This is a genomic window from Pseudomonas sp. WS 5412 (assembly GCF_012985615.1).
GTDB classification, from domain to species: Bacteria; Pseudomonadota; Gammaproteobacteria; order Pseudomonadales; family Pseudomonadaceae; genus Aquipseudomonas; species Aquipseudomonas shahriarae.
The window spans coordinates 1-57,107 of the sequence record NZ_JAARMB010000021.1 but is presented as its reverse complement, the minus strand read 5'-3'; the positions used below and the strand labels follow the sequence as shown (position 1 = coordinate 57,107).

The window sequence follows — 57,107 nt, the reverse complement described above, 5'->3', positions numbered from 1 at the left end:
GTTGTGGCTCTTGGCGATGACGTTCTGTACTTCTTTGTACAGTTCCTCGTAGCCCAGGTTGCCACGGTCTTCGACCTGCAGGCGGAACCCGCCGATAGTGCCCAGGCCCTGTACCGGCGGCGGTGGGAAGATCGCCATGTAGGCTTCCTGGATATCGGCGTACTTGCCGTTCAGCGCCCCGGCAATCGCCCCGGCGGACATGCTTGGGTCTTTACGCTCGCCGAACGGTTTCAACGTCACGAACACGATGCCGCTGTTCGGGCTGTTGGTGAACCCATTGATCGACAGGCCTGGGAAGGCGATGGCGCTTTCCACGCCGGGCTGTTTCAAGGCGATGTCGGACATGCGCTTGATCACGTTTTCGGTGCGGTCCAGGCTGGCGGCGTCCGGCAACTGGGCGAAGGCCACCAGGTATTGCTTGTCCTGGGCCGGTACGAAACCGGTCGGTGTGTGGGCAAACCCGAAGAAGGTCAGCACCATCAGGCCGCCATACACGAACAGCGCGATACCGGTGCCGCGAATCACTCGGCGCACGGTGCCTACATAACCATGGCTGGCCTTTTCGAAGAAACGGTTGAACGGGCGGAACAGCCAACCACCGAAGAGCTTGTCGAGGAACCTGGAGAACCGGTCTTTCGGCGCGTCATGGCTGCGCAGCAAGACCGCTGCCAGGGCCGGCGACAGTGTCAGGGAGTTGAATGCCGAGATCACGGTGGAGATGGCGATAGTCAGGGCAAACTGCTTGTAGAACTGCCCGGTCAAGCCACTGATAAAGGCGGCCGGAATAAACACCGCACACAGCACCAGCGCCGTGGCAATGATCGGCCCGGTCACTTCGCTCATGGCTTTTTCGGTGGCCGGGAAGGGCTCCAGGCCCAGCTCGATGTTACGTTCGACGTTCTCCACCACCACGATGGCGTCGTCCACCACGATGCCGATGGCCAGCACCAGGCCGAACAGCGACAGCGCATTGAGGGAGAAGCCGAACAGGTGCATCACCGCAAAGGTGCCGATCAACGACACCGGCACCGCGACCAGGGGGATGATCGACGCACGCCAGGTCTGCAGGAACAGGATCACCACCAGCACTACCAGGATCAACGCCTCGAACAAGGTGTGCACCACCGCCTCGATCGAGCCGCGCACAAACACGGTCGGGTCGTAGGCGATGCGGTAGTCCATGCCTTCGGGGAAGCTCTTTTTCAGCTCGGCCATTTTGCTGCGCACATCATTGGAGATGTCGATGGCATTGGAGCCCGGGCGCTGGAAGATCGGAATCGCCACCGCCGGCTGATTGTCGATCAGCGAGCGCAGGGCATATTGGCTGGAGCCCAGCTCAACACGGGCGATGTCCTTGAGGCGCGTGATCTCACCGTTGTCGCCGGCGCGAATCACAATGTTTTCAAACTCTTCCTCGGTGACCAGGCGGCCTTGGGTATTGACCGACAATTGGAAGCTGGTGTCGTTGGGCGCAGGCTGCGCGCCCAGGGCACCGGCGGCCACCTGGCGGTTCTGTTCGCGGATCGCGGTCACCACATCCGTGGCAGTCAGGTTGCGCGAGGCGGTCTTGTTCGGGTCCAGCCACACCCGCAGGGAGTAATCGCCCATGCCGAACAACTGCACATCACCCACGCCGCCCAGGCGCGCCAATTCATCCTTGATATTGAGGATCGCGTAGTTGGACAGGTAGAGCATGTCGTAGCGCTGGTCCGGGGAGGTCAAGTGCACGACCATGGTCAGGTCGGGGGAGGCCTTGTCCACGGTGATACCGATGCGCGTCACTTCCTCAGGCAGTTTGGGCTGAGTGCGCGTCACACGGTTTTGCACTTGTACCTGCGCGTTATCCAGGTCGGTGCCCAGGGCGAAGGTGATGGTCAGGGTGAGCTTGCCGTCGGCGGTCGACTGCGAGGACATGTAGAGCATGTTCTCGACGCCGGTGATCGCCTGTTCCAGCGGTGAGGCCACGGTTTCGCCGATGACCTTGGGGTTGGCGCCAGGAAAGTTGGCGCGCACCACCACGGTTGGCGGTACCACTTCCGGGTATTCGCTGATCGGCAGTTGGAACAGCGAGATCGCGCCGGCGATCAGGATTAGCAGCGATAGCACCGCTGCGAAGATCGGCCGCGATATGAAGAACTTGGAAAAATTCATCTGGTGTGTAGTCCCTTAACCGCGTGGAATCGCGACACTGGCGAGCTTGGGCGCGGCTTTATCCGGCGCCACTTGCTCCAGGTTGCTGGCTTCAAGCGCTTGTCGTTGTTGGGCCAGGGCGGCGAGGGTTGCCTGGCTGGCCATCGGGATGGTTTCTGGGGCAACCGGCGAACCCGGACGTACCCGCTGCAGACCTTTGACGATAATGGTGTCGTCCTTGCTCAGGCCGCTGCGCACGATGCGCAAGCCTTCGATCTTCGGCCCCAGTTCCACGGCGCGGTAGGCGGACTTGTTGTCGGCGTCCATCACTAGCACAAACTTCTTGCCCAGGTCGGTGCCCACGGCTTCGTCGGTGATCAGCACGGCAGAGTAGGTGCCGCTGCCGACCAACTTGAGGCGCGCATACAGACCGGGGGTGAAACGCCCGTCGCTGTTATCGAACACCGCGCGGCCGCGGATGGTACCGGTGGCCGGGTTGACCTGGTTGTCGACAAAGTTCATCTGGCCCAGGTGCGGGTTGCCGTCTTCATTGGACAGGCCCAGGTACACCGGGGTGGTGGCGCCGCGACGGCCCTGGCGCGCCAGTTCGGTGTACTTGAGGTACACGCGCTCGTCGGCGTCGAAGTAGGCGTAGACCTTGTCGGTGGAGACCACGCTGGTCAGCTCGGTGACATCGGCGGTGACCAGGTTGCCGGCGGTGATTGCGGCGCGGCTGACACGGCCACTGATGGGCGAGGTGACGCGGGTGAAACTGAGGTTCAGGCGGGCCAGGTCAAGTTGCGCCTGGATCCCGGCCACCGCGGCGCGGGCTTCCTGGGCGGCGGTGGTGCGCGAGTCGGCCAGTTCGGCGGAAATCGCATTGCTCTGGCGCAGGCGCTCGCCACGCTGGGCCTCGTTGTCACTGCGCGATGCGGCGGCTTTGGTTTGTTGAAGCTGGGCTTCCAGACGGCGGACTTCAGCCTGGAACGGACGCGGGTCGATCTGGAACAGCAGGTCGCCTTTTTTCACCAGTGCGCCTTCAGTAAAGGCGACCTGGTCGATCTGGCCCGACACGCGTGGGCGGATCTGTACGGTTTCCGGGGCTTCCAGGCGGCCGGTGAACTCGTCCCATTCATTGACCGGTTGTTCCAGGACCTTGGCAACGCTGACTTTGCTGGCGGGCATGGCGGCCGCTTGCTCGGGGGCCTTGCCGCATGCGCTCATCACCAGCACGGCCAAAAGGGCCAGGGGATAGCGCAAATGTTTGAGTGACTGTTCCATGAGGTGCATCCGCCAAATGTATTTGAGATGGGCGGATCATGCTCGGCAGCGTGCTCGCTCACGAATCGAATGAAACAAAGGTAACTATCATTCGGAATGATATAAGGGCCGGCCAAGCCCTCTAGGATGGGGGTTTCGTTAGGGGGCTATCAATCCCATTGATGACAAGACACCGTTGCGCGAACTGCAACCAACCAAGAAATCCTGCCCTAAAGAGATCACCCTGTAGGCGGGCTTGCCCGCGATAGCGGAGGGTCAAGTAGGGATGTGTCGACTGACCCACCGCCATCGCAGGCAAGCCAGCTCCCACATTTGACTAGTGGTGTGGCCACAATCTTCTGTTCGCTGAGTTCCCCTTGTGGGAGCGGGCTTGCCCGCGATGACGGTAGGTTAAGTAAGGATGTGCCGACTGACCCACCGCCATCGCAGGCAAGCCGGCTCCCACATTTGAGGTGTGGCGTGGCCAAAATTTCTGCTCTCAATGAGATTCCTTTGTTGTGGTTCCCACAAGGAGACAAGCAATAGCCCAAGCGTGTACCGTTGCGGCCTTTGTGCCGCAGGCGCTGCGGTTGGGGACATTCACAGAGAGGCATCCATGCAGATCAGGGTTGAACGGGCCGCGACGGTGTGTGGTTTGGTCGCGATCATTTTATGGAGCACCGCCGCCGGGTTGATCCGCAGTGTCAGTGAGCTGTTCGGGCCACTGGGCGGTGCGGCGTTGATCTACACCTTGGGCGCCATCCTGCTGCTGGCCTGGTTGGGGCGGCCGCGCCTGCGTGCCACGTCCTGGCCTTATCTGATCATGGGCAGTGGCTTGTTCGTGGCCTACGAGGTCTGCCTGTCCCTGGCTCTGGGGTTTGCCAGCAACCGCAATCAGGCGATTGAGCTGGGGGTGGTGAACTACCTCTGGCCGTGTCTGACGGTGCTGCTGGCAATCGTCATGAATGGCCAAAGGGCGCGCTGGATCATCGTGCCAGGCTCGGCGCTGGCGCTGTTTGGCATTCTGTGGGTGGTCAGTGGCGATGGCCTGGCGCTCGCAACCATCGTCGCCAATGTGCAATCCAACCCCCTGAGTTACAGCCTGGCCCTGGGCTGCGCGATCACTTTCGCCTTGTATTGCAACGTCACGCGGCGCTATGCCGGCGGGCAAAACCTGGTGGTGCTGTTTTTCATCCTCACCGCCGCCGTACTGTGGGTGAAATACGCCTTCAGTGCCGAAGTGCTGCCGGCCTTCAGCCTGGGCAACAGCCTGGAGTTGCTGGCCACCGGTGTGGCCATGGCGGGCGGCTATGCACTGTGGAATATCGGCATCCTGCGTGGCAACCTGACGTTGCTGGCGACCGCGTCCTATGGCGCGCCGGTACTGTCGTCGGCCTTCGCCGCGCTGTGGCTGGGCGCCCACCTCACCCCGCAGTTCTGGCAGGGGGCGGTGCTGGTGACCGCCGGTTCACTGGTGTGCTGGCACGCGACACGCGCGCAATCCTAGCGGCTGCGCCAGACCAGGGCCGGGATCACGCGGATATAGATCAGCTCACACACCAGCTCGATCAAGGTCTGGGTGATAACGGCAGCGGCGGCCAGGGCGCGGATATCTGCCGGCAGTGCCAGCGCCAGCGGCAGGACCACTAGTGAGTTGCGGGTTGCACTGCTGAACGTCACCGAACGCGCGGTGCTTGCCGGCAGACGAAAGCCCCAGGCCGTGAGCGCCCCGACCATTGGCGCCAGTAGCATAAAGCCTAAGTAGACCGGCACCACCGGCAGCAACTGTTCGAGCTCCTGCGCGACAAACGCGATCTGCGAACCTATCACCACGATCAGCACCGCCGCCATGGCCGGCACCGGCATCCACGCCCAGGCGTCGTTCCAGCGTTCGACCAGGCGCGAGCGCCGGGCCCCGGCGCTGGTTAGTACCGCCAGCAGCAATGGCACCACGATCAGCAGCAAAAACGCCTCGACAAATGGGCCGATGGGGATTGCCACCGCCGCCTCTACGCCCGGCAGCAACGCCAGGTACAGCGGCAGCAGCGCCAACTGCAGCAACAGCAATACGGGGGTGGCGGCCAGCGTCAGCCGCGCATCGCCTTTGCCGATATGGGTAAACACCACTACGTAGTCGATGCACGGCGTGAGCAGCACCAGCAACGCGCCGATCAGCAGCGCCGGACGCTCGCTCAAGCCACGGGTCAGGCCCCAGACCAGCAGGGGGATCAAGACAAAGTTGGCAATCAGCAGTGCCGCCATAAAGCGTTTATTGGCGAGCCCCTGGCGCAACTGCAGAAACGGGATCTGCAGGAACATGGCGTACATCAGCACGGCAATCGTCGGGGTTACCAGGGCGCCAAGAGCCGGTGCGGCCTGTGGGGCGAGCAGACCGCCGAGCACCGCGCCGATCACGGCGACGAGGTAGACGGGGATCTGGTTGTGCTCAAGTTGTTCTCGGGTCACGGGGTGTCCTTGTCACGGGGGGCTGTTTGCGCCGTGCAGGGTAATCGAAACCACAGCCCGGCGCGCGGCCGCCATGTCCGCCCGCCGGATCGCCCCCGTGTAAGCCCAGCGCGCGCTGCAATGTCTGGCGCACAGGCAGGCCATCCAGTCTTTGGTCCGGTCTATTTTTGACTGAGTGCCGCTACCGAAAGCCCGGACGCGACGAAGGTCAGTCCGGCGCCCACATTCAGGCCATTGACCACTTTTGGCTTGCGCTGCAGCCATGTCGACAGGCGCGTCGCAAAGATCCCCATGAGCGCAAAGCCCAGGGCGGTCAATGCGGCGAACCAGGCGCCATAGACCATCATTTGCACGGTGACCGAACCCAATGACGGGTTGACGAACTGCGGAATGAACGCGAGCACAAACAGCCCAGGCTTAGGGTTCAGCGCCGCCGACAGGAAGCCGGTGAGGAAGATGTTTTTGAGCGGTTGCCGCGCCGCCGGTTTGAAGTTGATCAGGCTGCGCGAACGCAAGACCTTGATGCCCAGCCACAACAGGTAGCTGGCGCCGATGACTTTGACCACCCAGAAGGCCACGGCGGATGTCTGCATCAGCAGGGTCAAGCCCAGCGATGCGGTGGCCACGTGAAACAGAATCCCGGTGCCCGACGCGATCCCCGAAATGGCGGCTGCCATACGCCCCTGGCTCAGGCCCCTGGCGATGGCCAGCAGATTGTCCGGCCCGGGGGAGAGCACCAGCAACAGGCAGGCGGCGGTATAGGTCAGCCAGATTTCCAGGGGGAACATAACGACAGTCCTTTCGTCGAGGGGGTAGGGAGGCCATCGTGCTCCCGCGGGGCCTCCAAGATCAAGCCTGCTGCCACAGGCTTGTTGGAACTAGCGCCTTCTCAGGGCATGGCGTAGTCGCCACGAATATGGTTCAACCCTCTCGACGCCGCGACATCACTGTGGTCCCAGATCTACGATTTTGTTTCGCTGCAGTTCTGCGTCAATCTGCTGATCAAACCGGTTCACTTTCTCCAATTGCACAGGGCTGAACTTTTCGTCGGGCAGGTCTGGCCTGAAATGAATGCTGACGGGCCACACATTTTTCGGTGGGGTTACATAGTCAGCGAAGTGAGGTGCGCCGATTGACACGCTGACGTTTTCAATACCCAGTGAATCGGCCAGTTTATGAAAGCTTTCGGCCGTCGGGAATACGTGTTCATTGGCTACGCTGACGCGAACAGTTTGTCGATTCGGCATGCCTGGCTCGGGGGGCATGCGCAGCTCTTCAATCTGTGGTTGAGCATTGGCTGAGAGGGCCGCTGATGGCTGATATGGAGTGCTGTTGATCATGCTGGATTCCTAAGTCTTGTTGAGGGGATCAGGGGGTTGCCTGATCGCTCAACTCAGTGAGTGATTCAGCCATTTGGGTTCCGGACAGAGAGGCATCAAGCAATACGGGGTGTTTAACGGGGAGGGGGCCTCAAGGGCGACTTCCCCCACACTCTTAGCCTGTACGAAATCATCTGATTGACGTCCCGGCCAGGCTTTCGGCGTGAGGGGCTGAAGGAGTGGATGGCGACGACACGAAAAGCCTCCGCGCAATAATTGGGTGCATTTGAACATTCACCGCATCTTGGTGGGGGGGGATGTTCGGCCGTTTCCCCCAAAGCCGGTATTACCCACTGGAAGCCCAACCCAGTAAACTGCGGTTCGACGTCGCATCAGGGAGAAGACGGTATATGTACATTGGTGAACTGGCCAAGCTGACGGGATGCACGCCCAAAGCCATCCGTTTGTATGAACAACTGGGCCTGCTGACGCCGCAGCGCCGTGGCAGTTATCGGTTGTACACCGCCCATCACCTGAGGTTGGTGCAGATGATTCGCCGCGCCCAGGTACTGGCCAATCAGGGCATCGAGGTCAAACGCTTGGAGTTGCAGGCGCAGATCCTGGCCTTGCAGGATCGGCAGCAGCAACACCTGGCAGTCGAGCACTGCCAGGGCGGTGCTTCGCTGCGGGTCACGGACCCCGGCGCGCACCTGTTGCCCGCGGGCGAGCAGCGTCCGCACCAGGGTGTTGCCCAGATGCCCATTCGCACCGGTGACCAACGACAGCGTACTCATGGGTTGCCTTATCCGCTGACGGCGGAAACTGAAATAGATAAGGCAGGGTAGGGCTTGTCCTAAGGGACAGAGTCAAGCGCTGCCGTCAGCAAAAACCGCAATTTTGAGTGAACGGGTTCGCCCCTGGATTCCTTGTAGAATCCAACGCCGACTTATATTCATGGAGAGAACAGTGCGCATCTACATCACAGGCGCTTCGTGCGCAGGCGTCACGACGTTGGGGCAAGCCCTGGCTGCGTCGCTGGGCTTGATCCATGTGGATGTGGATGACTTTTACTGGCTGCCCACCCACCCACCGTTCACCACCAAGCGGCCACCCAATGAGCGCGCGTGTTTGATCAAGCAAGCGCTCGGTGACCAAGGCTGGGTGCTGACCGGCTCTTCTGATGGCTGGGGCGAAGCGCTTATGGTGCATGTGGACCTGATCGTGTTCGTGATAACGCCAACACCTGTGCGCCTTCAGCGGTTGGACCTGCGTGAAAAGCGCCTCTTTGGCGAGCGCATTGCCCCCGGGGGCGATATGCACGAGATACATGTCGCCTTTCGCGAATGGGCCTCCCAGTATGACGATCCGCGCTGTTCCGGGCGCAACCGAGCGCGGCATGAGGCGTGGATTTCCAGGCAGACGGTGCCGGTCTTGCGCATTGACGGGGAACACACCGCTGAGCAAATGGTTGCGCACGCCATGCAGGCGGTATCGCACATAAGGTGAGGGGCGCTGTAGAACAAAACGAGCGCCAATGCCGCCCCTGTCAGACCTGACTGGCCTGTGAAACCATCCAGGTCAAAAAGTGATGGAGCTGAGCCGTAAACGCTTTTGGCTTGGCGTTCGGTTTGTGTGCCTGTGACAAGAAAAAACAGATCTGCTCGTTCATGTGCGGGTAATGCTGGACAAACAGCTCTACATGCTCTTCGAGGGTTTGCGGCCACATCAAGTCCCGTTCCGCACGAAGCACCTGGGTTGAACGGATGAGTTTGCGCGAGGCCTCGCGTTGCAAACGTGCCGTTTGCGCTGCTGGGGGAGCCTGATTGATAAGGTCTGCATACCGCGCCAGTACGGGCTCAAAGTCAGCGTTCACGGCAATGGCAATATCGCGCGACGGTTTGAGCCGATCAAACCGCTGACTCAAATCGTTCCCCCATACGCAACGACAGTGATGCTTGAGCCAGTACCCCCAACTCAAACGACTTTCAGCGGCCAATACCTGCAAACGGCTGCCGATGTCGAAGTCGATTTTGATGACTTCGTTGTGCCGACTTTCCAGTGCCTGCCTTTTCGTTTCAAGCCTTTGCAGATCCTGCGATGTAGGAGGGCTGCGCAGAACCAGGGTCAGGTCCAGGTCGGAACCGCCCGGCACAGCGTCGCCTCTCGCGACGCTGCCATACAGATAGATCCCGTCCAGCACAGGCTCCGCCCCAGGGAGGGTCATGCAAACGTCAACCAGCAAATCTTGAAATGGCGGCTGCACCTCGACGTTGGACACGGTGAGGATATAGCCGTCCGTATCAATGCCAACAGGCTGGCGTCGTTCCATAAAACTGTCCGTTAGTGGCTTCTGGTGCATCTCATCGTAATCGTTTAGGCATGCCCTATGAGCGAAAACCTCCAAGTAGGCTTAAATCAGTGGTAACGAACGCGTCGATGGGTTTTAAACGACAGCTATCAATACCTTGTTTTAGGCCATAACCGCAGAGGGCTTAGGGATGTCGATAAAACTTCGTCTGTTTTTGCTGATCGGCACCAGTGTGCTTACCGTGCTGGTCATCAGCCTGGTGAACTACCTGGGGAATGCGCGGATGGAGGCGGCGATGATTGACAGTGAGGTCAGCATGACCGCCCTGAGCAATCATCTGGAGGCCGACATGATGCACGACGCGCTGCGCGCCGATGTGCTGTCGGCAATGCTGGTGGGGCTGGGCAAAAGTGTCAGCAGTCGGGATGAAGTACTTGAAGCCGTCACCGACCATACCGCGCACTTTCGCGAGGCGCTGGGCAATAACGTTGCGCTGCCGCTCAACCCGACCCTCGAAGCCGCGCTGAGTGACATCAAGCCCAGCCTCGACAATTACATCGCCCTGGGGGAGCGGATTGTCGGCGTGGCGCTGAACGATCCGGTTGCGGCCCAACAAGAACTGGGCACCTTCAGCGACGCCTTCACACAGTTGGAAGGCCGGATGGCCAGCCTCAGTGAACTGATCGAAAACAACTCCAAGGCCACTGGCGAGCAGACCCGTCAAACCGTGCGCAGCGCCAATTTTACCCTCGCGGTGGTGCTGGTGCTGTGCCTGCTGTTGCTGGTTGCCCAGGGCTACTGGGTCACCCGCAGCATCATGCGGCCGCTGCAACTGGCGCGGCAGATTGCCGAGAGCATTGCCCATGGCAACCTTAGCGAAGCGATTCCCGAACCCGCCAGCCGCGATGAGGCAAGCATGCTGATTCGCAGCCTGGCTGTTATGCAGCATGACCTGCGCGGCATGATCGACGTGGTGCGCAGCAATGCCCAGGGCGTTACGCGCATGAGCCAACAACTGAGCAACGGATGCCATGAAGTGGCTGCCAGCAGTCAGCAGCAGAGTTCTGCAGCGGGGACCATGTCCGCCGCCACCAGCCAAATGACCGCCAGCATCGAAGAAATCACCCGGCATGCCGAGCACGCCCTGGAAATGGCCAACCAGGCGCAAACCCTGGCCAAAAACGGTGGGCAAGTTATTCACCAAGTCGTCAGCGACATGGACGCCATCGCTCGCTCGGCGCAACACTCGGCCCAGGTGATCCGCACCCTGGACAAGGAGTCCGAAGGCATCTACAGCATTATCCAGGTAATCAAGGGCATTGCCGACCAGACCAACCTGCTGGCCCTCAATGCCGCCATTGAAGCCGCCCGCGCCGGCGAGCAGGGGCGCGGCTTTGCCGTGGTGGCTGACGAAGTGCGCAGCCTGGCAGGGCGCACCAGCGCCTCCACCCAGGAAATCGCCAGCATGGTCACGCGCATCCAGCAAAGCACCCGCGAGGCTGTCACCAGCATGGAAGAGGGGGTGGCCCAGGTGGATAAAGGCATGGCCGTCACGGCCGATGTGGAGCGGGCGATCCGTGAGATTCTTGACGCGACGTTGAATACTACGCAGCTGGTTAACGACATTACCCGCACGATTGGTGAGCAGAGCCTGGCAAGTAATGAGATCGCGCATCAGGTCGAGATGATTGCCGGGATGTCGGAAGGCAACACACGGGTGATTGGCCAGACGGCCGGGACTACGGATGAGTTGTCGGCGCTGGCGGGGCAGTTGGCGCAGTCGGTGGGGCGGTTTCGGCTTTGATGGGCTGAGACGCTCTGGGTCGGGGATTGGTGTCATACGCCAGGAGAGGGCTGCAGAGCGGCTGTTTTCGAGGTAAAACAATCACTCTTTAGCCCATTTGCATGCAGGTCTCGCACAGAGCAAACTTGCGAGACCTTCCACTTTTCCGTAATACGAAATGTCTGACATGTTGCTAAGCCCTGTCTTACCCGGCGTTATGCTCAGGCGATGGCGCCTGTTACACCGGGTCAAACAATCCCATGCCGCGGAGCTGTTTAACGTCACTCAATCGACTATCTCTCGCTGGGAGAGTGGCGTACTCGAGTTGGATCCTCTCGCGCACAAAAAACTTGAGCAATTGCTGGCCGCTCGTCTCACCACCGCGGCGGATCAAGCGCTGGGACGAATGGTGCGGGAAAGCTCGCGTCCTGTTCATCTCATGTGTGATTTGACGCACCGTCTGCTTGCTTGTTCTCCTTCGCGCGCCGCCCAGTTCACGAGTCCGGTCAGTGAACTGCTGGGTCGCTCGCTATGGCGCTTCGCTACGCCCAATATCATCAGCACCGAGCTCGCCCTGGATAAATTGGGCTGGCGGGAAGCCTTTGCACCCCCCGCGCTGGAGTTTCTGACGGGTGACAATAATTCGTCCATCGTTCCGATCAGCCAAAGCCTGTGTCGTTGGACGCGTATGCCCCTATGCGACGGAACAACAGCGCGCTTGGTCGAGTCGCTCTGACGGCATCGCCCTGCATATTTTATGCGTGGACGCTGAACATCTTGAGATTTAGTCTGGCGTGAACAAGGTGAGCGGTATTCGGCTCGCCGACTGAGTCAGAGGTTTTCATGGACATCGAAAAAATCAAAGGGCGTCTTGAATTTCTACGCGAGGCGGAAAAGCTCAAGGACGTGCTTAGAAGTGCGCACACCTCTTGCGGGCGCACCGAAAGCACGGCGGAGCATAGCTGGCGCCTTTGCCTGATGGCCATTGTCTTTGGGGACTACCTGACTGATCTTGATCGGCTGAAAATGCTCAAGATGTGTGTTATCCACGACTTGGGGGAGGCCATTAACGGAGATGTTCCCGCCGTCAATCAAGATTCGTTTCCCAACAAGAGCGAGCAAGAGAGAAACGATCTCCTGCTCTTGACCAGTGCCCTGGATGAACCGTTGAAGGCCGAGATACTGGCGCTTTGGGATGACTATGAAAATGCTTCGTCGCCAGAGGCCGTAGCCGTCAAGGCGCTGGATAAGTTGGAAACGATGCTGCAGCACAACCAAGGCAAGAACCCAACGGGCTTCGATTACGAATTCAATCTTGCCTATGGCAAAAAATACACAGATGCCGCGCCGCTGTTTGAGGCGCTGCGCACTATCATCGACCAAGACACCAAAGAACACATACTGGCGAATTCTAAAAATCACTAAGTGGGTGCCGATTCGGGATGTGACTGAGGAGTCCCCTGAGTAGATCTCAAGTACCGATAAAGTGTCTGGCGACTGATTTCAAAGTCGCGCGCTAGTTTAGATTTACTTTCTCCAGCGCCGGCGCGGTCAATTCAGCTTACCACCAGATTGTTGGACGGTTTTTTCTTGCGGCCTCTGTAAACCCCACGCATCTTTGCGCCAGCAATTCCTAAATCCCGAAAGCCGACAGGTGACGGTCATCGCCATTGGGAGCACACCGCTAACAACGCCAAATATCAAGCATCCCGCCAAGTTCAGTGATGCGTTGCAGGTGGCCATGTCACAAAGTGGTTGAAGCGGTGTAGAGAACAACAAAGCCTCGATCTTCGAAGTGGTCTCGGACGGTGCCGAGGCGAGGTATTTGATGAAAGGATTGGTAGAAATGTTTGCATTCGATTTTTTGGGGGGCTACGACGCCTATCGCTACTTACAACCTGAAGGCTATGATCTGTTGCTCAAAAGTAGGGCCAAGGGTCGAGGCGACAATATCCCGATGACCATCGGCATACTCTACAAGGCCATGATGGCCCAACGCAGGAACACTTAGGAGTCTGAAGGACTCTCGATGTGCAAAGCGAGCATCTATAAGGACAAAACGTGGATGTACTGATGGGGTTGCTGGCTGCCTTACTCTGGGGCGGTACAGATTTTTTAGTGGGCCTAAACGCTCGCGCAGTCGGCGTCAAACGCGCCGTGTTTTTCGGTCAGACGATGGGTTTTGCCATCATGAGCATGCTGCTGATCGTTTTCCCGACCTTCATTCTTAAATCCATGGCAGCACCATTCGATATTTGGCTCATCGGCATCGCCGCTGCCGTTTTGACTGTGTTCGGCGCCTTGGCCCTGTCCAAAGCGTTCGCACTTGGCAAAGCTTCTATCGTTGCGCCGCTGGTGACGTCCTACGGTGTGGTTACGACATTGCTGTCATGGGCTGGCGGTGAGCAGATCAGTCTAATCCAGTTGCTGTGCATCGCCTTGTGCGTGCTCGGAGTAATTCTCTCCAGCATTCACTCTGACTCGAAAGTGCCACACACTACGCAGGCCAGTAGTTCAATTTCCTTTGCGTTACTGGCGGCAGTGTTCTTCGGCACCAGTTTTTGGTTGCAGGGGCATTTCGTTCTCCCCGTCCTTGGACCAGTGACCATGCTTTGGCTGGCCTATCTGGTCGGGCTGATTGTAATGTTCGTTATGGTTTTGAAGATCAAGGAAGGGTTGAAATTTCCGCCCTTAAAAAACTGCATGGCGCTAACGGGCGTGAGCCTGATGAACCTAGGTGGTTTTTCGGCGTTCGCTTATGGAGCGGTGTCGGGATCAGTTTCGGTGGTGACAGTAATCAGCACATTGTCGGGCGGTATTGCGGCAATTTTGGGTTATGTGTTTTTCAAGGAGCGACTGGGAAAGGTGCAGGTGCTGGGGGTTGTTCTGGTACTGGGCGGTGCATTTGTGCTGCACCTGAAAACCTGATATGTACGCTCAAAAAAAGTAAGCGTATATCCAACACACGTTCACATGACCGACGGTGTGTGGTTCAGCCCGTCGACGGCATCCTGTATTTGCCGTACCCGATCTGTAACGGATGGCCAAGAGATAAGCGCAGTGCGTCTTCCCCGCACCGAATACGGCAACCACTCTGGCCGATGCTGGCGACTAGCCGATTCGACCCGAAGCGGAAGGTGAGGTATCTGTGGTTGCTTCGACGCTTTTGTATGAGCATCATCAGGGTTCGACAAGGAGACGTCCCCTGTGCCCAAACCCGTGCTTCATCTGATCTCAGGCAAGATTGCATCTGGCAAATCAACGCTGGCCAAAAATTTGGCAGCCGAACAGTCGGCGATTCTGCTGAGTGAGGATCATTGGCTGTCACGGCTTTACCCTAATCAGATCAAGTCAGTAACCGATTACGTGCGCCTGTCGCGCCAGATTAGAGAGGTGGTGGGCCCGCTCGTCGTCGATGTGCTGAATACTGGCGTGACGGTGGTCTTGGATTTTCCCGCCAACACCCCTGAAGATCGACAATGGTTGCGCGGCCTCGCTGACTCAGCCGGGGTTGCCCATTGTGTCCACTACCTTGAGGTGGACGATGAGACCTGTCGAGGCAGGTTGCATATCCGCAACCGCCGCGCCGACCATGAGTTTGCGGCGACAGATGCTGAGTTCGAGCTGATCACTAGCTACTTTCGGGCCCCGGACGAGGATGAAGGGCTCCAGATTAAAATCCACCGTCTTTGACGGGTAGCAGCGCCTAGGGATGGCATCCTACGTGTCCGCTTAGGCTGACTGCTGCCCCATGGCGGCCAGTCAGCATTTAGCGAAATCGAGAGCCTCTTGCCTGTCGCGGTTATGCAATCTGTTGCTAAGCGAATTTGCCGAACGTCATCAGGCTGGCCCAGGTGCACACCGGTTCACGTCGCGAGCGCACTGCCAGCAAGCGCCGGGGTTCACAAAGTCGTAAACCCAGTACTCCCTTTTAATTTACCATTCGCAGGCGGTCCGTTCCGACGCCGCTCAGCCCACGCCGCACTCCGAATTTCAAATGGAAGGATCCCCGTTTCATGTCCAATACTTTGTTCCGCACACTTGCCTTGTCCAGCTTGTTAGTTCTCGCCAGCTGCACCACTGCAACGCCAACCGTATCGACGCCTGTCACCTCCAAGGCCATCGAAGCCTTCGTCGACATCTGCCTGAAGACCGCCCCCTCATTCGCCGGCTCTGCAGAAGCGGCCAAGCGGTTCGGCATCAACGACCTCCAGGACATGGGCTTCATGCGCAGCGGCTTCACCGCAGACAAAAACCTCTCCGTACAGCTCTCTGAAAAGGAATGTGTCGTTACCACTCCGACGCAACCCGATGACAGCCTGACCCGCCAACTGTTGAGTGCCGCGCAGACTTACTCGCAAACGCCGGTAGCAGATCGTGTGCCATCGAAGGTGCGTATCCAGGACAACAACTTTATTCTTCATCATGACCGCAACGGCGGTGAAGCGTATGTGCTAATGCGGAACAAGTAATTAGCACTTTTACCCTGCGTACGAAAAAGCCCACAATGTGGGCTTTTTTGTGTCTTTGTGATCGCGCGACGTGTGTTTGCGCAACCGCGTGTTCGTAGGCGTCACGGCTATCTGCGCGATGCCGTCGGCCGAGGTCACCACAACGGAGTCCTTGAACAAGATCCGACAGTACAACTGGTCGAAGGTACTCAGGCCCCATATGACCGTCTCGGTCAGTGGCTCACATCCTCCTCACACCACCGCTGCCGCCACCGCCCTCGACCGCCAGGCAAACCCCAGCACCATCAACAACCCCAGGCCCGCCATTGCGGCTCCAGCCAGGGAAATCGCCGGATAACCCAACCCGGCGTTGATCACCGCGCCGCCCAGTGCCGCACCAATCGCGTTGCCGAAGTTGAAGGCGCCAATGTTCACCGCCGAGGCCAGGTTGGGGGCGTCCTTGGCGGCTTCCATCACGCGCATCTGCAGCGGCGGTACCAGGGCGAAGCTGGCGATGCCCCATATCAGGATGGCCACGGCAGCTGGCAACGGCCAGCGCATCAGTACGGTGAACGCCAGCAAGACGGCAATCAGCACGCTCAACGATACGATCAGGGTACGATCTATCGAGCGGTCGGCAGCCTTGCCACCCCACATGTTGCCCAGTGTGAGCCCCACGCCGAAAAGCACCAGCATCGCGGTGATGTAGGCGGTGGACGCGTGGGTCTCGCTGCTGAGGATCGGCGCGATGTAGGTGAAGACGGTAAACATGGCACCCGAGCCGACGACGGTGAGGGCCAACGCACCCAGCACCGGGCCACGGCCCAGTACGCGAATTTCGGCCATTACTCCCACGCTTGGCGGCGCCTTCAGGTTGGGCAGGGCGAACCACAATGCGGCCATGGCCACCACGCCGAGGCCGGTAATGCCCCAGAACGCGGTGCGCCAACCGAACAGTTCGCCAAACCAGGCAGCCAGCGGCACACCGCCGATGGTCGCCAGGGTGAGGCCCATAAACATTGCAGCCACCGCGCCGGCACGTTTCTCTGGGGCGACCACGCTGGCGGCGACGATGGAGCCCACGCCAAAAAACGCGCCGTGGTTCAGTGAGGTCACCACCCTGGCGACCATGAGGCTGTAGTAATCGGTCGCCAGGGCTGACATCAGATTGCCCAGGGTGAAAATCGCCATAAGCCCTATCAGCAGGTAGCGCCGGGGAATCCTGCCGGTGGTCAGGGTCATCAGTGGCGCGCCGAGCAGTACGCCCAGGGCGTAAGCGCTCACCAGCAGGCCCGCAGCAGGAATCGAAACGCCGAGGTCCGCCGCAATGTTCGGCAACATGCCCATGGGGGCGAACTCGGTAACGCCGATGCCAAAGGCACCCATGGCGAGTGCAACGAGGGGTGGATTGATACGCATGAAAGGCTCCTTATCTATGCCGCCAATGCTACGATCCAGCCTTCTGAGGCGGTAGATAGCATTTTTGGCAATCACCTTTGCGCAAGAGGCACAAATGGACTTCAACGGCAGATCCGGTGAAATGCTTGTGTTCGCCAGCGTGGCGCAGGAGGGCAGCCTCTCGGCGGCCGCCCGTGCATTGGGGCTGACACCCTCGGCGGTCAGCCGGATCATCGCGCGTACCGAACTACGGCTTGGCACCCGGCTGCTGTTGCGCACCACTCGCGCGATCATCTTCACCGCCGAGGGCGAGGCGTTCCTGCGCGGTGCCCGACGTATCCTGGCGGACATGAACGAGATGGAAGAGGCCATCGCCGACCAGGGCGTGCCGAGGGGCCGATTACGGGTCAGCGCCGCCCTTGGCCATGGGCGGCAGACCATCGTTCCCTTGGTGGCGGCATTCAGCGCGCAGTACCCGAACATCGTCGTCGACCTCAACCTTGGCGACGAAGTGGTCGACATTCTTGGCGGCCAAGCCGACGTAGCAATACGCTTTGGCCATCTGCCCGACAGCCCGCTGACCGCACGCAGGCTCGGCGACACCGGTGAGGTCGTGGTGGCATCGCCCGAGTATCTAGAGCGCCACGGCACCCCCCAGGAACCGGAAGACCTGCTCCGGCACAACTGCCTGGGTTTCAACTTCCGGCGTGCCGAGCCCAACTGGCCGTTCATCCGCGACGGGAAAGAATTTTCCCTGAAGGTCAGCGGCAACATCGAATGCAGCAGCGGTGAAGCGCTGGCACAACTTGCGCGAGTCGGTGCCGGCATTGCGCGTATCGGCGAGTTCACCGTAAACGAGGATCTGCAGCGCGGCGACCTGATACCACTGCTCCAAGCCTGGAACCCCGGCGACCGGGAACCGATTCATGCGGTGTTCGTAGGCGGATCGGCAATGCCTGCGCGGGTGCGGTTGTTTGTGGACTTTTTGCTGGAACATCATCGGATCTAGGCGGTGGTGGCAGATCAGCTTTCCGGGGGGAGGGGGCGCGGAGGGGGCAAGTAGTGACAAACGCGGTAGTGTGGTCTGCCTGATGGGAGCAATGGGATGGGTGTCTGGCCTGCATGTTGTGAATGGGCTTGATTGGTTGAAGGCTATTTGTAGGGGGCGGCTTGCGACCGAGGCTGTGTAAAAACGTTTTTGAGCGCGCCAGGTGCTCAAAACCGGACTGGAAATCGCGTTTCTACGCGAAGTCCACATCTGCAGACGTGCCGATAAATTTCAGATTTAACGTAGACGCGCACACTTCAATTTTGGCGAAGCGTTTTTACACACTCTGGACCGATTGCAGCCGTTCGTGACAGGCAACAATCGGCCAAGCGCTCATGATGTCTTCCGTTAAACATCAAAAATCCAGTGTGCTCGCTATGAGGCCAGCGCTTCCATTGATGTCGGCTGACACCACGCCATCGCGAGCGGGCTCGCTCCCACAGGGGCATTGCTGTTTGGGGGATTGCGCTCCGTCAGGGACTGCGCCGACATGGGAGCAGGCATTTTCCTGCGTTTCACCCATCGCTGGCGTCGATAGTCGCCATCGCGCCAATAAAGATCTAATACAAAATCCTCGGCGTAGCATCTTGTCGATGCTCGTCTGCGGTAGCCTAGGGTGGGGTTCAGCGTGTCAGGTCTGATCAACTGCAGAGTGAGCGGACACGGCTGAACGCCCCGTAACCTCATATTAGTGCTGAGCCGCGTTTACATTCGAGGCTTTCACCTAAGCCGCGGATCATCTCCATCAAGGCCTTCACCCGCATTGGCAAATTTCCGGCCGGGTATACCGCGTGCATCTGTGGGCTCTCACCGTTGCTGGAGGTGAGCTTGTACTCAGGACAAACCCGAAACAGGCGTCCCGCATCCACTGCGGGCTCCGCCATCCAATCTGCCAAGCGGGCGATCCCGACGCCCGCCAGGGCTGCCTGGAATACCGCCATACCGGAGCTGAAACGAAATTTTGGATGCACCCGAAAGCTGATGGCCTGCTCTTCACTGCGAAAATTCCACTCCTTGAGAATCCGTGGCGCCGTATGCAGGATCAGCGAATGCGACTCCAGTGCCTCGATGGAGTCGGGCATGCCGTTGCGCTCCAGGTAGTCGGGGCTGGCATACAGATAACGTGAGTAACTCCAGAGCGCAAAGCCGATCAAGTCGCTGGATTGTGGGAAGGCACCGCGAATCGAGAAGTCCAGCTTGCTCTTGGCCGGGTCGATGATCTCATCGGTGAAAATCACATCGATGTTAACGTCCGGATAACGCTCACAGTATTGCGCGATCAACCGGGGCAATACTCCGTGCCCGAGAACCTCGGGGGCGGTAAAACGGATCCATCCGGAGGCCAGGCCGCTGAGACCGGCCAGGTCTTCATCCACCTCACGTTGCAGATCGAGCATTTTGTACGCGTGGGGCAATAAGCATTCACCCGCTTCGGTCAAGGTCACGGCATTGGACGAGCGATGGAACAACTTGAGCCCCACACTTTCCTCCAGGGCTTGAACGGCACGGGTCAGTGCGCTGGGGGAGCGCCCCAGAGTCCGTGCCGCGGCGACGAAGCTGCGCTTGCGAGCCACGGTCGCGAAGGCTTCAAGTTCCCCCAACATATTCAATGCCACTCTCCACCTCATTGCATTTTTCACAACGTGGCATTGCAACACAAAAAAGGTCCTTCCGTTAACCTTCCCGTTCAACCCACAAGGATGGGGCAAACAGGAGCGCAAGGACGTGTCGAAGCTGGAAGAAGTAATCGGGAAAGCCGCAGCGGGTGTTGATGAAGTAATTCATGAATGGCAGGAACAAAATTCAGTGACGTCGACCCGACGGGAGATACCGCAAATTCATCTGTCGCTCGAAGAACAACGCACACTTCAGGCCGGTCTGGCATCGCTGGACGTGACCGATAGCGCCTCGGGTATCCGCCACATGCCGGTCCTGGGGTTGTTGCTGGAAAGTGTCCTGTGCACCGAGAAAATCCAGCAGCTGCGCAACTTTCCACAGGCCCCTGAAGTGGCGATGATCATCAGGGGGCTGCCGCTGGACCCGCAACTGCCCGCCACGCCCTATGACCTGGAGCCGGGTATCGAGAACGTGCCGACGCTGGCCGGGGCTATTTTGTCCGTGCTGCAAACTCTGCAAACCCATCCGCTGGCGTACGACGGTGAGAGCAACGACACGGTGTTCCGTCACGTATCGCCCAAGCATAAGCGAGAGACCGAAAAGAGTTCCTATGGCTCGCGCGCGGATCTGGACATGCATGTCGACAACCCTCACTTGCCTTTGACCTGCGAGCCAGTCTCGCAGTTGTCGGCCTGTCCGGAGTACCTGTCCCTGACCGGCCTGCGCTGCGAGCTCGACGTGCCGACGCGCATCGTCGCAATTGACGAGGTGCTGGCCATTCTGCCGGCCTGCGTCGAAGAAGAATTGTCACGACCGAACTTCACCGTTCGCCGACCGGCCTCCTTCGGCAAGCAGGGGAATGTGCTGGAAAACGTCCCCTTGCTGTACAGAAGCGCAAACGATGGCCTGTATTGCCGCTACAACAAAGCGAGTGTCGAAACGACCTGCGCCAATGCGCAGTTTGCCCTCCAACTGTTCGCCGCCGCCGCCAATCATCCCGATGTCGTGCACCACATACTGCTGCAACCAGGGGACATGCTGATCTTCAAGAACCAGCAAACCCTGCATGCCCGGGATGGTTTTACACCCCGTTACGACGGCCGTGACCGCTGGATGTTACGTGTCTTCGGGGTCAATGATCCGGCACGCGTGGTGCCGCTGGACCCTCATCAACCCTACATAGTCAGAGCCTGATTTCATGGTCGATATTGTCATCCTTTGCGTGTTCGCCTTCGCCGCCGGCCTGATCGACGCGGCGGTGGGCGGCGGCGGACTGATCCAGATTCCCGCGCTGTTCAACGTGCTACCCAGCGCTCAACCGGCGGCGTTGCTGGGTACCAATAAGGTTGCGGCCGCCTGCGGCACGGCATTCGCGGCTCGGTCCTTCGTGCGCAAGGTGGTGATTGACTGGGGGCTTGTGATCCCCGCGGCCTGCGCGGCTTTTGTCATGGCCTTCTTCGGAGCCGCCACGGTGTCGTTCGTGCCCCAGTCGATGATCCGGCCGGCGGTGCTGGTGTTGATTGTATTGATGGCGATCTACACCTTCTGGAAAAAAGATTTCGGCGCCCTGCACAAACCCATGCGTATCGGTACCAAGGAAAAACTGCTGGCGATCGTCATCGGCGGTGCCATCGGTTTCTACGATGGTCTGTTCGGCCCCGGTACTGGCAGCTTCCTGATCTTCCTGTTTATCCGCTGCTTCGCCTTCGACTTTCTTCATGCCTCGGCATCGGCCAAGCTAGTGAACATCGCGACCAACGTAGCGGCACTGATGTTCTTCATTCCGACGGGTAACGTGCTCTACCTGATCGCAATCCCCATGGCGGCATTCAACATCCTGGGCGCGCTCACTGGCACCTGGCTGGCGGTTCATAAAGGCGTGCCCTTTGTCCGGGCTCTATTCTTGGTGTTGCTGGTGATTCTGATCAGCAAACTGTCCTACGACCTGCTCCTGTAAACCAGAGGAAAACTCCATGCATCCCATGTTCGATCGCCTCGTGGCACTACTCGATGCCCGCTCAGCCTCCTACCGGGTGTTGATGCACGATGCCGAGGGCCAGTCGGCGCGCGTCGCCGAAATCCGTGGCACCGAGCCCGGCCAAGGCGCGAAGGCCATGCTTTGCTCCCTCAAGGGGCAGGCCGGACCCTATGCACTGGTGATACTGCCGGGCGACCAGAAGCTGGACATGAAGAAAGTCGGAGCGGCCCTGGGTGGGAAAAAAGCCGAGCTGGTTAAGGCCGAAACCGCCATGGACCTGACCGGGTGCCGGATCGGCGCCATCCCTCCTTTTGTTTTCGATGAGCGGATTCAATTGATCGTCGATCCGGCCTTGACCACAGGCTACGCTGAAATAGCCTTCAACGCGGGGCGGCTGGATGCGTCGATGGTGCTCGATACGCAGGATTATCTGGCGATTGCCATGCCTCGATTGCTGGATATCAGCCAGGCCTGAGCAGACGTTTTCACAACGCCGCAAAAAAGAAAAAGGGGACGGATCTATATCAAGGCCTATGGCTTTCACCCAGCCTTTGCCGATACGAGTGTATTGAAGAGTGGATAGAGGGGCTGAGGTATGCAGGCCACGAGAGCTAACCGTGTTTGCTCAGTGATCTCAAACTGCACTGGCCGCTGCATTGCCAACTTCGTCGGCGTTGGGTCGATTTTTAGCTTGCTGAAGCGTTTCATCAAGTTTATAAAAATGGCACAACTCCAAGAAAGGCTGCCGCCATGACCCCGCTCAAACTCTTTGTTGCCCTCAGCGCACTGTCCGCTGCCTCCCACGCCGTGGCTTGGGATTACGTTCTGCTCGACACCGACAAAGCTGCCCAGAACTGGCAGATCACCAGTCAGCAACTCGGACTAAAAACCGACAAACCCTTCAGCGTTACCCTGCGCACCTTGCACGGCGGTCGGCAGGAGGGCGTCAGCATCGTCGACATCGATAACGGCACGATGAAACTCTCGGTAGTGCCGACTCGCGGAATGAACGTCTTGCAGGCCTCGGTCGGCAATGTGCGCATGGGCTGGGATTCGCCGGTCAAGGAAGTGGTCAATCCGTCCTTCATCGAGCTCAATGGCCGCGGTGGTCTGGGCTGGTTGGAAGGTTTCAATGAGCTGGTCACCCGCTGCGGATACGAATGGGTCGGCCACCCAGGCATCGACAACGGCGAGCTGCTGACCCTGCACGGTCGGGCCGCCAACATTCCTGCGAACAAAGTCACCCTGCATATCGATGAAAAACCACCGTACGCCATCACCCTACGTGGCGAACTGAAAGAGCAGGCGTTCAAGAAGGTCGATTTCTCGGTCGCGACCGAACTGGTCACCGAACCCGGCAGCGTCGTGTTCACCCTCAACGACACCCTGACTAACAACGGCGACTATCCGAAGGAATACCAGGCGCTGTATCACAGCAACTTCAGCACCCCGTTCCTGGAGCAGGGCGCCCGTTTCGCCGCGCCGGTTAAACAGGTGTCGCCGTTCAACGACAAGGCCAAGGGCGATCTGCCCGACTGGCAAACCTACCGCGCACCGACCAGGGACTACGACGAAACGGTTTACAACGTGGTGCCGTATGCCGATGCCAAGGGCGACACGTTGACCGTGTTGCACAACAAGGCCAGCAGCCTGGGCGTTTCGGTCGGCTTCAACACCCAGACATTGCCCGTGTTTTCCCTGTGGAAAAACACCGATACCCAAGGCCAGGGCTATGTCACGGGGCTGGAGCCGGGGACAAGTTATTCCTACAACCGCCGTTATCAGCGGCCACTGAACCTGGTACCGACAATTGGGCCCAAGGAACACAAGCAGTTCCGCATCAGCTACAGCTTGTTGGCGGATAAGGTGGCGGTGGACAAGGCCTTGAAGCGGGTGAGCGAGATTCAGGATGGGCGGGAGACTGAGGTGCGGCAGACGCCGTTGGTTGATCTGAGCAAGGGGTGAGACCGGCTGGAGCATTGTCGGCCGATATTGCAGCCCCTCGGCCAAGTGTTTGCGTCTGATCCCGTCGATTTGTTCAAGGTCCGTAAGCGAGCGTGCGACCTTGAGCAGTCGATGGGCTGCTCGTAACGATTTGGTCACTGTCGGCTCTTGGCCGAATGCTGCCCCTCATGACCGGCAGCGATCGGCCAAAAGCAGGCAGTCATAGACGACCGCTTTCGACCCAGAGTGTGTAAAAACGCTTCGCCAAAATTGAAGTGTGCGCGTCTACGTTAAATCTGAAATTTATCGGCACGTCTGCAGATGTGGATTTCGCGTAGAAACGCGATTTCCAGTCCGGTTTTGAGCACCTGGCGCGCTCAAAAACGTTTTTACACAGCCTCGGCCCAAAGCGGACGCTCGAAGCAATTCGACCACAGGGTAGGATTTGTATGCGGGCGCGGAACTCAGTAGCCAAACCCGCTAAACAGAACAATCAGCGTTTCCATGGCATGTCGTAATCGAGTGATTGTGAAATTAGGACGACGTTCTGCTGATCTGCAGAAACCCTCAATCCGCTTCCGGAACTTTTTCTTCAAATAATGTCAATTTGATGGCGCACTCTGGTGTTTATTGAAACAGGATCACCCAGCGCCAGGCTGTTTCCTGGCAAGCCAAAGGAAGTGATAAATGAAACTGATTCTCGCGATGTTGTTGATGTTCAGCGGTTACGCGTTTGCCGGTTGCAACAGCATCAATGATATGGACAAGCGGGCCTATTGCAGTGCCAAACAGAGTGGTCGCGGCAGCGATTGCAATAGCATCAATAATATGGACTTGCGTGCGCAATGCAGCGGAGAGGTGGGAGGTGGTTCTTGCAATGGCATCAATGATATGGACCAGCGAGCTTATTGCGCTGCCAGGCAGAGCGGCCGCGGTAGCGATTGCAATAGCATCAATAATATGGACTTGCGTGCGCAGTGCAGCGGAGAGGTGGGAGGTGGTTCTTGCAATGGCATCAATGATATGGACCAGCGAGCCTATTGCAGTGCTAAGCAGAGCGGCCGCAGCAGCGATTGCAATGGAATCAATGATCTTGGTTTGCGCGCCCAGTGTCAGTCCGAAGGGCGCTGATTGGGTGTTTCGGTGACTGTCCCCTATTGGCCGATAGTTACCCATTACGAAGGACCGCAATCGTCCGATTTTGTTGAAAAAGTCGACCTCGTATTGGCACCGAAGTCGAATTGACCCAGTTCCCGAGATATTGCTGACCCGGTCTGACGCCTCGAAAACCGTTGCCCTTAATGGATTTGTACCGATAAGGAGGTGGGTTAGTCATGCGTCAGCACATGGGTCAATTCTGTGTTGGCATTCATAGAGAAACTATTGCTGGTAACCAGCATTGCCTGCGTGAACGCCCGCAGCGATAGGTGGCGTTGACGAAATTTATGGGGTAAAGATGGGGCTTAAATTAGCAATGATCTGAAGGAGACAGCATGCTTATCCGACGTTCATCCATCGCCGCCGCGCTCGCGTGTTCATTCTTATCCTGTACCGCGTTTGCTACGGATTTGGCCCCCCAGTTGCTGAAAAAAGCCGAGGCCGAACAAAAAGCCTATCTTGCCACCGTCAAAGAGCTGGTGGACATTGATACCGGAACCGGCCATGGGCTCGGCCTGAAAACTGTCAGCGCGATGTTAGTTGAGCGGCTCAAGGGGTTGGGTGCTGAAGTCACCACGACCCCTGCGACCCCCTCCGCGGGCGACAACATCGTGGGCACGCTCAAAGGCACTGGCAGCAAGAACTTTCTGCTGATGGTCCACTACGACACGGTGTTTGGGCCAGGTACAGCGGCGAAACGTCCGTTCAAGCTCGACGGCGAGCGCGCCTATGGTCCCGGTGTTGCTGACGCCAAAGGTGGCGTCGCGATGATTCTGCATTCATTGCAGATACTGCAGGATCAGAAGTTCAAGGATTTCGGTACCCTAACAGTGCTGTTCAATCCCGATGAAGAAACCGGCTCTGCGGGTTCGAAAAAAATCATCGCCGAGCTCGCTCGTCATCAGGACTATGTGTTCTCGTACGAGCCACCGGACAGGGACGCGGTAACCGTCGCTACCAACGGCATAAACGGCGTGTTTCTCGACGTGAAGGGCAAGTCTTCGCATGCTGGTTCTGCCCCTGAAGCCGGGCACAACGCGGCCATGGAACTCGCGCACCAGATGTTGCAACTCAAGGACCTTGGCGATCCGGCCAAAGGCACCACGGTCAACTGGACGTTGATAAAAGGCGGCGAGAAACGCAACATCATTCCTTCCAGCGCCTCGGCCGAGGCAGATATGCGTTACGCCGATCTGAGTGAAACTGACCGCGTACTCGCCGACGCCCAACGCATCGCTGCGAATAAACTCATCGATGGCACTGAAGTGACATTGCGCCTGGAAAAGGGTCGCCCACCGCTGGCCAAGAATCCGGGCTCCGAACAACTGGCGAAAGCCGCACAAGCGCTTTACAAAAAAATAGGCCGCAACATTGAGCCTATCGCCATGCGCTTTGGCACCGATGCGGGCTACGCATATATGCCAGGGAGCGCGAAACCGGCTGTGCTGGAGACGATGGGTGTCGTCGGTGCCGGATTGCACGCCGATGACGAATACATCGAGCTGTCGAGCATTGCTCCGAGGCTTTACCTTACGGTGGCACTGATCACCCAGCTGTCCGGCGCTGACGTAGCACCGTAACTACGACGGTTTCCGCAGCCACAGGCGATAAAATGCTTGTGGCCGGTCGGGAAGCTCCGTTTTTGGCAAAGACGAATGCCCAACGAGCTACCAGAGTGCGATGTCGTAGGTGAGGTAGAGGCGGTTGCTGTCACGGCCCCGGGAGAACTCGGAGCGGTAGACGTAGTTGCGCATGCGCATGCCCAGGCCCTTGAACGTGCCGGTTTGCACAACATAGGCCAGCTCGGCGTCACGCTCCCATTCCTTGACCGTGCTCGTGGACTTGCCGTCATTGCCGCTCAGGTAGCGCGTGGAGAAGGTCAGGCCCGGCACGCCAGCGGCGGCGAAGTTGTAGCCGTAGTTGAGCATCCAGGTGTTCTCATCTTCCTCGATGAACTTGCCGATACCGGCGTTGCTGAACGAGTACACGGTGGCGCCGCTGATGTAGGGCAAACCGGCATCGCCGCGCAGGGTCTGGTAGCCGCCGCCGAACGTATGGCCTGCGATCGCGTAGGACAATTGGCCGCTGAGCATGTCATTGTCGATTTTGCCGGCGTAGGCCGAGCCGCCATCAACGCTGTTGAAGTAACGCAGGTCGCCGGTCAGCACGCCTCCGGCCAACGGCAGGTCGTGCTGGATGCCGGCGAAATTCTGTCGGTAGAAGTTTTCCAGTTCACCGTAGAAATAGCTCAGCCGGGTGTTCTTGCCCCATTTGTATTCAGCACCGGCGTAGTTGAAATCCCCTGATTTTTCGCCGCTGTAGCCATCCGGCACGATCGGTACGCTGTCGGTGGAGTCGCGTAATTTGAAACGGTCCAGGTGCCCACCGGTGACGGTCAGGTTCTCGATGTCGTTGCTGCTGACCTGGGTGCCCTGGTAGGTCTGGGGCAACAAGCGTGCGTCGTTGTAAATCAGCACCGGCGTCTTGGGCAGCAAGGTGCCGTACTTGACGATGGTTTTGGCGAACCTGGCTTTTGCGGTGGCACCGGCACTGGCAAATTCACCGGCTGCGCGGCCGTCATCGTGAACCGGCAGCAGCCCCGTGCCGCTGCGCCCGCGGCCTGAGTCGAGTTTCACGCCATAGAGCCCCAGGGCATCCATGCCCAGGCCGAGGGTGCCGGCGGTGAACCCGGACTGATAGTCCAGCAGGAATCCCTGGGCCCACTCGGTGCGCTCGCTTTTGGCCGTTCTCGCGGCGCGTGCGCTCATGCCGTGCTCATCGCGAAAGTTCTCGTTGAAATACACATTGCGCAGTTGCAGCTTGAGTTTGCTGTCGTCAATAAAGCCTTCGGCATTGGCACCGGCGAGGGGGACCAGGCCGAACGCGCAAAAAAGGGCCCGACGGGAATACATAGGGTTCATGGCAAACGTCTCGTTGTTGTTATTCGGGGTGCAGGGCAACACGCGCCCCGTGAGCGAGGCGCGTTGAACGGCAGCAGGAAGATGATTCAGGTAAACAGGCTGATGGCCCCAGTCAGCAAGGCCAGGGCGGTAACGACCAGGGAGGTCAGCACCGCCCATTTGACGGTGGCTTTCTGGAAGTCGCCGATGTCACGGTCGACCATGCCCACCAGCAACAGGGTCGAGGCGACCAGTGGGCTCATCAGGTGCACCGGTTGCCCGAGGATCGAGGCCCGCGCGATTTCCACCGGGTCGATGCCGTATGCCGCGGCGGCATTGGCCAGGATCGGTACCACGCCAAAGTAGTAGGCGTCGTTGGACAGCACGAAGGTCAGCGGCATGCTGGTGATCGCAACCACCAGCGGGAACAGGTGGCCCCAGGAGGGTGGGATCCAGTCGACCAGGGTCTGCGCCAGGGCGTCGACCATCTTGGTGCCGGAAAAAATCCCGGCAAAGATCCCTGCGGCAAATACCAGCAGCACCACCGTCATGGCATTGCCCGAGTGCGCCAGGATGCGTTCTTTCTGAATGTCCAATTGCGGGTAGTTGATCATCAGCGCGAGCACAAAGCCGATCAGGAACAGGATCGCCGAATGCATCAGGCCCAGGACCAGGGCGACCATCACCGCAATCACCAGCACCAGGTTGACGTAGGCCAGCTTCGGACGCTTGTGAGGGGTGTCCTCAAGAATCGCGTTGATGTAGCAATCGCCGCCGCCGCTTTGCAGTTGCACGTTGCCGATACGCTTGCGCTCGGCTCGCCCCAGTAGGAAGGCGGTGAAGACCACCCACATGGCGCCGCCGATCATGGTCGGCAGCAACGGTACGAAGTATTCCCCGGCATCCAGGCCCAGCGCGGCGATGGCCCGTGTCGCGGGGCCGCCCCAAGGGGTCATGCCGCTCATGATGCTCAACGACAGCATGGCGATGGTCGCCAGGATCATCGGGTTCATGCCGATGCGTTTATACAGCGGCAACATCGCCGCGCAGGTAATCATGTAGGTGGTGGTGCCGTCGCCGTCGAGCGCGACCAGCAAGGATAGCAGGGCCGTGCCCACTGCGATTTTCATCGGGTCGCCATTGACGCGCTTGAGGATCTTGCGGATCAGTGGGTCGAACAACCCCGCGTCGATCATCAGGCCAAAGAACAGGATGGCAAACAGCAGCAACGCGGCAGACGGTGCAACCATTTTCAGGCCGTCGAGCATCATTTTGCCGGTGGTGCCGCCGAAACCGCCAATCACGGCGAAGACGATAGGCACCACGGTGAGCGCGACGATTGGCGACAAGCGCTTGGTCATGATGAGGAAGGTGAATACGACCACCATGGCCAAGCCAAGGAAAGCGAGCATAGGACGATTCTCTTGTTGTTATCGTAAGAATGGCTGACGCCGAGACGCACGAGCCCTGACCCGCCAGGCGGCACAATGGCGCCTGGCGGGGAGGGGGGCAGTCAAGTCAGGTGTTTGCGGTTTACGCTAGACGCGTTTGGCGACCTTCAGGTCTTCCCAGGCTGTTGCCTCATCGGGTTTTGCGTCGAGCATCCGCGTCAGCGTTTCTCGGTGGCAGGCATTTTCAGACATCGAAATCACCACGGTCGCGACCGCGTTACTGGCCAGGCTGGTCAGGGCCCGCGCTTCAGACATGAAGCGGTCAACGCCGATCAGTAACGCCAGGCCGGCCAGCGGGATGTCGTGAATGACCGTCAGGGTCGAGGCCAGTGCCACGAACCCGCTGCCGGTCACGCCGGCCGCGCCTTTGGAGGACAGCAGCATGATCGCCAGCATGGTGATGATTTGCGTAAAGCTCAGGTCAATGTTGCAGGCCTGGGCAATGAAAATCGCCGCCAATGACAGGTAGATGGCCGTGCCGTCCAAGTTGAACGAGTAGCCTGTGGGCAGTACCAGGCCCACGACGCCTTTTTTGCAACCCAGTGCTTCGAGTTTCTCCAACATGCGCGGCATGACGGGTTCCGTGGAAGAGGTGCCGAGTACCACCAGGAACTCTTCGCGCAAGTAGCGCAGCAGTTTCCACAGGCTGAAACCGTTGGCCCGGCAAATACTGCCCAATACGACGAACACGAAGAAGCCGCAGGCGATGTACAAGGTCATGATCAGTTTCGCCAGCGAACCCAGCGAAGTGATGCCGTACTGGCCGACGGTGAACGCCAAGGCGCCAAAGGCGCCGATCGGAGCAAAACGCATCAGGTAAGCGAAGATCTTGAACACCATCTGCGAAGCCGATTCGAGCACGTCGAGTACTGGCTTGCCACGCTCGCCCAGGGAGGACAGGGCGAAGCCGGACAACACCGCGATAAACAGCACCGGCAGCACTTCCCCTTTACTGAAGGCACCGATAAAAGTGTCCGGGATGATGTGCATGAAAAACTCCACAACCCCAAGCTTCGCGGCCGACTCCGTGTACTGGGCCAAGCCCTTGGTGCTCAGTTGGCTGGGATCGATGTTCATGCCGGCACCTGGCTGGAACACGTACACCGCCACCAGGCCGATCATCAGGCTGATCACCGTGAGGCCGAAAAACAGCAGCATGGTTTTGCTGAGCAGGCGGCCGAGCGAGCGTTTGTCGCTCATCCCGGCGATGCCGGTGACGATGGTGCAGAACACCACGGGAGCAATCATCATTTTGATGAGCTTGATGAACGCATCACCCAGTGGTTTGAGCGCGATGGCCTGCTGAGCCCAGAAATGCCCAACTATGATGCCCAGCATCACGGCGCAGAGAATCTGGAAGTAGAGCGATTTAACAACTTTCATGGCATCACCCATTTTTAGAATTGTGCGGATGCAAAAGCGCCAACGACCACCGGAATTACCCGGCCAGGCGTTGAGCGTTTGTGGCGTAGACATAACCAGAGAAAAGCCTGCGCGCAGTGCGTACGACGGACGCTTGAATTGTCTCATCGTTGACGCCGGTGTAGGACAATACGACATCAATCCCGCCGCTCGGATGTTCGATACGCACCGCTTCAAGGCGCGGCGTACTGATCCCGCCGAGCATCTGCGCGACGATGCTGCCCTCTATCACGCACGCGGTGGCCAACCCAATCGAGCCGGTAATGGCCAGGGCGCGGTGGCAGTTATGTGGCATGAAATAGCGAACCTGAATCGTACCGCCGGCTTTGGCGGGCGAGACCAGCACCGGCTTTGGTATCACTTTGTCGCTGACATCACCCAGGCCCATGGCCAGGCCTGCCTTAAGCCGCAATGACTCAAGGCGCCGCAGGAAGTCTTTATCGGCGTCCAGTTCTGCCGGGCTTTCATCGCCACGCTTGCCCAGTTGACTGGCCTCGATCAGCACCATGGGCATGGCCATATCGATGCAGGTCACTGCAATGCCGTCGATCACGTCTTGCTTATTGCCGGTAGGGAAAAGCTTGCCGGTCTTGCTGCCAGCCGCATCGAGGAACGTCAGTTGCACCGGCGCTGCCGTACCCGGCACACCATCGATGGCGGTGTCGCCCTCGTAACTGACCTTGGCATCCGGTGTGTACACGTCGGCGTTGATAAAAGTCCCTGTGTTTACGTTGCGAATGCGCACACGGGTGCGGCCCGGTGTGCCTTTGACCAGGCCCTGTTCGATGGCGAACGGGCCGACGGCGCACAGCATGTTGCCGCAGTTGGGCGCGCTGTCGACCCGGCGTTGCGAAACCATCACTTGAACGAACAGGTAGTCAACGTCTGCGTCCGGGTGCAGCGAAGGGCTGACAATCGCCACCTTGCTGGTTTGCGGGCTGCCACCGCCGATTCCGTCGATCTCCAGCTCGTGGCCGGAGCCCATCAGGTTGAGCAGCAGTTCGTCACGGGCCTCAATGGCTGCCGGTAAGTCCCAGTCAAGAAAAACCGGGCCTTTAGAGGTGCCACCGCGCATAAGCACACAGGGAATTCTTTGCATGATGCTGACTCTTGTTAATCAATCGACGCAATTGATGTTCTTGGGGCAAGAGTCTCAAGCTTTAAAAAATCTATCAAATGCAAAGATTGAAGAGATTATTGCGTTTTGCGAATGATAAATTTACGCTGGGTTTTCTTCTGGTGCCTGCTGCTGATGAGATAAGACATGGACTATGAGCTGAACGACATTCGATCTTTCGTGAAAATTGCCGAACTTGGCAGTTTTCACGAAGCAGCTGATGCCTTGCATCTGTCTCAACCTGCACTCAGTCGGCGGATAAAAAAACTGGAGGAGGGGTTGGGCACCTCTTTACTGGATCGCACCACACGCAAGGTCAGCCTCACGAGCGTCGGCCGTGACTTTCTTCCAAAGGCGCGTCGGTTGCTGGATGACTTCGATGAGTCGATTCTCAATATCCGTGAACTGGCCGAGCGCCAGATTGGCCGGGTAACCCTGGCGTGTATCCCAACTGCCGCATTCTATTTCTTGCCTTCAGTCATTCGGCTGTACAACGAGCGCTACCCAAAAATCCGGATCCGTCTGCTGGATTTGAGTGCCAATGAGGGGCTTGAGGCGGTACTGCGGGGGGAGGCCGACTTCGGTATCAACATGATGAGTGGGCAGCATCCGGACATTGAGTTCGTGCCATTGGTCAGCGAACCTTTTGTACTGGCGTGCCGGCGCGATCATGAATTGGCTGGGCGCAGTGCGGTCACTTGGTCTGAACTGAGCGATTACCGTCTTATTGGGGTAGGGCGCCTGAGCGGGAACCGCATGCTGCTCGATCACGCCCTTTCTGGCTTGAGTTGGCGGCCGCAATGGTTCTACGAAGTGCAGCATCTCTCCACTTCTCTGGGCCTGGTGGAGGCCGGCCTGGGGGTTTCGGCGATGCCGAGCCTGTCCATGCCGGCGGAAGATCATCCCACCTTGGTCAGCGTCCCGTTGATCGAACCGGTTGTGAACCGCTCTTTGGGCTTGGTCTACCGCCGCGGATCATCACTTTCGCCAGCGGCGGAAAAATTCGTCTCGATATTGCTTGAGCAATGGCCGCAATAGGCAGTGAACGGCTGCGTTTCGCTGATAGCTGCCGCTCACGGGCGACCTCTACCGGCCAAAAACGGACACCAAGAGCGTCTACGAAACCCGGGGCCGTTCACAGATCATTTTTGATCAGTCAGCGTCAGGCTATTTCCTGACACACATGGAGAGAGTGATGAGAGTTATCATTGCGTTGTTATTGATGTTGAGTACCTACGCTCATGCCGGTTGCGGCAACATCGGCGACAGCGATCAACGCGCGTATTGCGAGGCCAAAACCAATGGTCAAAGTTGCGGCAATATCCACGACAACGACCTTCGGGCTAGTTGCTCGGCGGAAATGAAAGGTCAAAGTTGCGGCAATATTAGTGACAACGATCAACGTGCTTACTGCAATGCCAAAGTCAATGGCCAAAGCTGCGGTAATATCCACGACAACGACCTTCGGGCTAGTTGCTCGGCGGAAATGAACGGTCAAAGTTGCGGCAATATTAGTGACAACGATCAACGTGCTTTCTGCAATGCCAAAGTCAATGGCCAAAGCTGCGGCAACATTCAAGATAGTAATTTGCGTAACAAGTGTGATGCCATAAAGCGTTGATCTACGAATCACGCGGGACCAGCTGTTCTTGATCGAAACTGGCCTCGCGAACTTGAGCTCCTCAGTTGTTGTAGCGCCTGCAGACCCCTTATCCTCGTGGCCACCTCTGCCAGATTCGATATCGAAGTTTACGTGACCCTCCCCATCTGATTCGCCCTGAATAGGGAGGGCGGTCCGTACAACCTATTGGCTGAATTCTGCCGCCGCTGACCGGCAGCTATGGGCCGATTGCTACCTGTCGTGGACGACCGTTTAACCCCAAGCCCGACTGGATTGCAAACGGCTTCCTGCAACCATCAAGTCCAGATTCTGCACCGCCGCTCCAGCGGCTCCCTTCCCAAGATTGTCAAACACCGCAGCCAACAAAACCTGCCCCATCTCATCATTTTCACACACCACCAAGCGCAAACTGTCCGTCCCGTTAAGCGCCTGAGGATCAAGGTGCGTCAACTCTTTTGACTCTTGCATCGACATCACCTGTACATGCTCCGCACCGATGTAGTGCTGCATAAGGCACGCATGCAACCGCAGCGCATCCACGCCCGGCGCCAACAACCGAAGTTGCAACGGTATGGTCAGCACGATCCCCTGACGAAAAGCCCCATAGGCCGGCACAAACATCGGCCGTTCCGTCAGACCGCTTTGCTGCTGAATTTCCGGAATATGTTTGTGTGCCAGCCCCAGGCCATAAACCTGAAACGACGGCGCCTGTGACGCACCTTCTCCCTCATGCTCTTGCACGCCGACGCGGCCTTTTCCGGAATAGCCCGACACCGCATGAATGTTCGTCGGGAAGTCCCTGGGCAGCAACCCGGCCTCCAGCAATGGGCGCAGCAACCCTATCGCCCCCGTGGGATAGCAACCGGGGTTGCTGACCCGCCGCGCCAGGGCGATGTGCTGGGCCTGCTGTGAGTTCATCTCCGCAAAACCATAGGTCCAGTCTGGATGAGTGCGGTGCGCCGAACTCGCATCGATCACCCGAACGGCGGGGTTTTCGATGCTCGCTACGGCGTCGCGTGCGGCTTGGTCGGGCAAGCAGAGAATCGCGATGTCGCAGGCGTTGATAATTTCGGCGCGACGTTGCGGGTCCTTGCGGTGTTCGGGGCTGAGCGTGATGAGCCGCAGATCGGTCCGGTCGCGTAGACGTTGATGGATTTGCAACCCGGTGGTGCCTTGGTCGCCGTCGATGAATACAAGGGGGCTTGCCATGGAATGCTCTCGGACATAGGAAATCAGGAGTTCCAATCTTCAGCGCGGGGTTAAGATAGGAAAAGTTGAATTTCTAAACGATGAGATTCAGTTTTTCTGAAGGATGAGTGATCATGCGCGAAATCAGCCTGGACCGTCTGCGCACGTTGGTGGCCATTGCCGACCTGGGTTCGTTTGCCGAGGCGGCCCGTGCGTTACACCTGGCCCCCCCCACGGTGAGTTTGCATATCGCCGACCTGGAGTCGCGGGTTGGCGGCAAGCTGTTGTCGCGCACGCGTGGGCGCGTGCAGCCTACGGCGATAGGAGGAACCCTGGTGGACCGCGCGCGGCGGCTGTTGGCGGATGCCGAGCAGGCGCTTGAGGATGTGGAGCGTCAGGTGCAGGGCTTGGCCGGGCGCGTGCGGCTGGGTGCCTCCACAGGGGCTATCGCGCAGTTGTTGCCGCAAGCGTTGGAGACCTTGAGCCAACGCCATCCCGCTATTGATGTGCAGGTCGCGGTACTCACGTCGCAGGAAACCTTGAAGAAGCTTGCCGAGGGCTCTTTGGAGATTGGCCTGGTCGCGCTGCCACAGACCCCGGTGAAGGCATTGCGGATCGAACCATGGCGGCGGGACCCGGTCATGGCTTTCTTGCCAGCGCGCTGGGAATGCCCGGAGGTTGTGAGCCCTGGTTGGCTGGCCGCTCAGCCATTGATTCTGAATGACAACACTACTCGGCTTTCGCGCTTGACCTCGGAGTGGTTCGCCAGTGATGGACGCCGGCCCACGCCGCGTATTCAACTGAACTACAACGATGCGATCAAAAGCCTGGTGGCGGCCGGTTACGGTGCGACGTTGTTGCCCCATGAAGCCTCCACGCCATTGCCCGATACCCGGATCGTCATGCGGCCATTGCAGCCTTTATTGTGGCGTCAACTCGGTATTGCCCACCGTGGTGGGGACGTCGAGCGGCCGACGCAGCATGTGTTGGATGTGTTGTGGGGGTTGAGCGCGGGCTAGGGCGATGTTGTCAGAGAAAGGAGCGCTTTCGAGCTATCGCTGACGTTGGCGACAGTCAGCCCGGCCTCTATTTCTTGCGCCTGTCAGAAACCGGAGGTGGCTAACCGTTCATCGGGATTGAGTGATGTCATGACGACATCATCCAAATATATCTGTACAAGAGTTGTACAGGATTAAATTCTTGTACAAGTATCGCTGGCCAGGAAACAACGCCGCTACTCGTTGCCGATGAACAAAAGAATACCTGCGCAGGATGCGGACCAGGGGCGAATACATACCCTTGCAGGTGTCCCTTAATTGCTCCTCTCATTACGCAGGTACATCATGCCATCGCACACTCTCCGGTTCTCTACACGCACCAGTCTCTATGCCGGCTATGCCAGCCTGGTCGCGTTTATGTTACTGATCGCCGCGATCTCGCTGTACGCCCTGGCTAACAGCAATAAGGATTTTTTTCTCTACGTTAATGGCGTTGATGCACGTACCCGCCTGGCCAACACACTGAACGACGCCGCCGCCCAGCGCGCGATTGCCCTGCGTAACATCGCCTTGAACAGCAATGTCACTGCGAGAGGACAGCAGCGGGGCGCGATTGCCCTTAACGAACAAACGGTGGCCAGCAGCCTCGCCGCGCTACGCCAGGCAATTGATACCCATGATGATGTGTCGCCCAGATCACGTGAGCTGTTCTCAACCATCGAGCAGGTCGAGAGCCGCTACAAACCGGTAGCGCACACCATTGCCGAACACCTGTTCAAGGGTGAAAACGATGAGGCCATGCGCATGGTCAGCGAGCAGTGCACACCATTGCTGGCCGAGCTGACCCGGGCAATTGGCGAATACCTGCGCTACACCAACCAGAAGGCAGACCTGCAGGTCAGCGAAAATGACGCAAATTATCTGTCACAACGCAACCTGCTGCTCGCCATTACGGCGCTGGCCGTCTTGCTAGCGGCGGTACTGGGCTACGTCATCAGCCGCAACCTGCTGCGCGCGCTGGGTGCCGAACCGAGTGAACTCAACCAGCTCGCCCAACGGGTTGCCCAGGGCGATTTGCGCGCTAGCGAGCGCACGATTGAGCCACCACAAGCCAGCATCATGGCCGCCTTGCTGAGCATGCAGGAGAACCTGCGGGACATGACCAAGGGCATAAACCTGTCCTCACAAACCGTGGCCGAATCCAGCCAGGAGCTTAGCCAATCGAGCTTGAGAAACGCCGAAAGCGTGGCTGTGGCACAGTGCGAAGTCGAGCAGATCGTCACCGCCGTTCACCAAATGGCCGCCACCGTGCAGGATGTCGCGCGCAATGCCGAATCCGCCGCCAGTGCCGCCAGCGAGGCCGATAGTGCGGCCCTGTACAGCCAGCAGAAGGCCAAAGATGCCGTGAACATGATCGGCGAACTGGCCGAGACAATCGAACAGTCCAACATGGCCATGGGCCGGCTGAAGAATGAAACCGGCAATATCGGCGGCGTGCTTGAAGTGATCAAGTCGGTGGCCGACCAGACCAACCTGCTGGCGCTCAACGCTGCCATCGAGGCTGCCCGTGCTGGTGAGGCCGGACGCGGCTTCGCGGTGGTAGCCGACGAGGTGCGCAGCCTGGCACAGCGTACCCAGAAGGCCACCTCAGAGATTGAGGGGCTGATCGCCAGTCTGCAGAAAATTGCCGATGAGACCTCGCAGCATATGCAACGCTGCAAGCACTCCAGTGCGCAGTCGGTGTCCGGCGTTTCCGAGGCCGGTGACGCGGTAAGCACGATCGTCACCATGATCGAGCGGATCAACGGCATGAACCACCAAATCGCCGCTGCCGCCGAGCAGCAGAGTACCGTTGCCGAGCAGATCAGCCGGGGCATCGTGACCGTCAGCGAAAGCGCCGAGCAATCCGCTGCAGCCTTCCGCAGCGCTCAGCAGGAAAGCGAAGGATTGGCACGCACCAGCGTGACATTGCGAGAGAACATCTCGCGCTTTCAGCTCTAGGGACTGTTGCCGTTTCATCGCGAGCCGCGTTGCTGCGAGAAATGGCCTCCGAGCAATGATCATCGAGCTGCACTCGGAAGCCGCCCATTGGGAACCCAGCTTACTGCCAAGTTCAGACTGAGCGTTCAACCCGTTGCGGGTATATGGGCTCGCAATAGTGGCTGCGAGTGTATAGGCGTCGTAAACATCGCGGGCGATGGGGCCCCAGCACGCCCAGGCGTGGCGCGAGTAGAACGACGCTCATCACTCGGAATATTTCTGATCCGAAGAGCGTCTTCAAGGACCTCCTTAAAAATCGGTGCTGCAATAGCTCCCCCGAAATAGCCTCCGGCAGTGGGTTCATCTACGATTACGGCCATTATGAATTCCGGCGCGTTGGCCGGAGCGATACCTACGAACATGGCTCTATATTTATTGTTTTGATATCCGCCGCTGGATGCCTTGCGTGACGTGCCGCTTTTGCCTGCAATTGTATAACCGTCGATGGCTGCGCGCTTTCCACCTGCTCCAGGGCCATCCACGGCCTGCACCATCATGCTCAGAACACTGTTGGCGACCTCCGGACTTATGACGTTGCGTGAGGGCTTTGCCTCGCCTTTGATTATTGATAGTGGAACTAGATTCCCGTCATTCGCAAAGACGGTATAGGCTTGAGCCAGTTGTGCCAAGTTGACAGACAAGCTGTATCCGTATGAGAGGCTCGCTGTAGCAATGTCGGACCACACCCGGTTGACTGGAACAGTCCCGACGCTTTCTCCGGGGAAGTAGATAGCTGTGTTGATTCCGAATCCCAACTCAGTAAGCAATTGCGAGATGACTGCTCCACCTGTCGGAATCGCGACCTTGCTCATGCCAACATTTGAAGAGCGGCGGATAATTCCCGCCAAATCCAATTGGCTGTCTCTGCCTACATCCCTAATGGTATATCCATTTATCTTTACGAATCCTGGTGCTATTTGAATAATGGCGTCTTTGTCAATTATTTTAGCCGTCAGAACGGCTGCCATACTGAATGGTTTTATCACTGAGCCGGGCTCATACACATCAGTGAAAACGCGATTTCGAATAAGCTCCGCGTTGAAGCTTTTGCGTGCATTGGGATTAAAGGAGGGCATTGTAGAGAGTGCTAATATCTCACCTGTTTTAGCGTGTATAAGGATCGCACTTGCAGACTTGGCTGCATTTTTCATGAGGGCTTTCAGTAGTGCTTTTTCAACGTAATGTTGAAGTGTGGAGTCAATCGTCAAATGCAGATTGTCTCCCGGAGTAAAGGGTTTGTGCACAACGATTTCACGAGTGGCTCGCTTGTGTAGGTTTAACGTGTGCTCTTCTATGCCAGGCAGGCCAGAAAGTTTATGGTTATACATTAATTCGATACCTTCGATACCTTTCTGGTCAATATTGGTGAAGCCTATTGACTGAGCAAGCATCGAGGATTGAGGGTAGTATCTCTTGTATTCCTGGCGTTCATAAACGCCAGGAATAGATAGTTCCATTATCGTGTTCGCCAGCTGGGGATCAATCCTTCTGGCCAAATAGGCAAAGGATTTGTTTTGAGTGTTTAGTGTTAGGTTTTTTGTTAGCGATTCATTGATGTCAAGATGTTCTTTGAGTAGTGCTGCTTGCTGATTTGTTGGGTCAAACTGTTTAGGGTTTACCCACAAGGTGCTCACCGGTGTGGAAACTGCCAACGGCTGACTGAATCTGTCGAATATAGTCCCGCGAACGGGGATCGTTTCAATCATTCGCGTTGTTCGTTTGCGGCCTTCGCTGGCCAGGAATTCATGGGAAAAAATCATCAGGTAAGTTACTTTGGCCGCAAGAACCATTGATAGTGTATAAAAAACAGCTAAGACAATGGCGAATCTTGGGTTTGTCGCTAGGGGCTTCACACGGCACATCCTGTTGTATACGTTCAAAACAGGACCAGCCTAACTAAATTATTCGTGCTTCGCTCTGTAATATTAAGAAATGTCTTTCCTTGATCTATTCGCCTCTAGCGAATTGGATGGTCGATTCTAGTTTTGAATGTTGGCAATACAGATAATTTTTTATCTTTACAACGAGCTTTCTCGTTATTAAATGGGAAAATAATAATGACGACTGAAATGCAGACGCTTTAAGCGAATCGGGTACCCGGCTACGTGATGAGGTCATACCGGTTTGGCAGCATGCTGCTGGTTGAATTGCTCTGGGCCAAAAGCTGTCTTTGACGCACGCAGTCTGACGGCTTGCTCGTGAAAATTTTACGCAAAATTTACGGAGCTTCCAGGTTCGGCATCGAATACTGCGCGGTGATAATTTGGAACGCTCCTCATGTCCCTCGCAGCAATTCGGCTTATTGGATTTATCTTAGGCATTTTTCTGGTCACGCTGGCCATAAGCATGGCTATTCCCATGATCACGCTGGTGGTCTACGGCCGTAGCGACGATCTGTCGGCATTTCTCTGGTCGAGTTTGATTACCCTCATCTGTGGCCTCCTGTTGGTCGTCCGGGGGCGCCCGGATACTGGTCAGCTTCGCCCGAGGGATATGTACCTGCTGACGACGGGCAGTTGGGTGGTGGTGTGCACCTTCGCAGCGTTGCCAATGCTGTTCATCACTGACATCAGTTACACCGACGCGTTTTTTGAAACGATGTCTGGCATCACAACCACCGGCTCGACTGTACTCAGTGGCCTGGACACCTCATCTCCCGGCTTGTTGATCTGGCGCTCCATGCTGCATTGGTTGGGAGGCATAGGATTTATTGGCATGGCGGTGGCGATCCTTCCACTGTTACGAGTGGGTGGCATGCGGCTGTTCCAGACAGAGTCCTCAGACTGGTCAGAGAAAATGACGCCGCGTTCCCATGTGGGCGCCAAGTACATCCTGCTGCTCTATTGCGGGCTTACTGGCATCGGCGCAATCGCGCTCTGGCTCGCTGGAATGACGCCATTTGACGCGATCAACCACGCAATGTCGTTGATCTCTACCGGCGGGTTCTCAACTTCCGATGCCTCACTCGGGCATTGGACACAACCAACGATTCACTGGGTGGCAGTGGCCATCATGATTCTGGGCAGTATGCCGTTTACCTTGTACGTCGCCACATTGCGGGGTAATCGGCGTGCGCTGATCAAGGATCACCAGGTACGCGGATTTATTGGATTCTTGCTTGTCACATCGCTGGCCGTGGGCACCTGGCTGTATTTTCACAGCGATTACGGGTGGTGGGATGCGTTTCGTATCGTGGCAGTCAACGTGACCTCGGTGGTCACGACCACCGGAATTGCTGTTGGCGACTACACCTTGTGGGGCAGCTTCGCGGTCTTGCTGTTTTTCTATCTGACGTTCGTGGGTGGTTGTTCCGGCTCCACTGCCGGCGGGCTTAAAATCTTCCGTTTTCAGGTGGCTGCCGCTCTACTGGTCAGTAGCTTGAAGCAGTTGATCCACCCTCGAGCCGTGATTCAGAAAAAATACAACGGCCATCCCATCGACGAAGAGATCGTGCGCTCGCTATTGACCTTCTCGTTTTTCTTCACTATCACGATTGCCGCGATTGCCTTGGGCCTGGCGCTCATCGGGCTTGATTGGACAACCGCGTTGAGCGGTGCCGCTACTGCGGTGTGTAACGTCGGGCCGGGGCTTGGCACAATCATTGGCCCGGCCGGTAACTTCTCATCATTACCGGATGCCGCAAAATGGCTACTGACCGTTGGCATGCTTCTGGGAAGGTTGGAAATCCTGACGGTGTTGGTACTCGTAACTCCGGTTTTCTGGAGATATTGACCCCGCTTGTCGAGGGCCGGGACTAATCCACCTCGAAGGCCGCAACCCGCGCCCGTTTATAAAAAGTGGCAGCACGTCCCATGAGCGCACTTCTGATCTAAGGCGCTACGGAACACGTATCAAGACATGTCGCCCCCCCAAGCGGTCGTGCGCCGCATGATGCCCGGCCTAGTGCGGATTATCGCCCCACGCAAAGCCGACCATACCTCCCAGGTATCCCGTCAGACCTTATCCATATTGGACGGTCGCGGCATCACGCCTCAGCCTGAGGCCAATAACGATAAAGAGGCGCACCATGACCGTGCTATTGAGTGAGCGCAGCCAGATTTTCCAGGGCGCCGATGCCTATGCTGTGTCGGACTATGTCAACCAGCATGTGGGCAGCCACTGTATCCGCCTGCCGCCCAAGGGCCGGCCGATGGCGAGTATCAGTCACCGGACGTTTTCCAGCCTGGACTTGTGCCGTATCAGCTATGGCGCGCCGGTCAGGGTCACGTCGGTGGCGCTGGAAACCATTTATCACTTGCAGATCCTGCTGACAGGCCACTGCCGCTCCAATTCCCGGGGCGGGGAGCAGGTCTTCGGACCGGGGGAGATCTTGCTGATCAACCCGGATGACCCGGTGGACCTGACCTATTCCGCCGACTGCGAAAAATTCATCATCAAGTTGCCGGTGCGTCTGTTGGAAAACGCTTGCCTGGCGCAGCACTGGACGCTGCCGCAGCCGGGTATTCGCTTTGCGGATGCACGCCGGGCGCTGAGTGAGATGGACGGTTTTCTGCAGTTACTGGGGCTGATCTGCCATGAGGCGGAAAACGCCGCCGAGCCTGAGGTGCAGGGCCTGTATGAGCGGATTGTGGCCAATAAGCTGTTGGCGCTGCTGGCCAGCAATGTGTTGCGGGTGGTTCCCCAGGCGGCGCAAGGCGGCGGTTTTGAGGCCGTGCGCGAGTTTATCGAGGGACATCTGGGCGAGGACATCAGCATCGAGCAGTTGATGGCGGTGGCCAAGGTCAGTGAGCGTTCGCTGTACAGCCTGTTCGAACGCCAGGTGGGCCTGTCGCCCCGTGATTATGTACGCCAGCGCAAGCTGGAGCGGGTGCATGCGCGTTTGCAACTGACTACCGCGCGCAGCGTGACGGAGGTGGCACTGGACCATGGCTTTATGCACCTGGGGCGCTTCTCCGAGGCCTATCGCAAACGCTTTGGTGAGCTGCCTTCGCAGACCTGGAGGCGCCATCGCTAAGCGGCTTGCGCCAGCCGGATACTGATTTGCAGGAAGCGGATATTGAGGAACAGGACGAACACGTACGGTGAGGGCGCCTGATACAAGAACAACGGAGGGCCTGCCCCATGACCAGTACACTCGAGCGCCTCGCTGCACAACTGCGCGAGTCCGTTCAGGAAGATCCCGCTACCGGGGTGTTCCGCTGCCGCCGCGACATCTTTACCGACCCCGAGCTGTTTGCCCTGGAGATCAAGCACATCTTCGAAGGCGGGTGGCTGTACCTGGCCCATGAAAGCCAGGTGCCGGAAATCAACGACTACTACACCACCTGGATTGGCCGCCAGCCGGTGGTGATCACCCGCGACAAACAGGGCACCCTGCATGGCCTGGTCAATGCCTGCGCCCATCGCGGCGCCATGTTGTGCCGGCGCAAGCAGGGCAACAAGGGCTCATTCACCTGCCCATTCCACGGCTGGACCTTCAGCAACGCCGGCAAGCTGCTCAAGGTCAAGGATGGCAAGACCGGGGCCTACCCGGACAGCTTCGACTGTGACGGCTCCCACGACCTCAAGCGCCTGGCGCGCTTTGAAAACTACCGCGGTTTTCTGTTCGGCAGCCTCAGCGACGCGGTGCCGGAACTGAGTGATTACCTGGGCGAGACCCGCGTCATCATCGACCAGATGGTCGACCAGGCTCCCCAGGGCCTGGAGGTGCTGCGCGGCAGTTCATCCTATGTCTACGACGGCAACTGGAAGCTGCAGATCGAGAACGGTGCCGACGGTTACCACGTCAGTTCCGTGCACTGGAACTACTCGGCGACCATGGGCCGGCGCAATTACGAGGCCGAAGGCACGCGCACGGTCGATGCCAATGGCTGGTCGAAAAGCCTGGGCGGGGTCTACGCCTTCGATCACGGGCATATCCTGCTGTGGACGCGCCTGCTCAACCCCGAGGTGCGTCCGGTGCATGCCCATCGCGAAGCATTGGCCGAGCGCCTGGGCCAGGCGCGTGCGGACTTTATCGTCGACCAGACCCGCAACCTGTGCCTGTACCCCAATGTGTACCTGATGGACCAGTTCTCCACGCAGATCCGTGTGGTGCGGCCCCTCGCGGTGGACAAGACCGAAGTGACCATCTATTGCATGGCGCCGATCGGCGAAAGTGCCCAGGAGCGGGCGACGCGGATTCGCCAGTACGAAGACTTCTTTAACGTCAGCGGCATGGGTACCCCGGATGACCTGGAGGAGTTCCGCGCCTGCCAGACCGGCTACCAGGGGGCGACCACCCTGTGGAATGACCTGAGCCGTGGCGCCAAACAGTGGGTGGAGGGGGCCGACGACAACGCCAGGGCCATGGGCATGCACCCGCAACTGAGCGGGTTGAAGACCGAAGACGAAGGCTTGTTCGTGCGCCAGCATGCGCATTGGGCCGCAAGCCTGCAGCGCGCAATCGAGCGCGAACAGCAGGGCCTGATCGCCAGCGACCGGGAGGTGCAGCCATGAGCCTGTCCCGTGACCGCCTGCTGGATTTTCTCTACCGCGAAGCGCGCCTGCTGGATGATCGCCAGTGGGATGAATGGCTGGCGTGTTACTCGCCCAAAGTGGAGTTCTGGATGCCCGCCTGGGACGACTACGACACCCTCACCGAAGACCCGCACAGCGAAATCTCACTGATCTACTACCCCAGCCGCGATGGCCTGGAAGACCGGATCTTCCGGATCAAGACCGAGCGATCCAGCGCCAGCACGCCCGAGCCGCGCACGGTGCACCTGCTCGGCAACCTCGAAGTGCTGGCCGACGATGGCGCGCAGGTAGAGCTGCGTTTCAACTGGCACACCCTCAGCCACCGCTACAAGACCACGGACAGCTATTTCGGGACGTCCTTCTATGGCCTGGATATCAGTGGCGAGCAGCCGCTGATCACGCGCAAGAAGGTGGTGCTGAAAAACGATTACATCCACCAGGTCATCGACATCTACCACATCTGAGGACACCGCCATGAGCTATGCCATTGCCCTGAACTTCGAAGATGGGGTGACCCGCTTCATCGACTGCAAGGTGGGGGAGAAGGTCCTCGACGCCGCCTTTCGCCAACGCATCAACCTGCCCATGGACTGCTCCGACGGGGTGTGCGGTACCTGCAAATGCCATTGTGAAACCGGCGCCTACGACTTGGGTGACGACTATATCGACGACGCCCTGAGCGCCGACGAAGCCCGGGAACGCCAGGTGCTGACCTGCCAGATGGTGCCGCAATCCGATTGCGTGATTGCCGTGCCGTTGCCGTCCAGTGCGTGCAAGACCGGCACCACGCAGTTTGCCGCGACGCTGGCGAGCATTACCCGCCACGCCGATGCCGCGCTGGAGGTGAGCTTTGGATTGGACCAGGCGCCGGTGTTTTTACCCGGCCAGTACGTGAATATCGGTGTGCCCGACAGTGGGCAGACGCGCTCCTATTCATTCAGCAGCCGCCCTGGCGACACGCACGCGAGTTTCCTGATCAAGCATGTGCCGGGCGGCTTGATGAGCAGCTGGCTGGAACGCGCCCAGCCGGGCGATCGCGTGCCGATGACTGGACCACTGGGCAGTTTTTACCTGCGCGAGGTGATGCGGCCCCTGTTGTTATTGGCCGGCGGCACCGGTCTGGCGCCGTTTCTGTCGATGCTTGAGGTGTTGGCACAGCGCGGGGAAGCCCGGCCGATCACACTGATCTACGGGGTAACGCGGGATCAGGACCTGGTGCTGGTTGAGGCTCTGGAGGCCTTCGCCGCGCGCTTGCCCCAGCTCACGATTGTCACGTGCGTGGCCGACCCGCAGACCGCGCACCCGCGCCAGGGGTATGTCACCCAGCATATGGCCCGCGAGGCGCTCCACGACGGCGATGTCGATGTCTACCTGTGCGGGCCGCCGCCGATGGTCGATGCGGTGCGCCAACACTTCAAGCACCAAGGCGTGAGCCCGGCCAGCTTCCATTACGAGAAATTCACCGCCAATGCCGTCGCAAGTTCTGACGCCGCGTGAGGAGATCAGCATGAATCTACGTTTTGACACCAAGGTAGCGCTGGTTACCGGCGCCGCCCAGGGCATCGGCCGGCGCGTGGCCGAGCGGTTGCTGGCGGAGGGCGCCTGGGTGGTCGCGGTCGATCGCTCGGAGCTGGTGCATGAGTTGCAGCATGCACGGCTGCTGACCCTGACCGCTGACCTTGAGCAACATGCCGCGTGTGCTGAGGTCATGGCCGCCGCCAAGGTGCGGTTTGGGCGCATCGACATTCTGATCAACAACGTCGGCGGGACTATCTGGGCCAAGCCCTTTGAGTTCTACGCGGTAGCGCAAATCGAAGCCGAAGTGCGCCGCTCGTTGTTCCCCACGTTGTGGTGTTGCCATTGTGTGCTGCCCTACATGCTCGAACAGGGCAGTGGGGCCATCGTCAATGTGTCTTCGGTCGCCACACGCGGGGTCAATCGGGTGCCCTATGGCGCGGCCAAGGGCGGGGTCAATGCCCTGACCGCGTGCCTGGCCCTGGAGACCGCCGGCAGCGGCATCCGTGTCAATGCCACCGCACCGGGCGGCACCGAGGCCCCACCGCGGCGCATCCCGCGCAACAGCCAGCCGCAAAGCGAGCAGGAGCGCGTGTGGTACCAGCAGATCGTTGACCAGACCCTCGACAGCAGCCCGATGAAACGCTACGGCAGCATCGACGAGCAAGCGGGCGCGATTCTATTTCTGGCCTCTGACGAGGCCTCCTATATCACCGGCGTGACCTTGCCGGTAGGAGGTGGCGACCTCGGCTGATTCACCGTTACCTGCAGACATTGACTCACAACAACAATAAAGAGAGCACTGCCATGCGTACCCATGACGTTCATTCGATTATCGACAATGCCCCTTTCAATCGCTTCCATTGGCTGGTTGTCAGCCTGTGTGCCTTGCTGTTGATCTTTGATGGCTATGACTTGTTTATCTATGGCGTGGTCTTGCCATCGATCATGCGCGAGTGGGGGCTGACGCCCCTGCAGGCCGGCGCCCTGGGCAGTTATGCGCTGTTCGGCATGATGTTCGGCGCGCTGATCTTCGGCACCCTGGCGGACCGCTTCGGGCGCAAGAAAGGCATCGTCTTTTGCTTTGCGTTGTTCAGCATTGCCACGGTGATCAACGGCTTTGCCAGCAGCCCTACGGAGTTCGGCATCTGCCGGTTTATCGCCGGGCTTGGCTGTGGTGGGCTGATGCCTAACGCGGCGGCGCTGATCAACGAATATGCGCCGAAAAAAGTGCGCAGCACCTTGATGGCCTTCATGTTCAGCGGCTATTCCCTGGGTGGCATGCTCGCCGCCAGTGTGGGGATTTTCATGTTGCCGGCCTATGGCTGGTCGTCGATGTTTTTTGTCGCCGTCATCCCGCTGCTGCTGTTGCCGGTGATTGTGCTGTGGTTGCCCGAATCCATTGGCTTTCTGATCCGCCAGGGCCGTGTAGAGCAGGCCCGAGTGCTGCTTAATCGCCTGTCGCCAGACACCCCGATCAACGCCGGGGATGAACTGCTCATCGCGGACGTCAAGAGCAAGGGCGCGTCGGTGGTGGAGTTGTTCCGGCATGGCCTGGCCATGCGTACGGCGATGATCTGGACTGCGTTTTTCTGCTGCCTGTTGATGGTCTATGCCTTGAGTTCGTGGCTGCCCAAGCTGATGGCCGGGGCTGGCTACAGCCTCGGGTCGAGCTTGTCGTTCCTGATTGCCCTGAACCTGGGCGGTATGGCCGGGGCGTTGATTGGCGGGCGGTTGGGGGATCGGCTGAACCTGGTGAAAGTGGTGATCTGCTTCTTTGTTGCCGCCGTGGTTTCCATCAGCCTGCTGGGCATCAACAGCCCGATGCCGGTCTTGTACCTGCTGATCTTTATTGCGGGTGCCACCACCATCGGCACGCAAATCCTCCTGTATGCGGGGGCGGCGCAACTCTATGGCTTGTCGATTCGCGCCACCGGCCTGGGCTGGGCCTCCGGCATCGGGCGCAATGGCGCCATCGTCGGCCCACTGTTAGGCGGCGCGCTGATGGCGATCGAGCTGCCGCTGCAACTGAACTTCATGGCCTTTGCCGTGCCCGGTGCCATTGCGGCCCTGGCCATGACGGTGTTCGCCTTGAATGAGCGGCGCACCGCTATCCGGTTGCCGGCCGCCCAGGCGCTGTAACTGTCCGACCTGTCGATAATAAAAACAAAGAGCAACGACATGCACACACAACGTATCTGGCTTTCCCTGCTAGGGCTGCCCCTTGCGGCAACGGCGGGCGAGGGTGGTTTTTTCGCGGGTTCCACGGCTACCTTGCAGGCCCGCAACTATTACTTCAGCCGCGACTTCTCCGATATTGTCGGCGCCAACCAACAGTCCCAGGCCCAGGAGTGGGGCCAGGGGTTTATCCTGACTTACAAATCCGGGTATACCCCCGGCCCCATTGGCTTTGGCCTGGATGCGCTGGGCACCCTGGGCCTCAAGCTCGACAGCAGCCCGGACCGGGTCAATAGCGGCTTGTTGCCGGTCAAGGACGACGGCCGCGCTGCCGACGACTACAGCCGCCTGGGCTTGACCTTCAAGGCGCGGTTATCCAGTAGCGAACTGAAGGTTGGGGAGTTGCAGCCGAACCTGCCGGTGCTGGCCTTCAGTGACATACGCTTGCTGCCGCCGAGTTATCAGGGGCTCAGTCTCAGCTCCAATGAAATCACGGGGCTGACCCTGCAGGCGGGGCACCTGAGCACCACCAGCCTGCGCAACGAGGCCGGTGACGGCAAGATGATCGCCATGCTCGGCCATGTGCCGCAGCGCGGGGCTCAGAGCGATGCCTTCAATTATGTCGGCGGCGACTACGCGTTTAATCGCGAACGCACCAGTGTCAGCCTCTGGCATGGCCAGTTGCAGGACATCTACGCCCAGGACTTTATCGGCCTCAAGCATAGCCAGCCGTTCGGGACGTGGGTGCTGGGCGCCAACCTGGGTTACTACACAGCGCGCGAGGAGGGCGAGCAGTTACTCGGCAAGATCGACAACCAGGCGTTTTTCTCGCTGCTATCGGCCAGGCGCGGTGGCCATACCTTTTACGTGGGGTACCAGGCGATGTACGGCGACAGCGCCTTCCCCCGGGTATTTGCCAATGTCACGCCATTGGGCAACGAAGTCCCCACCTACGAGTTTGCGTATACCGACGAGCGCTCCTGGCAGGTGCGCTATGACTACAACTTCGCGGCACTCGGGGTGCCGGGGCTGACTACCACGGTGCGCTATATCACCGGCGACAACGTCAGCACCGGCGGCGGCTACGAGGGCCGGGACCGCGAGCGTGACCTGGATATCGGGTATGCCGTGCAAAGTGGCGTACTCAGTGGCCTGGGGATTCGGGTACGCAATGTGATGGCGCGCTCAAACTACCGCAGCGATATCAATGAGAACCGGTTGATCCTCAGTTACACCTGGACGCTGCTTTAGACCCTGACCGAGCAGGGCTCCAGGCCTTGCTCGGTTAGCTTTTGTGTGCGGCGCAGGTGTACCGAATCATCTACCGTTACTGGCCAGCCACAATCCCCCTACGCGTAGCCAACCCACGACCACTGCACCAATCAGCAAAAAGCCCAGGTAACCGAACAGTGGATAGACCTGGCCCACCAGGCTGACAAATCCCACCAGGCTGCCAGCGAATGCCAATGCACCGAAGGCTGCCGAGCCAATGCGGAATGTACGTGTGCCTGCCGGCAGCAATCGGGCCGAAAAGGAATACAAGGTCCCCACGGCCGTATTGACGATCATCAGGAAAATGATCAACGCCATCAGCAGGCCGAGGGCCGGCGAAACCTCAGTGGCGATGGACAGCATGGGCATGGGCAGGTCCGCCACGCTGTCCAGGCGTGACAGCAGACCCAGGCTCATTACCAACATCAACAGCCCCAGTAATGCTCCGCCGAAAATGCCACCCCAGATCGCCTGTTTCTCGGATTTGGCGGCGCCGCCCATGATCGCAAGAAACGGCACCCCGGCCACGATGTTGTAGGACACATACAACAACGCGCCCAGCAGCCAATGGCTCGCGCCAGGGTCTTGCTGGCTGGCCAGTTGGTTGAGTTCACCGAAACTCAGGCCCCGGGTGGCGACGCCATACAGGGCCACGCCTGCCGCTGTCAGGACCAGCAGCGGCGTGACGGCGCCGATCATGCCAATGACCTTCTTCACATCCAGGCACACGATGGCGACCACGATCAGCGTCACCCCAGCGCTGCCGAACAGGGCGGGAATGCCGAACTGCTGTTCCAGCAGGGCGCCACCCCCGGCCAGCATGACCACCGTTACCGCAAACATGAAAAAGGTGATCATCAGGTCGACAAAGGTCCCCAGGTAGCGTCCGCACAATGCATGCACTACGTCCTTGTGGGACTTTGCCCGCAGCCGGCTGCCCATGCCCGCCAACGCCATGCCGAGAAAGATGAAGAGCGCGGCGCTGACCACCGAACCCAGCAGCCCCCAGACGCCGAAATCCACGAACATCAGTAGCAGCTCCCGACCGGAGGCGAACCCTGCACCGACAATGACGCCGACAAATGCGCCGGCTATTTTCAGACTTTCTTTCATGACGACTTCCCTCAAATTATTGTTGTTATCGCTCAGGGGGGAAGGCCACTGCTCATGGCCTACCGGGGCATCGCTCTGGCAAACGGCTGGGGTGGATCAACGGGCGCCGACCCATGCCTGGACTTCGATCTCGACATCGACGCCCAAGGCCAATTGGGCGCCGCCGACCGTGGAGCGCACCGGGAAGCCACCGTCGAAGTGGCGCTTATACACGTCGTTGAAACCCGCGAAATGCTGCATGTCCGACAGCCACACGGTGGCCTTGATCACCTGCTCGAAACTTGCTCCGCATTCGGCCAGGGTTTCGCCGATGCGGGCCATGGCCGCCTCGGTCTGCTCGCGGATATCACCGAGCACCACTTCGCCCAGAGGGTTCATGGGGACTTGCCCGGAGAGGTACAGGAAATCACCGACCCGAATGGCCTTGGAGAACGGGTAGGGCAGGTGGCTGGGGTAACGTTGGAAAGTGTCAGACATGCTATGCACCTCATTGGGGGGATAAATTAACGCAAGCGGCCAGGGGCCAGGCGTTGTGGCTCGACGCCCTGGTGGCGCAGGGTCTCGGGAAGGGGAAGATCGAGTAATTGGCTGCAGGCCAGTTGCGATACACCGGCTGCGGACTGAATGCCATAACCGCCCTGTGCCGCCAGCCAGAAGAAGCCTTCGCAATGATTGTCCCAGCCGACCACCAGGTCACCGTCGCCGACGAACGAGCGCAGGCCGGCCCAGCTATGGCGTGGGCGGCGAATGGTCAAGGAGGTGGCGGCCTCGATGTGATAGATGCCGGTGGCGATATCCAGCTCTTCAGGCATTACATCCTGTGGTGGGACAGGATCGGCATTGGCCGGTGAGCCCAGCAATTGGCCAGCGTCGGGTTTGAAGTAGAAGCTTTCGTCGATACCGATCACCGCCGGCCAGCGGGAGAAGTCCGTGTTTTCGGGGCCGTCGAAGGTAAAGGCGGAGCGTCGGCACGGTTGCAACCCAACGGGCGGCACGCCGCACTGCTGTGCGACCTGATCGGCCCAGGCGCCTGCGGCATTGACCAGGTGGCGCGCGCGCAGTTGGCGGCCGTCGGCCAATACCAGGTGCCATTGAAGGCCTTCGCGGGTGGCGACATTCAGTTGGGCATCGCAGTGCAGCACCCCGCCGGCCCGCCGCATGGCCCGCAAAAAGCCCTGGTGCAGCGCATGCACGTCGAGGTCGCGGGCATCGGTCTCGAGCATCGCCCCGGCAACCGCCTCGGGGCGCAGGCACGGCACCAATGCCAGGGCCTGCTCGGTATCAATCAATGACACGTTGCCGGCCTGCGCCCGGCTGGTGGCGAAGGCTTGTTGCAGCAGGGATTGCTGCTCTTGGCCGGCGATGTACAGGCAGCCGCGCGGCTCCAGGAGTGCATGTTCGGTGAACGCGGCGGGCGGCTGCTCATAGAAGCCTCGGCTGGCGCGGGTCAGGGCCTGGATCTGTGGCGTGCCATAGCTCTCCATGAACATTGCAGCAGAGCGCCCGGTGGCGTGGTAACCCGGCTGGCTTTCACGTTCGAGCACCACGACACTGGCCTGGCTGGCCAGGCGATAAGCCAGGGAGGCCCCCGCAATACCACCGCCGATGATGGCGAAATCGAAACATTCGCTGTTGGGCACTGCGAGTACCTCCTGTCTCTGGGGAAGGGACGACATGCCCTTTCCTGTGTTTTTATAATTCTCAGATAAGAGAAATGTAAGATATGAGAATTTTCCAGTCAACCCACAACCATGAGGTATTATTCCTGCCCATACCCTGGCTCAGCTCCAGGCACCGTTTTTTGTACGACAGAGAGCCTGCATGAGTTCCGATTGCGCCTCGGGTTCCACAACCCATCCCTTGATAGATCGCGCCCAGGTTGGCGCCCGCCTGCGTGTGATCCGCAAGCACCAGAAGTTGACGCTCAAACAACTGTCCGAGCGCTCAGGCGTGGCTTTGTCGACCTTGTCGAAGATGGAACTGGCGCAGGTGTCGGTCAGTTATGAAAAACTGGCGGCTGCGGCGCGGGCCCTGAATATAGATATTGCCCAGCTGTTCAGCCCGACCAGACAAGGTGTCAGCGCCCAACAGCCTACGGTGGTCAGCACCGCCATCGACGGTGCGGCCGGCTACAGCACGGGCAATTATGACTATCACCCGATGGCCGGGGATTTCCCCGGGCGCAGCATGACGCCCATGTATGCGCGGATCTATGCGCGGGAACTGGGTCAATTCGAAGACTACATCCGGCACCCGGGGCAAGAGTTCGCGGTCGTCCTGTCAGGCCGCGTGCGCATTCAATTTGAAACCGGTGAATCCCTTAGCATCGGCTGTCGTGAGACGGCCTATTTCAATAGTGCAATCGGCCATATTTACCTGGCGGAAGGCGAGGATGGCACCGCCGCCGAAGTGATGGTGGTGATGTCGGAGTCCTGAGGCGCCAAGGCGTTTTTGGGCAGTGACCTCTACCGGTGCCCTGCAGTGATTGCCTGGTCTTTGGAGTAACACCGGATCACCCGCAGGGCGGTAAAAATGGCAACGCCGGGCGCGACCGCAAACACACCGAACAGCCAGCCGGCAGCATTGGCCGTGCCGGCGATGCCTGCGGGATGCGTAAGGCCGGCAAGGTTTGCCACCATGCCGGCGAGGGCCGCACCGAGGGCGGTGGCGAACAGTTGCACAGTAGTAATCGACGCGCCTGCCAAGTCCTGCTCGCTGGCAGGCGTCACCTGAAATACCCGGGTCAGCAAATGCGGCCACGCCAGCCCGACGCCAAACCCGACGGCGACGAGCGCCAGGCAGATCGGCGTGACCGTCAGCCAGCCACCGCTACTTTCGACGCGAATCAAAACGGCCAGTGCAGCCATGCCCGTCAAGCCAAGGATTGGGCCGGCAAGGATCGCGCGCCTGATGCCTTTGCCATGTGCCCCGGAACTTGCGATTGAGCCCAGCGTCCATCCGCCCGCCATAAGCGCCGCGAGGTAGCCGGCGGCGAGCGGCGATTGATGGTGCAGGACCTGGAGGAAAAGTGGCACGAAGATCTCGCCACTGGTAACGGCCACCGCCAGCAAGGACAGGGTTGCATACAGCACTCCCAGCGCGGAGGTGATCCTGAAGGCGCCCGTTGGCAGCAGTCGATGGCGGGCGCGGCTTTCTGTGACTATCAGCAGGCCAGTCAGGAGCGCGGCGGCACCCAGGCCGGCGATGTTCCAGGCGAGTGTTGACGAGACGCTGGCGGCTGAAACAGCGAGCACGGCCGACGTCAGGAACACCAACTGGGCCAGAGGGAGCGGCAAGCGTTGTGATCTGATGGCGTTGCGTTTGGGCAACACCACGGCAGCCAACAGGGCGAACAACCCGGCGACAGGGATGAGCGACCAAAAAGCTGCGCGCCATACGCCGAGTTCAGCGAAGACGCCACCGACCGCCGGGCCGATCAGCGTGGCCACTCCCCACATGCCCGACACCAACGCCATCGCTCGCGGCCACAAGGTTTCATGGAACACCAGGCGGATCATCGCGTAAGAGAGCGCGAACAGAAAACCGCCACCCAACCCCTGGATCAGACGGCCGGCCAGCATCACGGGCATGGATGGGGCAAACGCACAGATCAGCGCACCGGCTGCAAACACCAGCGTGGCGAGGGTGTAGGCGCCGCGTGCCCCCAAGCCGACCAGGAGCCTGGCTGACAATGCTGAGCCAAGGATCGAGGCGGTGACGAACAGTGTGGTGTTCCACGCGTAGTAGTCGATGCCGCCGATGTCCCGGACAACTGAGGGCAGGATCGTAGTCGCAATGTAGACGTTGATCGCGTGGAGCACGACGCCCCCTGCCAACGCCAGGGAGCGCACGCCATTGGCGCCAGAAAGGAGGGTGGCCCAACCTGCATTTGGAGGATCATCGACCTCTGGTACCGGTTGCGAACGTTGATCTGGTGAGGTGTGGTGGGTATTCATAGGGAGGCCACGTTGCGATTCAGGCACTCCTTATAAAACCTCAAGTAAGGTTAAGGTCAAGACACAGGTCAGCCTCCATCTCCAAATACAACTGGCCCTTCAAAAGACCTTGCAAGGGATAGCGCTGTGGGCAAAAGCCCATCAATGTGCATCCACCAGACGCTGCAAGGCGCCATCACGGATCGCAAGCACTTCAAATAGTCCCAGGGCACGCAGGGCCGGCAGGCTGTCGATCAGGTCCTGCTCGGCAGCGCTGCGCGCCGCGGGCGTGGAGGTAGGGGCGGTCCACACTCTGGCGTTGATCAGGAAGGCGCCAACGCTGCCTTTACGAATCATGACGCCGTTGCGTTGTACCTGGTTTTTGTCATCGGGCAGCATATCTTCTGCGCGCATGGTGTTTCCTCGCTAGGTGTTGAAGACCTTGACTATAAGGGCGTAGTGTTGGCTGATTTACGTTATTGAAGACAATCAATATCCCAATGAGGCCACTCATGCCAGCTGCCTTGATTTCCCCCGCCGAGGCGTCCTCGGCCGAGGATCCGTTGATTGTTGCAGTGATCCGCAAGGAGCGTGAACCACGGGTTACCGAGCGCCACGGCCATGCGCGGGGCCAGTTGCTTGGCGCAACGTCGGGCCTGCTTTCGGTGGATGCCGGTACCAGTCAGTGGGTGGTGCCTGCGACACATGCCGTGTGGATCCCGCCCAATGTCCCCCACGGCGTGCGTTCCCATGGGCCGTTTGCCGGGTGGAGCGTTTACGTGCGCGAACTGGCGTGCATTGATTTACCTGAAACGCCATGCATCCTGGCAGTGTCCGGGCTTCTGCGAGAAGTAGTTGCCCGTGCTGCGGGGTGGGGAGCCAAGCCTCTGGACCACGCGCAGTCGCGTTTGGCCGGTGTAGTGCTTGATGAAATACAGACTCTGCCCCGGGTGGCCCTGGGTTTGCCGATACCTCAGGACGCCCGGTTGCGCAAGATTGCCCAGGCGCTGTCGGATCACCCCGATGACGAGCGCGGCCTGCAGGCCTGGGCGACCTGGGTGGGGATGGCACCGCGCACGCTGACACGGCGCTTTGTGGTGGAGACCGGTTTCAGCTTTACCGAATGGCGTCAGCGGGTGCGCCTGCTAAGGGCCCTGGAAATGCTTGCGGCGGACATGTCGGTCACCCGTGTGGCCCTGGAATTGGGCTACGAAAACGTCAGCGCTTTTATTGCACTGTTCCGTCGCACGTTCGGCGTTACACCGGGTCGCTACTTTGCAAACTACCTTTGAGGCCGGGCGCGCCCTAGCCGGGATCCGATCCAATACGGGCGACCTGTCAGATTCCGTCACGGCCTACGCGGCATGGGGGCAGCGCGATGGGAGTGACAACGCGCTGATTAACTCCAGCACCCTGATCAACAATGTGGGTGACATCAGTTCTTCGGCGATTCGCTCGACCCGCAGCGGCACCCAGCAATCCGGTGAAGTTGGCCTGAAGGGCAAATTCCAGACCGGGCCTGTGGGCCACGCCTGGACCCTCGCCACCACCCGTTTCACCTCCGACAACAGCTTCAAGGACGCCAGGGCCGGTATTCCCGGTACCACCCATTTCGACAACCTGGACTTTGGCGACACACCGACCTTCCCGGGTTATGGCGTGACCACCTCGCAGACCCGCGCGACCCTGGGCAGTTATGCGCTTGCCGATACCCTGTCTTTCGCCGATGACCGCGTGCAATGGACCGTGGGCGCCCGCCGCCAGCGCGTGGAAAACACCACCGAGAACTTCGGTGACTGGGCGTCGAAAGTCAGCTACGACGAAAGCCGCGTCTCGCCGGCCACTGCCCTGTTGGTCAAAGTGACGGACAAGGTATCAAAGCATGCCCTCAGATGCGCCCCAATGTAGCAATCTACTGAAGTGGATGGAGCTCCACAGTTTGTGGAAAGGCAAAAATGATCAGATAAACAGCCTGCCAGACGACCCCTAAAGACTCTCAGGATCCCCGAAAAACATTTTGACTGGGCTCTAGGACGGTATTTTCAGGCGGAAAAAATTCAAATGTGCCCCCAGTTTTGCCCCCAGTGCATCAGGTTCGCGAGTGGCGATCTCCGGCAGAGCCAGATGGATTCAGATGGCTTTCAGTAGTTCATAAGTGAGGAGAGGGGGCTCACATTGCCTACCTCTCAGTCGGGAATTACCAGCGACGTCGGATAGAGCTGTCTACGGTGCTGCGAATCTTTCAGTCCGACGCTGATTGATCTGCGAACATCTGTATACTTATACAGCCATTGCGCAACCTCCGACGATTTGCACCAAAAATTGTCTCCGTTGTTGTTTACCGCTCCCGTCAATCACGCTAACTTGCGGTAACGCTGGCAGAGTGCCGCTATCGGTCATCCCTGACCAGATCTCACTCGCGCGCACAGCTGCTCAGCTGGTGCCTACCCTTAATCAGGGCGGGATCATTGATCGCGCGCAGCAACCGCAAGAGGATTCTGCGGTTTAGTGTTTGTAGGAAGTGTTATGGATGGCGTGAGCTTCAAGCAGGTAGATCAGTATGCCCTGTGTTGTGTCGAGAATTTTTCTGATGAGCTTAAGCTCGCGCTGAGGGAAAACCTCACCCGTATCTGCCATGGTGCTGATCAGGCCAGCAAGGACAGGGCGATCTACAAATACCCTGCGACGATTAAGCACTTCTGGAACGAGCGCTATTCCAAGAAAACTTGGGAAACCCGGATTGGTATGCTGGGTGAGCTCCTGTCTCACGTCATCATTCTGAAGCTCTTCCCCAACTTCGATGTGGTCTCCCCGTTCTTCAATATGGAAGAGAAGAGTATCCGGAAGGGCTTCGATCTCCTCCTATACGAGACCTCAACCAACAACGTCTTGTAGTGGTCAACTCATCCCGGACACGGTTTTGAGTTTTTCTTCCGTTTTCGCTGGGGCCAATCCATCGTTAAATTGATGAGGTCGGATCCAGTTGTAGTGATGCATCAGGTACTGGCTAATGTCTC

At 58.9% G+C, this 57,107-nt stretch carries 51 protein-coding genes and 5 pseudogenes (1 of these 56 running past the window's edge); 33 read left to right on the top strand and 23 right to left on the bottom strand.

The genetic code is table 11. From position 1 onward, the window contains the following. Together HBR94_RS23125 and mexE are read right to left on the bottom strand one after the other, a co-directional pair. Positions 1–2,151 carry the 5' portion of an efflux RND transporter permease subunit gene (locus HBR94_RS23125; protein ID WP_120732962.1) on the bottom strand. Its footprint begins 1,029 nt before the window's first position, so 2,151 of the gene's 3,180 nt are visible here — the first part of the coding sequence; the start codon lies at positions 2,149–2,151; the stop codon falls past the left edge of the window. Positions 2,152–2,166: 15 nt separating this feature from the next. Beyond that, positions 2,167–3,411: a multidrug efflux RND transporter periplasmic adaptor subunit MexE gene (gene mexE / locus HBR94_RS23120; protein WP_057959775.1), complete on the bottom strand. Its 1,245-nt coding sequence runs from the start codon at positions 3,409–3,411 to the stop codon at positions 2,167–2,169. Between the two features lie 595 nt (positions 3,412–4,006). Here mexE and yddG point away from each other — a divergent pair. Further along, positions 4,007–4,897, top strand: coding sequence for an aromatic amino acid DMT transporter YddG (gene yddG / locus HBR94_RS23115; RefSeq protein WP_057438397.1), 891 nt, complete (start codon positions 4,007–4,009; stop codon positions 4,895–4,897). Here yddG and HBR94_RS23110 read toward each other — a convergent pair. The 3 genes from HBR94_RS23110 to HBR94_RS23100 form a co-directional block, all read right to left on the bottom strand. Then, a complete protein-coding gene (locus tag HBR94_RS23110) occupies positions 4,894–5,856 on the bottom strand; it encodes an arsenic resistance protein (RefSeq protein WP_057438398.1) in 963 nt (320 codons plus the stop codon). The genes yddG and HBR94_RS23110 overlap by 4 nt on opposite strands. A 161-nt stretch (positions 5,857–6,017) precedes the next feature. Then, complete coding sequence (locus tag HBR94_RS23105; RefSeq protein WP_057438400.1) at positions 6,018–6,644, bottom strand: LysE family translocator; 627 nt, start codon at positions 6,642–6,644, stop codon at positions 6,018–6,020. Positions 6,645–6,800: 156 nt separating this feature from the next. Further along, positions 6,801–7,196, bottom strand: a complete 396-nt coding sequence (locus HBR94_RS23100) for a hypothetical protein (protein ID WP_120732970.1) — start codon at positions 7,194–7,196, stop codon at positions 6,801–6,803. A gap of 296 nt (positions 7,197–7,492) precedes the next feature. Between HBR94_RS23100 and HBR94_RS28995 the strand changes: the two are divergent. Continuing rightward, a pseudogene (locus tag HBR94_RS28995) lies at positions 7,493–7,726 on the top strand (MerR family DNA-binding transcriptional regulator); the annotation flags it as partial. Between the two features lie 45 nt (positions 7,727–7,771). Here the strand turns inward: HBR94_RS28995 and HBR94_RS23090 are convergent. Further along, positions 7,772–7,969, bottom strand: a pseudogene (locus HBR94_RS23090) (NAD(P)H-binding protein); the annotation flags it as partial. Between the two features lie 172 nt (positions 7,970–8,141). Here HBR94_RS23090 and HBR94_RS23085 point away from each other — a divergent pair. Continuing rightward, positions 8,142–8,681 (top strand): adenylate kinase, encoded by a 540-nt coding sequence (locus HBR94_RS23085; protein WP_170045603.1) that lies wholly within the window; start codon positions 8,142–8,144, stop codon positions 8,679–8,681. Between the two features lie 40 nt (positions 8,682–8,721). Here HBR94_RS23085 and HBR94_RS23080 read toward each other — a convergent pair whose 3' ends face one another. Beyond that, on the bottom strand, positions 8,722–9,504 hold the full coding sequence (locus HBR94_RS23080) for a nucleotidyltransferase domain-containing protein (RefSeq protein ID WP_170045602.1): 783 nt from the start codon (positions 9,502–9,504) through the stop codon (positions 8,722–8,724). 169 nt (positions 9,505–9,673) lie between these two features. Between HBR94_RS23080 and HBR94_RS23075 the strand changes: the two genes are divergently transcribed. From HBR94_RS23075 to HBR94_RS23065, 3 genes are all read left to right on the top strand, one after another. Next, positions 9,674–11,287 carry a methyl-accepting chemotaxis protein gene (locus tag HBR94_RS23075; RefSeq protein ID WP_169961031.1) on the top strand — a complete coding sequence of 538 codons (1,614 nt, stop codon included), beginning with the start codon at positions 9,674–9,676 and terminating at the stop codon, positions 11,285–11,287. Positions 11,288–11,444: 157 nt separating this feature from the next. Continuing rightward, positions 11,445–12,002 carry a helix-turn-helix transcriptional regulator gene (locus HBR94_RS23070; RefSeq protein ID WP_115128173.1) on the top strand — a complete coding sequence of 186 codons (558 nt, stop codon included), beginning with the start codon at positions 11,445–11,447 and terminating at the stop codon, positions 12,000–12,002. A 107-nt stretch (positions 12,003–12,109) separates the two neighbouring features. After that, positions 12,110–12,691, top strand: a complete 582-nt coding sequence (locus HBR94_RS23065; RefSeq protein ID WP_128593672.1) for an HD domain-containing protein — start codon at positions 12,110–12,112, stop codon at positions 12,689–12,691. On the opposite strand, the gene HBR94_RS28785 is transcribed toward HBR94_RS23065, so the two are convergent. Further along, a complete protein-coding gene (locus HBR94_RS28785; RefSeq protein ID WP_346342850.1) occupies positions 12,688–12,822 on the bottom strand; it encodes a helix-turn-helix domain-containing protein in 135 nt (44 codons plus the stop codon). The genes HBR94_RS23065 and HBR94_RS28785 overlap by 4 nt on opposite strands. 272 nt (positions 12,823–13,094) lie before the next feature. On the opposite strand from HBR94_RS28785, the gene HBR94_RS23055 reads away from it, so the two are divergent. The 4 genes and pseudogenes from HBR94_RS23055 (at position 13,095) to HBR94_RS23040 (ending at position 15,738) form a co-directional block, all read left to right on the top strand. Then, the gene (locus HBR94_RS23055) at positions 13,095–13,277 is read left to right on the top strand and encodes a hypothetical protein (RefSeq protein ID WP_170045601.1); all 183 of its coding nucleotides are present in this window, start codon (positions 13,095–13,097) and stop codon (positions 13,275–13,277) included. 62 nt (positions 13,278–13,339) lie between these two features. After that, positions 13,340–14,194, top strand: coding sequence for an EamA family transporter (locus HBR94_RS23050; RefSeq protein ID WP_128593695.1), 855 nt, complete (start codon positions 13,340–13,342; stop codon positions 14,192–14,194). 276 nt (positions 14,195–14,470) lie between these two features. Then, positions 14,471–14,959, top strand: a pseudogene (locus HBR94_RS23045) (ATP-binding protein); the annotation flags it as partial. A 323-nt stretch (positions 14,960–15,282) separates the two neighbouring features. Further along, on the top strand, positions 15,283–15,738 hold the full coding sequence (locus HBR94_RS23040) for a hypothetical protein (protein WP_057438411.1): 456 nt from the start codon (positions 15,283–15,285) through the stop codon (positions 15,736–15,738). A 231-nt stretch (positions 15,739–15,969) separates the two neighbouring features. Here HBR94_RS23040 and HBR94_RS23035 read toward each other — a convergent pair whose 3' ends face one another. Continuing rightward, positions 15,970–17,136, bottom strand: coding sequence for an MFS transporter (locus HBR94_RS23035; RefSeq protein ID WP_170045599.1), 1,167 nt, complete (start codon positions 17,134–17,136; stop codon positions 15,970–15,972). 94 nt (positions 17,137–17,230) lie between these two features. Here HBR94_RS23035 and HBR94_RS23030 point away from each other — a divergent pair, with 94 nt between their 5' ends. Then, positions 17,231–18,124 (top strand): LysR substrate-binding domain-containing protein, encoded by an 894-nt coding sequence (locus HBR94_RS23030; RefSeq protein WP_057438414.1) that lies wholly within the window; start codon positions 17,231–17,233, stop codon positions 18,122–18,124. Positions 18,125–18,846: 722 nt separating this feature from the next. Here HBR94_RS23030 and HBR94_RS23025 read toward each other — a convergent pair. Continuing rightward, a complete protein-coding gene (locus HBR94_RS23025) occupies positions 18,847–19,779 on the bottom strand; it encodes a LysR family transcriptional regulator (protein ID WP_170045598.1) in 933 nt (310 codons plus the stop codon). Between the two features lie 109 nt (positions 19,780–19,888). Between HBR94_RS23025 and HBR94_RS23020 the strand changes: the two genes are divergently transcribed. From HBR94_RS23020 to HBR94_RS23010, 3 genes are read left to right on the top strand one after another with little or no spacing between them, the layout of a single operon-like run. Continuing rightward, positions 19,889–20,974: a TauD/TfdA family dioxygenase gene (locus HBR94_RS23020; RefSeq protein WP_057959720.1), complete on the top strand. Its 1,086-nt coding sequence runs from the start codon at positions 19,889–19,891 to the stop codon at positions 20,972–20,974. A gap of 4 nt (positions 20,975–20,978) precedes the next feature. Continuing rightward, a complete protein-coding gene (locus HBR94_RS23015) occupies positions 20,979–21,737 on the top strand; it encodes a TSUP family transporter (RefSeq protein WP_032859412.1) in 759 nt (252 codons plus the stop codon). Positions 21,738–21,753: 16 nt separating this feature from the next. Next, complete coding sequence (locus HBR94_RS23010) at positions 21,754–22,233, top strand: YbaK/prolyl-tRNA synthetase associated domain-containing protein (RefSeq protein ID WP_081044254.1); 480 nt, start codon at positions 21,754–21,756, stop codon at positions 22,231–22,233. A gap of 48 nt (positions 22,234–22,281) precedes the next feature. On the opposite strand, the pseudogene HBR94_RS28990 reads toward HBR94_RS23010, so the two are convergent. Further along, positions 22,282–22,409, bottom strand: a pseudogene (locus HBR94_RS28990) (integrase); the annotation flags it as partial. A gap of 99 nt (positions 22,410–22,508) precedes the next feature. Between HBR94_RS28990 and HBR94_RS23005 the strand changes: the two are divergent. Next, positions 22,509–23,723, top strand: coding sequence for an aldose 1-epimerase family protein (locus HBR94_RS23005; protein ID WP_170045597.1), 1,215 nt, complete (start codon positions 22,509–22,511; stop codon positions 23,721–23,723). A 21-nt stretch (positions 23,724–23,744) separates the two neighbouring features. On the opposite strand, the pseudogene HBR94_RS23000 reads toward HBR94_RS23005, so the two are convergent. Continuing rightward, positions 23,745–23,852, bottom strand: a pseudogene (locus HBR94_RS23000) (hypothetical protein); the annotation flags it as partial. 537 nt (positions 23,853–24,389) lie between these two features. Here HBR94_RS23000 and HBR94_RS28780 point away from each other — a divergent pair. After that, entirely contained in the window at positions 24,390–24,833 is a 444-nt protein-coding gene (locus HBR94_RS28780) for a hypothetical protein (RefSeq protein WP_233098331.1), read from the top strand. Between the two features lie 362 nt (positions 24,834–25,195). Next, positions 25,196–26,440, top strand: coding sequence for a M20/M25/M40 family metallo-hydrolase (locus tag HBR94_RS22990; protein ID WP_170045595.1), 1,245 nt, complete (start codon positions 25,196–25,198; stop codon positions 26,438–26,440). Between the two features lie 87 nt (positions 26,441–26,527). On the opposite strand, the gene HBR94_RS22985 is transcribed toward HBR94_RS22990, so the two are convergent. The 4 genes from HBR94_RS22985 to HBR94_RS22970 form a co-directional block, all read right to left on the bottom strand. Beyond that, on the bottom strand, positions 26,528–27,781 hold the full coding sequence (locus tag HBR94_RS22985) for an OprD family porin (protein ID WP_170045594.1): 1,254 nt from the start codon (positions 27,779–27,781) through the stop codon (positions 26,528–26,530). Between the two features lie 86 nt (positions 27,782–27,867). Further along, positions 27,868–29,172: a citrate:proton symporter gene (locus tag HBR94_RS22980; RefSeq protein ID WP_057959717.1), complete on the bottom strand. Its 1,305-nt coding sequence runs from the start codon at positions 29,170–29,172 to the stop codon at positions 27,868–27,870. A gap of 126 nt (positions 29,173–29,298) precedes the next feature. Next, on the bottom strand, positions 29,299–30,606 hold the full coding sequence (locus HBR94_RS22975; protein ID WP_170045620.1) for a dicarboxylate/amino acid:cation symporter: 1,308 nt from the start codon (positions 30,604–30,606) through the stop codon (positions 29,299–29,301). A 43-nt stretch (positions 30,607–30,649) separates the two neighbouring features. Next, entirely contained in the window at positions 30,650–31,732 is a 1,083-nt protein-coding gene (locus tag HBR94_RS22970) for a 4-oxalomesaconate tautomerase (RefSeq protein WP_120733013.1), read from the bottom strand. 165 nt (positions 31,733–31,897) lie between these two features. Here HBR94_RS22970 and HBR94_RS22965 point away from each other — a divergent pair, with 165 nt between their 5' ends. After that, the gene (locus HBR94_RS22965; RefSeq protein WP_057438424.1) at positions 31,898–32,788 is read left to right on the top strand and encodes a LysR family transcriptional regulator; all 891 of its coding nucleotides are present in this window, start codon (positions 31,898–31,900) and stop codon (positions 32,786–32,788) included. A gap of 157 nt (positions 32,789–32,945) precedes the next feature. Beyond that, entirely contained in the window at positions 32,946–33,371 is a 426-nt protein-coding gene (locus tag HBR94_RS28775; RefSeq protein WP_057959715.1) for a hypothetical protein, read from the top strand. 252 nt (positions 33,372–33,623) lie between these two features. Here the strand turns inward: HBR94_RS28775 and argC are convergent, their stop codons facing one another. Beyond that, positions 33,624–34,580, bottom strand: coding sequence for an N-acetyl-gamma-glutamyl-phosphate reductase (argC, locus tag HBR94_RS22955; RefSeq protein ID WP_057438425.1), 957 nt, complete (start codon positions 34,578–34,580; stop codon positions 33,624–33,626). A gap of 113 nt (positions 34,581–34,693) precedes the next feature. Between argC and HBR94_RS22950 the strand changes: the two genes are divergently transcribed. Further along, entirely contained in the window at positions 34,694–35,578 is an 885-nt protein-coding gene (locus tag HBR94_RS22950; protein ID WP_170045592.1) for a LysR family transcriptional regulator, read from the top strand. Positions 35,579–35,902: 324 nt separating this feature from the next. Then, positions 35,903–37,558 carry a methyl-accepting chemotaxis protein gene (locus tag HBR94_RS22945; protein ID WP_170045591.1) on the top strand — a complete coding sequence of 552 codons (1,656 nt, stop codon included), beginning with the start codon at positions 35,903–35,905 and terminating at the stop codon, positions 37,556–37,558. Positions 37,559–37,683: 125 nt separating this feature from the next. On the opposite strand, the gene HBR94_RS22940 is transcribed toward HBR94_RS22945, so the two are convergent. Next, positions 37,684–39,450 carry a penicillin-binding protein 2 gene (locus HBR94_RS22940; RefSeq protein ID WP_170045590.1) on the bottom strand — a complete coding sequence of 589 codons (1,767 nt, stop codon included), beginning with the start codon at positions 39,448–39,450 and terminating at the stop codon, positions 37,684–37,686. Positions 39,451–39,874: 424 nt separating this feature from the next. Here HBR94_RS22940 and HBR94_RS22935 point away from each other — a divergent pair, with 424 nt between their 5' ends. The 8 genes from HBR94_RS22935 (at position 39,875) to HBR94_RS22900 (ending at position 49,021) form a co-directional block, all read left to right on the top strand. Further along, on the top strand, positions 39,875–41,329 hold the full coding sequence (locus HBR94_RS22935) for a TrkH family potassium uptake protein (protein ID WP_169960286.1): 1,455 nt from the start codon (positions 39,875–39,877) through the stop codon (positions 41,327–41,329). A 295-nt stretch (positions 41,330–41,624) separates the two neighbouring features. After that, complete coding sequence (locus tag HBR94_RS22930; protein ID WP_170045589.1) at positions 41,625–42,572, top strand: AraC family transcriptional regulator; 948 nt, start codon at positions 41,625–41,627, stop codon at positions 42,570–42,572. A gap of 107 nt (positions 42,573–42,679) precedes the next feature. After that, the gene (locus HBR94_RS22925; protein WP_170045588.1) at positions 42,680–44,056 is read left to right on the top strand and encodes a Rieske 2Fe-2S domain-containing protein; all 1,377 of its coding nucleotides are present in this window, start codon (positions 42,680–42,682) and stop codon (positions 44,054–44,056) included. Next, positions 44,053–44,541, top strand: a complete 489-nt coding sequence (benB, locus tag HBR94_RS22920; protein ID WP_128593680.1) for a benzoate 1,2-dioxygenase small subunit — start codon at positions 44,053–44,055, stop codon at positions 44,539–44,541. Before HBR94_RS22925 ends, benB begins: the two co-directional genes overlap by 4 nt. Before the next feature lie 10 nt (positions 44,542–44,551). Beyond that, a complete protein-coding gene (benC, locus tag HBR94_RS22915) occupies positions 44,552–45,574 on the top strand; it encodes a benzoate 1,2-dioxygenase electron transfer component BenC (RefSeq protein ID WP_170045587.1) in 1,023 nt (340 codons plus the stop codon). A 10-nt stretch (positions 45,575–45,584) separates the two neighbouring features. Then, positions 45,585–46,346 carry a 1,6-dihydroxycyclohexa-2,4-diene-1-carboxylate dehydrogenase gene (locus HBR94_RS22910; RefSeq protein ID WP_170045586.1) on the top strand — a complete coding sequence of 254 codons (762 nt, stop codon included), beginning with the start codon at positions 45,585–45,587 and terminating at the stop codon, positions 46,344–46,346. A 53-nt stretch (positions 46,347–46,399) separates the two neighbouring features. Beyond that, positions 46,400–47,734, top strand: a complete 1,335-nt coding sequence (locus tag HBR94_RS22905) for an MFS transporter (RefSeq protein ID WP_169960289.1) — start codon at positions 46,400–46,402, stop codon at positions 47,732–47,734. A gap of 39 nt (positions 47,735–47,773) precedes the next feature. After that, complete coding sequence (locus tag HBR94_RS22900) at positions 47,774–49,021, top strand: OprD family porin (protein ID WP_170045585.1); 1,248 nt, start codon at positions 47,774–47,776, stop codon at positions 49,019–49,021. Between the two features lie 66 nt (positions 49,022–49,087). On the opposite strand, the gene HBR94_RS22895 is transcribed toward HBR94_RS22900, so the two are convergent. From HBR94_RS22895 to HBR94_RS22885, 3 genes are all read right to left on the bottom strand, one after another. Next, positions 49,088–50,155 carry a hypothetical protein gene (locus tag HBR94_RS22895; protein WP_120733031.1) on the bottom strand — a complete coding sequence of 356 codons (1,068 nt, stop codon included), beginning with the start codon at positions 50,153–50,155 and terminating at the stop codon, positions 49,088–49,090. A gap of 96 nt (positions 50,156–50,251) precedes the next feature. Further along, positions 50,252–50,632, bottom strand: a complete 381-nt coding sequence (locus tag HBR94_RS22890) for a RidA family protein (RefSeq protein WP_057959700.1) — start codon at positions 50,630–50,632, stop codon at positions 50,252–50,254. A gap of 26 nt (positions 50,633–50,658) precedes the next feature. Then, positions 50,659–51,795 carry an FAD-dependent oxidoreductase gene (locus HBR94_RS22885; protein WP_170045619.1) on the bottom strand — a complete coding sequence of 379 codons (1,137 nt, stop codon included), beginning with the start codon at positions 51,793–51,795 and terminating at the stop codon, positions 50,659–50,661. A 181-nt stretch (positions 51,796–51,976) separates the two neighbouring features. Between HBR94_RS22885 and HBR94_RS22880 the strand changes: the two genes are divergently transcribed. After that, the gene (locus HBR94_RS22880) at positions 51,977–52,591 is read left to right on the top strand and encodes an XRE family transcriptional regulator (RefSeq protein WP_057959698.1); all 615 of its coding nucleotides are present in this window, start codon (positions 51,977–51,979) and stop codon (positions 52,589–52,591) included. 29 nt (positions 52,592–52,620) lie between these two features. Here the strand turns inward: HBR94_RS22880 and HBR94_RS22875 are convergent, their stop codons facing one another. Further along, on the bottom strand, positions 52,621–54,111 hold the full coding sequence (locus tag HBR94_RS22875) for an MFS transporter (protein ID WP_115128181.1): 1,491 nt from the start codon (positions 54,109–54,111) through the stop codon (positions 52,621–52,623). A 141-nt stretch (positions 54,112–54,252) separates the two neighbouring features. Beyond that, the gene (locus HBR94_RS22870; RefSeq protein ID WP_057438437.1) at positions 54,253–54,504 is read right to left on the bottom strand and encodes a hypothetical protein; all 252 of its coding nucleotides are present in this window, start codon (positions 54,502–54,504) and stop codon (positions 54,253–54,255) included. 98 nt (positions 54,505–54,602) lie between these two features. On the opposite strand from HBR94_RS22870, the gene HBR94_RS22865 reads away from it, so the two are divergent. The 3 genes from HBR94_RS22865 to HBR94_RS22855 all read left to right on the top strand — a co-directional run bounded on the left by HBR94_RS22865 (position 54,603) and on the right by HBR94_RS22855 (position 56,985). Then, positions 54,603–55,382 carry a helix-turn-helix transcriptional regulator gene (locus tag HBR94_RS22865; protein ID WP_170045584.1) on the top strand — a complete coding sequence of 260 codons (780 nt, stop codon included), beginning with the start codon at positions 54,603–54,605 and terminating at the stop codon, positions 55,380–55,382. After that, positions 55,366–55,998: a hypothetical protein gene (locus HBR94_RS22860; RefSeq protein ID WP_262383418.1), complete on the top strand. Its 633-nt coding sequence runs from the start codon at positions 55,366–55,368 to the stop codon at positions 55,996–55,998. Before HBR94_RS22865 ends, HBR94_RS22860 begins: the two co-directional genes overlap by 17 nt. A 618-nt stretch (positions 55,999–56,616) precedes the next feature. After that, positions 56,617–56,985 carry a hypothetical protein gene (locus HBR94_RS22855; RefSeq protein ID WP_262383417.1) on the top strand — a complete coding sequence of 123 codons (369 nt, stop codon included), beginning with the start codon at positions 56,617–56,619 and terminating at the stop codon, positions 56,983–56,985. Positions 56,986–57,107 lie beyond the last annotated feature (122 nt).

Coding starts and splice junctions, on each gene's coding strand:
- mexE (WP_057959775.1), bottom strand. CDS start 3,411: ATGGAACAGTCACTCAAACATTTGCGCTATCCCCTGGCCCTTTTGGCC.
- yddG (WP_057438397.1), top strand. CDS start 4,007: ATGCAGATCAGGGTTGAACGGGCCGCGACGGTGTGTGGTTTGGTCGCG.
- HBR94_RS23105 (WP_057438400.1), bottom strand. CDS start 6,644: ATGTTCCCCCTGGAAATCTGGCTGACCTATACCGCCGCCTGCCTGTTG.
- HBR94_RS23100 (WP_120732970.1), bottom strand. CDS start 7,196: ATGATCAACAGCACTCCATATCAGCCATCAGCGGCCCTCTCAGCCAAT.
- HBR94_RS23080 (WP_170045602.1), bottom strand. CDS start 9,504: ATGGAACGACGCCAGCCTGTTGGCATTGATACGGACGGCTATATCCTC.
- HBR94_RS23075 (WP_169961031.1), top strand. CDS start 9,674: ATGTCGATAAAACTTCGTCTGTTTTTGCTGATCGGCACCAGTGTGCTT.
- HBR94_RS23070 (WP_115128173.1), top strand. CDS start 11,445: ATGTCTGACATGTTGCTAAGCCCTGTCTTACCCGGCGTTATGCTCAGG.
- HBR94_RS23065 (WP_128593672.1), top strand. CDS start 12,110: ATGGACATCGAAAAAATCAAAGGGCGTCTTGAATTTCTACGCGAGGCG.
- HBR94_RS23055 (WP_170045601.1), top strand. CDS start 13,095: ATGAAAGGATTGGTAGAAATGTTTGCATTCGATTTTTTGGGGGGCTAC.
- HBR94_RS23050 (WP_128593695.1), top strand. CDS start 13,340: ATGGGGTTGCTGGCTGCCTTACTCTGGGGCGGTACAGATTTTTTAGTG.
- HBR94_RS23040 (WP_057438411.1), top strand. CDS start 15,283: ATGTCCAATACTTTGTTCCGCACACTTGCCTTGTCCAGCTTGTTAGTT.
- HBR94_RS23035 (WP_170045599.1), bottom strand. CDS start 17,136: ATGCGTATCAATCCACCCCTCGTTGCACTCGCCATGGGTGCCTTTGGC.
- HBR94_RS23030 (WP_057438414.1), top strand. CDS start 17,231: ATGGACTTCAACGGCAGATCCGGTGAAATGCTTGTGTTCGCCAGCGTG.
- HBR94_RS23015 (WP_032859412.1), top strand. CDS start 20,979: ATGGTCGATATTGTCATCCTTTGCGTGTTCGCCTTCGCCGCCGGCCTG.
- HBR94_RS23010 (WP_081044254.1), top strand. CDS start 21,754: ATGCATCCCATGTTCGATCGCCTCGTGGCACTACTCGATGCCCGCTCA.
- HBR94_RS23005 (WP_170045597.1), top strand. CDS start 22,509: ATGACCCCGCTCAAACTCTTTGTTGCCCTCAGCGCACTGTCCGCTGCC.
- HBR94_RS28780 (WP_233098331.1), top strand. CDS start 24,390: ATGAAACTGATTCTCGCGATGTTGTTGATGTTCAGCGGTTACGCGTTT.
- HBR94_RS22990 (WP_170045595.1), top strand. CDS start 25,196: ATGCTTATCCGACGTTCATCCATCGCCGCCGCGCTCGCGTGTTCATTC.
- HBR94_RS22985 (WP_170045594.1), bottom strand. CDS start 27,781: ATGAACCCTATGTATTCCCGTCGGGCCCTTTTTTGCGCGTTCGGCCTG.
- HBR94_RS22980 (WP_057959717.1), bottom strand. CDS start 29,172: ATGCTCGCTTTCCTTGGCTTGGCCATGGTGGTCGTATTCACCTTCCTC.
- HBR94_RS22975 (WP_170045620.1), bottom strand. CDS start 30,606: ATGGGTGATGCCATGAAAGTTGTTAAATCGCTCTACTTCCAGATTCTC.
- HBR94_RS22970 (WP_120733013.1), bottom strand. CDS start 31,732: ATGCAAAGAATTCCCTGTGTGCTTATGCGCGGTGGCACCTCTAAAGGC.
- HBR94_RS22965 (WP_057438424.1), top strand. CDS start 31,898: ATGGACTATGAGCTGAACGACATTCGATCTTTCGTGAAAATTGCCGAA.
- HBR94_RS28775 (WP_057959715.1), top strand. CDS start 32,946: ATGAGAGTTATCATTGCGTTGTTATTGATGTTGAGTACCTACGCTCAT.
- argC (WP_057438425.1), bottom strand. CDS start 34,580: ATGGCAAGCCCCCTTGTATTCATCGACGGCGACCAAGGCACCACCGGG.
- HBR94_RS22950 (WP_170045592.1), top strand. CDS start 34,694: ATGCGCGAAATCAGCCTGGACCGTCTGCGCACGTTGGTGGCCATTGCC.
- HBR94_RS22945 (WP_170045591.1), top strand. CDS start 35,903: ATGCCATCGCACACTCTCCGGTTCTCTACACGCACCAGTCTCTATGCC.
- HBR94_RS22935 (WP_169960286.1), top strand. CDS start 39,875: ATGTCCCTCGCAGCAATTCGGCTTATTGGATTTATCTTAGGCATTTTT.
- HBR94_RS22930 (WP_170045589.1), top strand. CDS start 41,625: ATGACCGTGCTATTGAGTGAGCGCAGCCAGATTTTCCAGGGCGCCGAT.
- HBR94_RS22925 (WP_170045588.1), top strand. CDS start 42,680: ATGACCAGTACACTCGAGCGCCTCGCTGCACAACTGCGCGAGTCCGTT.
- benB (WP_128593680.1), top strand. CDS start 44,053: ATGAGCCTGTCCCGTGACCGCCTGCTGGATTTTCTCTACCGCGAAGCG.
- benC (WP_170045587.1), top strand. CDS start 44,552: ATGAGCTATGCCATTGCCCTGAACTTCGAAGATGGGGTGACCCGCTTC.
- HBR94_RS22910 (WP_170045586.1), top strand. CDS start 45,585: ATGAATCTACGTTTTGACACCAAGGTAGCGCTGGTTACCGGCGCCGCC.
- HBR94_RS22905 (WP_169960289.1), top strand. CDS start 46,400: ATGCGTACCCATGACGTTCATTCGATTATCGACAATGCCCCTTTCAAT.
- HBR94_RS22900 (WP_170045585.1), top strand. CDS start 47,774: ATGCACACACAACGTATCTGGCTTTCCCTGCTAGGGCTGCCCCTTGCG.
- HBR94_RS22895 (WP_120733031.1), bottom strand. CDS start 50,155: ATGAAAGAAAGTCTGAAAATAGCCGGCGCATTTGTCGGCGTCATTGTC.
- HBR94_RS22890 (WP_057959700.1), bottom strand. CDS start 50,632: ATGTCTGACACTTTCCAACGTTACCCCAGCCACCTGCCCTACCCGTTC.
- HBR94_RS22880 (WP_057959698.1), top strand. CDS start 51,977: ATGAGTTCCGATTGCGCCTCGGGTTCCACAACCCATCCCTTGATAGAT.
- HBR94_RS22875 (WP_115128181.1), bottom strand. CDS start 54,111: ATGAATACCCACCACACCTCACCAGATCAACGTTCGCAACCGGTACCA.
- HBR94_RS22870 (WP_057438437.1), bottom strand. CDS start 54,504: ATGCGCGCAGAAGATATGCTGCCCGATGACAAAAACCAGGTACAACGC.
- HBR94_RS22865 (WP_170045584.1), top strand. CDS start 54,603: ATGCCAGCTGCCTTGATTTCCCCCGCCGAGGCGTCCTCGGCCGAGGAT.
- HBR94_RS22855 (WP_262383417.1), top strand. CDS start 56,617: ATGGATGGCGTGAGCTTCAAGCAGGTAGATCAGTATGCCCTGTGTTGT.